The sequence below is a fragment of the Arthrobacter alkaliphilus genome (assembly GCF_021483235.1).
GTDB lineage: Bacteria > Actinomycetota > Actinomycetes > Actinomycetales > Micrococcaceae > Arthrobacter > Arthrobacter alkaliphilus.
In genome coordinates this window covers 1-57,671 of sequence record NZ_JAKEEC010000004.1, presented here as the reverse complement: position 1 = coordinate 57,671, position 57,671 = coordinate 1, and the positions used below count along the sequence as shown (strand labels likewise).

Annotated in this window: 47 protein-coding genes and 1 pseudogene (1 of these 48 running past the window's edge); 15 read left to right on the top strand and 33 right to left on the bottom strand. The window is 65.4% G+C overall.

The features are described 5' to 3' along the window. Positions 1–791: the 5' portion of an FAD-dependent oxidoreductase gene (locus L0B83_RS04690; protein ID WP_234757260.1), read on the bottom strand. Its footprint begins 643 nt before the window's first position; the window shows 791 of its 1,434 coding nt (coding positions 1–791); its start codon is at positions 789–791; its stop codon lies beyond the left edge, outside the window. A gap of 184 nt (positions 792–975) precedes the next feature. Here L0B83_RS04690 and rarD point away from each other — a divergent pair, with 184 nt between their 5' ends. After that, on the top strand, positions 976–1,974 hold the full coding sequence (rarD, locus tag L0B83_RS04685) for an EamA family transporter RarD (protein WP_372461147.1): 999 nt from the start codon (positions 976–978) through the stop codon (positions 1,972–1,974). A gap of 162 nt (positions 1,975–2,136) precedes the next feature. Here rarD and gabT read toward each other — a convergent pair whose 3' ends face one another. Continuing rightward, positions 2,137–3,492, bottom strand: coding sequence for a 4-aminobutyrate--2-oxoglutarate transaminase (gabT, locus tag L0B83_RS04680; protein WP_234757259.1), 1,356 nt, complete (start codon positions 3,490–3,492; stop codon positions 2,137–2,139). A 44-nt stretch (positions 3,493–3,536) separates the two neighbouring features. After that, complete coding sequence (locus L0B83_RS04675; RefSeq protein WP_234757258.1) at positions 3,537–4,967, bottom strand: gamma-aminobutyraldehyde dehydrogenase; 1,431 nt, start codon at positions 4,965–4,967, stop codon at positions 3,537–3,539. 143 nt (positions 4,968–5,110) lie between these two features. Here L0B83_RS04675 and L0B83_RS04670 point away from each other — a divergent pair, with 143 nt between their 5' ends. The 3 genes from L0B83_RS04670 (at position 5,111) to L0B83_RS04660 (ending at position 8,565) form a co-directional block, all read left to right on the top strand. Continuing rightward, positions 5,111–6,553, top strand: a complete 1,443-nt coding sequence (locus L0B83_RS04670; RefSeq protein WP_234757257.1) for a PucR family transcriptional regulator — start codon at positions 5,111–5,113, stop codon at positions 6,551–6,553. A 69-nt stretch (positions 6,554–6,622) separates the two neighbouring features. Further along, on the top strand, positions 6,623–7,888 hold the full coding sequence (locus tag L0B83_RS04665) for an MFS transporter (RefSeq protein ID WP_372461146.1): 1,266 nt from the start codon (positions 6,623–6,625) through the stop codon (positions 7,886–7,888). Continuing rightward, complete coding sequence (locus tag L0B83_RS04660) at positions 7,885–8,565, top strand: FadR/GntR family transcriptional regulator (protein WP_234757256.1); 681 nt, start codon at positions 7,885–7,887, stop codon at positions 8,563–8,565. The genes L0B83_RS04665 and L0B83_RS04660 overlap by 4 nt, the downstream gene beginning before the upstream one ends. Before the next feature lie 152 nt (positions 8,566–8,717). Here L0B83_RS04660 and L0B83_RS04655 read toward each other — a convergent pair whose 3' ends face one another. The 12 genes from L0B83_RS04655 to L0B83_RS04600 form a co-directional block, all read right to left on the bottom strand. After that, on the bottom strand, positions 8,718–10,097 hold the full coding sequence (locus L0B83_RS04655; protein ID WP_234757255.1) for an MBL fold metallo-hydrolase: 1,380 nt from the start codon (positions 10,095–10,097) through the stop codon (positions 8,718–8,720). Between the two features lie 95 nt (positions 10,098–10,192). Next, positions 10,193–11,659 carry an FAD-dependent oxidoreductase gene (locus L0B83_RS04650; protein WP_234757254.1) on the bottom strand — a complete coding sequence of 489 codons (1,467 nt, stop codon included), beginning with the start codon at positions 11,657–11,659 and terminating at the stop codon, positions 10,193–10,195. A 31-nt stretch (positions 11,660–11,690) separates the two neighbouring features. Further along, a complete protein-coding gene (gene cobA, locus L0B83_RS04645) occupies positions 11,691–12,947 on the bottom strand; it encodes a uroporphyrinogen-III C-methyltransferase (RefSeq protein WP_234757253.1) in 1,257 nt (418 codons plus the stop codon). 85 nt (positions 12,948–13,032) lie between these two features. After that, positions 13,033–14,067 carry an LLM class flavin-dependent oxidoreductase gene (locus tag L0B83_RS04640; RefSeq protein WP_234757252.1) on the bottom strand — a complete coding sequence of 345 codons (1,035 nt, stop codon included), beginning with the start codon at positions 14,065–14,067 and terminating at the stop codon, positions 13,033–13,035. Positions 14,068–14,102: 35 nt separating this feature from the next. Beyond that, positions 14,103–15,053, bottom strand: coding sequence for an ABC transporter permease (locus L0B83_RS04635; RefSeq protein WP_234757251.1), 951 nt, complete (start codon positions 15,051–15,053; stop codon positions 14,103–14,105). Continuing rightward, positions 15,043–15,780 carry an ABC transporter ATP-binding protein gene (locus L0B83_RS04630; protein WP_234757250.1) on the bottom strand — a complete coding sequence of 246 codons (738 nt, stop codon included), beginning with the start codon at positions 15,778–15,780 and terminating at the stop codon, positions 15,043–15,045. The genes L0B83_RS04635 and L0B83_RS04630 overlap by 11 nt, the downstream gene beginning before the upstream one ends. A gap of 42 nt (positions 15,781–15,822) precedes the next feature. Further along, positions 15,823–16,992, bottom strand: coding sequence for an ABC transporter substrate-binding protein (locus L0B83_RS04625; protein ID WP_234757249.1), 1,170 nt, complete (start codon positions 16,990–16,992; stop codon positions 15,823–15,825). 279 nt (positions 16,993–17,271) lie between these two features. Continuing rightward, positions 17,272–18,699 carry a sulfate adenylyltransferase subunit 1 gene (locus L0B83_RS04620; protein ID WP_234757248.1) on the bottom strand — a complete coding sequence of 476 codons (1,428 nt, stop codon included), beginning with the start codon at positions 18,697–18,699 and terminating at the stop codon, positions 17,272–17,274. Continuing rightward, the gene (gene cysD / locus L0B83_RS04615) at positions 18,699–19,685 is read right to left on the bottom strand and encodes a sulfate adenylyltransferase subunit CysD (RefSeq protein WP_234757247.1); all 987 of its coding nucleotides are present in this window, start codon (positions 19,683–19,685) and stop codon (positions 18,699–18,701) included. The genes L0B83_RS04620 and cysD overlap by 1 nt, the downstream gene beginning before the upstream one ends. Further along, positions 19,682–20,401, bottom strand: a complete 720-nt coding sequence (locus L0B83_RS04610) for a phosphoadenylyl-sulfate reductase (RefSeq protein ID WP_234757246.1) — start codon at positions 20,399–20,401, stop codon at positions 19,682–19,684. The genes cysD and L0B83_RS04610 overlap by 4 nt, the downstream gene beginning before the upstream one ends. Next, positions 20,398–22,143 carry a nitrite/sulfite reductase gene (locus L0B83_RS04605; RefSeq protein ID WP_234757245.1) on the bottom strand — a complete coding sequence of 582 codons (1,746 nt, stop codon included), beginning with the start codon at positions 22,141–22,143 and terminating at the stop codon, positions 20,398–20,400. Before L0B83_RS04605 ends, L0B83_RS04610 begins: the two co-directional genes overlap by 4 nt. Positions 22,144–22,276: 133 nt before the next feature. Then, entirely contained in the window at positions 22,277–22,975 is a 699-nt protein-coding gene (locus L0B83_RS04600) for a sirohydrochlorin chelatase (RefSeq protein ID WP_234757244.1), read from the bottom strand. Between the two features lie 51 nt (positions 22,976–23,026). Here L0B83_RS04600 and L0B83_RS04595 point away from each other — a divergent pair, with 51 nt between their 5' ends. Then, a complete protein-coding gene (locus tag L0B83_RS04595) occupies positions 23,027–23,710 on the top strand; it encodes a trimeric intracellular cation channel family protein (RefSeq protein ID WP_234757243.1) in 684 nt (227 codons plus the stop codon). 13 nt (positions 23,711–23,723) lie between these two features. Then, positions 23,724–24,146: a hypothetical protein gene (locus L0B83_RS04590; RefSeq protein ID WP_234757242.1), complete on the top strand. Its 423-nt coding sequence runs from the start codon at positions 23,724–23,726 to the stop codon at positions 24,144–24,146. A 125-nt stretch (positions 24,147–24,271) separates the two neighbouring features. Here L0B83_RS04590 and L0B83_RS04585 read toward each other — a convergent pair whose 3' ends face one another. From L0B83_RS04585 to L0B83_RS04570, 4 genes are all read right to left on the bottom strand, one after another. Further along, positions 24,272–25,090 carry an endonuclease domain-containing protein gene (locus L0B83_RS04585; protein ID WP_234757241.1) on the bottom strand — a complete coding sequence of 273 codons (819 nt, stop codon included), beginning with the start codon at positions 25,088–25,090 and terminating at the stop codon, positions 24,272–24,274. 424 nt (positions 25,091–25,514) lie between these two features. Continuing rightward, complete coding sequence (locus tag L0B83_RS04580; protein WP_234757240.1) at positions 25,515–26,618, bottom strand: polyprenyl synthetase family protein; 1,104 nt, start codon at positions 26,616–26,618, stop codon at positions 25,515–25,517. Positions 26,619–26,627: 9 nt separating this feature from the next. Continuing rightward, complete coding sequence (locus tag L0B83_RS04575; protein ID WP_234757239.1) at positions 26,628–27,971, bottom strand: geranylgeranyl reductase family protein; 1,344 nt, start codon at positions 27,969–27,971, stop codon at positions 26,628–26,630. 61 nt (positions 27,972–28,032) lie between these two features. Then, on the bottom strand, positions 28,033–28,809 hold the full coding sequence (locus L0B83_RS04570) for a demethylmenaquinone methyltransferase (protein ID WP_234757238.1): 777 nt from the start codon (positions 28,807–28,809) through the stop codon (positions 28,033–28,035). 127 nt (positions 28,810–28,936) lie between these two features. Between L0B83_RS04570 and L0B83_RS04565 the strand changes: the two genes are divergently transcribed. The 5 genes and pseudogenes from L0B83_RS04565 to L0B83_RS04545 all read left to right on the top strand — a co-directional run bounded on the left by L0B83_RS04565 (position 28,937) and on the right by L0B83_RS04545 (position 33,570). Beyond that, the gene (locus tag L0B83_RS04565) at positions 28,937–30,277 is read left to right on the top strand and encodes an isochorismate synthase (RefSeq protein ID WP_234757237.1); all 1,341 of its coding nucleotides are present in this window, start codon (positions 28,937–28,939) and stop codon (positions 30,275–30,277) included. 203 nt (positions 30,278–30,480) lie between these two features. Further along, on the top strand, positions 30,481–31,287 hold the full coding sequence (locus L0B83_RS04560) for an ABC transporter substrate-binding protein (protein WP_234757236.1): 807 nt from the start codon (positions 30,481–30,483) through the stop codon (positions 31,285–31,287). 89 nt (positions 31,288–31,376) lie between these two features. Then, positions 31,377–32,168, top strand: a complete 792-nt coding sequence (locus tag L0B83_RS04555) for an amino acid ABC transporter permease (RefSeq protein ID WP_234757235.1) — start codon at positions 31,377–31,379, stop codon at positions 32,166–32,168. An 8-nt stretch (positions 32,169–32,176) separates the two neighbouring features. After that, a pseudogene (locus tag L0B83_RS04550) lies at positions 32,177–32,978 on the top strand (amino acid ABC transporter ATP-binding protein). Positions 32,979–33,216: 238 nt separating this feature from the next. Further along, positions 33,217–33,570, top strand: a complete 354-nt coding sequence (locus L0B83_RS04545; protein WP_234757234.1) for a beta/gamma crystallin domain-containing protein — start codon at positions 33,217–33,219, stop codon at positions 33,568–33,570. Positions 33,571–33,649: 79 nt separating this feature from the next. Here L0B83_RS04545 and menD read toward each other — a convergent pair whose 3' ends face one another. Beyond that, the gene (gene menD, locus L0B83_RS04540) at positions 33,650–35,359 is read right to left on the bottom strand and encodes a 2-succinyl-5-enolpyruvyl-6-hydroxy-3-cyclohexene-1-carboxylic-acid synthase (protein WP_234757233.1); all 1,710 of its coding nucleotides are present in this window, start codon (positions 35,357–35,359) and stop codon (positions 33,650–33,652) included. A 12-nt stretch (positions 35,360–35,371) separates the two neighbouring features. Further along, positions 35,372–36,367 (bottom strand): o-succinylbenzoate synthase, encoded by a 996-nt coding sequence (locus tag L0B83_RS04535; RefSeq protein WP_234757232.1) that lies wholly within the window; start codon positions 36,365–36,367, stop codon positions 35,372–35,374. Between the two features lie 485 nt (positions 36,368–36,852). On the opposite strand from L0B83_RS04535, the gene L0B83_RS04530 reads away from it, so the two are divergent. Beyond that, positions 36,853–37,911: a LacI family DNA-binding transcriptional regulator gene (locus L0B83_RS04530; protein WP_234757231.1), complete on the top strand. Its 1,059-nt coding sequence runs from the start codon at positions 36,853–36,855 to the stop codon at positions 37,909–37,911. 39 nt (positions 37,912–37,950) lie between these two features. On the opposite strand, the gene L0B83_RS04525 is transcribed toward L0B83_RS04530, so the two are convergent. The 4 genes from L0B83_RS04525 to L0B83_RS04510 form a co-directional block, all read right to left on the bottom strand. Next, positions 37,951–39,390: a glycoside hydrolase family 32 protein gene (locus L0B83_RS04525; protein WP_234757230.1), complete on the bottom strand. Its 1,440-nt coding sequence runs from the start codon at positions 39,388–39,390 to the stop codon at positions 37,951–37,953. 26 nt (positions 39,391–39,416) lie between these two features. Further along, positions 39,417–40,220, bottom strand: a complete 804-nt coding sequence (locus tag L0B83_RS04520; protein WP_234757387.1) for a carbohydrate ABC transporter permease — start codon at positions 40,218–40,220, stop codon at positions 39,417–39,419. 92 nt (positions 40,221–40,312) lie between these two features. After that, on the bottom strand, positions 40,313–41,278 hold the full coding sequence (locus L0B83_RS04515) for a carbohydrate ABC transporter permease (RefSeq protein WP_234757229.1): 966 nt from the start codon (positions 41,276–41,278) through the stop codon (positions 40,313–40,315). Beyond that, on the bottom strand, positions 41,275–42,693 hold the full coding sequence (locus L0B83_RS04510; protein ID WP_234757228.1) for an ABC transporter substrate-binding protein: 1,419 nt from the start codon (positions 42,691–42,693) through the stop codon (positions 41,275–41,277). Before L0B83_RS04510 ends, L0B83_RS04515 begins: the two co-directional genes overlap by 4 nt. A 1,435-nt stretch (positions 42,694–44,128) precedes the next feature. Between L0B83_RS04510 and L0B83_RS04505 the strand changes: the two genes are divergently transcribed. From L0B83_RS04505 to L0B83_RS04495, 3 genes are read left to right on the top strand one after another with little or no spacing between them, the layout of a single operon-like run. Further along, the gene (locus L0B83_RS04505) at positions 44,129–46,300 is read left to right on the top strand and encodes an amylo-alpha-1,6-glucosidase (protein WP_234757227.1); all 2,172 of its coding nucleotides are present in this window, start codon (positions 44,129–44,131) and stop codon (positions 46,298–46,300) included. Then, positions 46,301–47,323: a glycosyltransferase gene (locus L0B83_RS04500; RefSeq protein ID WP_234757226.1), complete on the top strand. Its 1,023-nt coding sequence runs from the start codon at positions 46,301–46,303 to the stop codon at positions 47,321–47,323. It begins immediately after the preceding gene. A 32-nt stretch (positions 47,324–47,355) separates the two neighbouring features. Beyond that, the gene (locus tag L0B83_RS04495; protein WP_234757225.1) at positions 47,356–48,270 is read left to right on the top strand and encodes a phosphatase PAP2 family protein; all 915 of its coding nucleotides are present in this window, start codon (positions 47,356–47,358) and stop codon (positions 48,268–48,270) included. A gap of 14 nt (positions 48,271–48,284) precedes the next feature. On the opposite strand, the gene L0B83_RS04490 is transcribed toward L0B83_RS04495, so the two are convergent. The 8 genes from L0B83_RS04490 to L0B83_RS04455 all read right to left on the bottom strand — a co-directional run bounded on the left by L0B83_RS04490 (position 48,285) and on the right by L0B83_RS04455 (position 57,475). Continuing rightward, positions 48,285–49,574: an acyltransferase family protein gene (locus L0B83_RS04490; protein WP_234757224.1), complete on the bottom strand. Its 1,290-nt coding sequence runs from the start codon at positions 49,572–49,574 to the stop codon at positions 48,285–48,287. An 86-nt stretch (positions 49,575–49,660) separates the two neighbouring features. Further along, positions 49,661–50,881: an MFS transporter gene (locus L0B83_RS04485; RefSeq protein ID WP_234757223.1), complete on the bottom strand. Its 1,221-nt coding sequence runs from the start codon at positions 50,879–50,881 to the stop codon at positions 49,661–49,663. A gap of 108 nt (positions 50,882–50,989) precedes the next feature. Then, positions 50,990–51,943 carry a hypothetical protein gene (locus tag L0B83_RS04480; protein WP_234757222.1) on the bottom strand — a complete coding sequence of 318 codons (954 nt, stop codon included), beginning with the start codon at positions 51,941–51,943 and terminating at the stop codon, positions 50,990–50,992. A gap of 155 nt (positions 51,944–52,098) precedes the next feature. After that, positions 52,099–52,986, bottom strand: a complete 888-nt coding sequence (locus L0B83_RS04475; protein ID WP_234757221.1) for a glycoside hydrolase family 25 domain-containing protein — start codon at positions 52,984–52,986, stop codon at positions 52,099–52,101. 228 nt (positions 52,987–53,214) lie between these two features. Continuing rightward, on the bottom strand, positions 53,215–54,519 hold the full coding sequence (locus tag L0B83_RS04470) for a MinD/ParA family ATP-binding protein (protein ID WP_234757220.1): 1,305 nt from the start codon (positions 54,517–54,519) through the stop codon (positions 53,215–53,217). Positions 54,520–54,834: 315 nt separating this feature from the next. Then, positions 54,835–55,251: an arsenate reductase ArsC gene (locus L0B83_RS04465; RefSeq protein WP_234757219.1), complete on the bottom strand. Its 417-nt coding sequence runs from the start codon at positions 55,249–55,251 to the stop codon at positions 54,835–54,837. Beyond that, complete coding sequence (locus L0B83_RS04460; RefSeq protein WP_308193952.1) at positions 55,248–55,973, bottom strand: aquaporin; 726 nt, start codon at positions 55,971–55,973, stop codon at positions 55,248–55,250. The genes L0B83_RS04465 and L0B83_RS04460 overlap by 4 nt, the downstream gene beginning before the upstream one ends. A 2-nt stretch (positions 55,974–55,975) precedes the next feature. Then, positions 55,976–57,475: an SDR family oxidoreductase gene (locus tag L0B83_RS04455; protein WP_234757218.1), complete on the bottom strand. Its 1,500-nt coding sequence runs from the start codon at positions 57,473–57,475 to the stop codon at positions 55,976–55,978. Positions 57,476–57,671: the final 196 nt, after the last annotated feature.

Here is a 57,671-nt window from a genome sequence, read left to right as displayed (position 1 = left end):
TTGGTCAGTGTGTTGACCATGGTCTTGATCTGGTTGTTGCTGCGGATCGCCTCGTCGGAGGCTTCGTCGAACTCGAAGTCTTCCGGGTACAGCACAATGTCCACGTCGTTGGAGTGGGAGAGCTCGCGCAGTTCGAGCGGAGTGAACTTGATCTGGGCGGGTCCGCGGCGGCCGAAGACGTGCACATCCGTCACCGGCGAGGCCTTGAGGCCCTTGTAGACGTTGTCCGGGATCTCGGTGACCAGGAGGTCATCGGCGTGCTTGGAGAGCATGCGCGCCACATCCAGCGCAACGTTGCCGTTGCCGATGACCGCCACTTCCTTGGCATCCAGCGGCCATTCGCGGGGCACGTCGGGGTGGCCGTCGTACCAGGAGACGAAGTCGGCGCCGCCGAAGGAGCCTTCCAGTTCGATTCCCGGGATGTTCAGGTCCGCGTCCTTGACGGCCCCTGTGGAGAAGATCACCGCGTCGTAGAAGGAGCGGAAGTCGTGCAGGGTAAGGTCGCGGCCGTAGGTCACGTTGCCGAGGAAGCGGATGTCGCCGCGGTCCAGGACCTTGTGCAGGGCGTTGACGATGCCCTTGATGCGGGGGTGGTCCGGGGCCACGCCATAGCGGATCAGGCCATACGGCGCAGGGTATGCCTCGAAAAGGTCGATGCTGACCTCGACGTCGCCGTCCTTGACCTCGTTCGATTTGGTCAGGATATCCGCGGCGTAGACGCCGGCCGGTCCTGCGCCGACAATAGCGACGCGCAACGGACGTTTTGAGGTGGTTTCGGCCGAGTTGGACACCGTGAACCCTTCTGAGACGGGAATCCGCCCGCGTGGTGGGGCGCGCAGTTTCCCATTCTAGTTCTCACTGGTGGCCCGAGCGTCAGTGCGTGGCGGGAGGTGACACGACGGGCGAGGAATCTCACAATGGCTTTCCGGCCGTCCGGTCAGGAATACCCTCGCGATATGTGATGTTCTTGACTTTGTGTCTACGCCCGAGCAAACCGCGCCTGCCCCGTCCGCCACCACCGTTTCAGCTACAGCATCCGCAGCAGCCAAGGCCAAGAAGGAGACGACGGCGGGCGTCGTGTTCGGTATCGGGGCCTACGGCCTGTGGGGGCTGCTTCCGCTCTACTTCCTGGTGCTGCAACCCGCCGGAGCGGTGGAAATCGTTGCGAACCGGGTGGTGTGGTCGCTCATTTTCTGCGCCCTGCTCATCACCGTCACCCGGACCTGGCGCCTCCTTGGCAACGCCTTCCGGGACCGGACGGTCCTTGGCCCGCTCGCCATAGCTGCCGGCCTGATCGCCGTCAACTGGCTGACCTACACTTTCGGGGTTACCACTGGTCATGCGGTCGAAGCCTCGCTGGGCTACTTCATCAATCCGCTCGTATCGGTGCTCCTTGGTGTGTTCGTCCTGAAGGAAAGGCTCCGCCCGCTCCAGTGGGCCGCCGTCGGGATCGGCTTCATCGCCGTCGGGGTCCTGACGGTCTCCTACGGCAAGCTGCCGTGGATCGCCCTGGTCCTGGCATTCAGCTTTGGACTCTACGGTTTCGTGAAGAAGCGCGTAGGGCCGAAGGTTACCGCCATCACGAGCCTCACGGTCGAGACCGTGGTCCTGGCCCCGATTGCCGGCGCCACGATGATCTTCCTCGGCCTCACGGGAGGCGCAACTTTGGCCAGCGACGGCCCGGGCCATTTCTGGCTGCTGGCGGCTTCGGGCATCATCACGGCCGTGCCGCTCCTGTTCTTCGGTGCCTCCGCGCGCCGACTGCCCATGACCACCATTGGCCTGCTGCAATACTTCGCGCCGGTCCTCCAGTTCATCGTGGCCCTGGCCGTCTTCCACGAAGCCATGACGCCGGACCGCTGGGTAGGCTTCGGCATCGTGTGGCTGGCCCTGGTGCTCCTGACCCTCGACATGCTGCGCACGGCCCGCAAGAACGCCCTCATGAAGAAGCGGGCGCAGCTCAACCCGGCCTAGGAGCCCCTGCACTACGGAGCATGCCCCTCCGTACCCATCACGACCGAACATGTCCACTGGTACCCACCGGACATGCCCCCCGTTAAACGCCAAGGATGGACATAGTCACACTATGTCCATCCTTTGCGCGCAGAGGGGGGCATGTCCCCCCGGGGAGTGGGGCTACGCGTTGGCCTTGATGGCCGCTGCCAGGACCTCGAGTCCGTCGAGGAGCAGTTCGTCGCTGATCACAAGCGGGGGCAGGAGGCGGATCACGTTGCCGTAGGTACCGCAGGTCAGGATGATGACGCCTTCCTGGAGGCACGCGGCGGCAACAGCCTTGGTAAGTTCCGGGTTCGGTTCCTTGGAGCCGGCCTGGACCAGTTCGATCGCCAGCATTGCGCCACGGCCGCGGACGTCGCCGATGACAGCGGTTTCCGAAGCGAGCTCGCGCAAGCGGCCGAGGGCAACTTCCTCGATGCGGCGGGCGCGGGCGTTGAGGTCCTGCTGCTCCATGGTGTCGATGGCAGCGAGAGCGGCAGCACAAGCAACCGGGTTGCCGCCGTAGGTGCCGCCGAGGCCGCCCGGGTGGACGGCGTCGAGCAGGTCTGCGCGGCCGGTGATGGCGGACAGCGGAAGGCCGCCGGCGATGCCCTTGGCCATGGTGATGATGTCCGGGACAACGCCTTCGTGGTTGACCGCGAACCATTCACCGGTGCGGCAGAAACCGGACTGGACCTCGTCCGCGATGAAGACGATGCCCTTTTCCTTGGCCCAGGCGGACAGTGCCGGCAAGAAGCCTTCGGCCGGGACAATGAACCCGCCTTCGCCCTGGATCGGTTCGATGATGATCGCAGCAACCTGGTCGCCGCCGATCTGCTTCTCGATCATGGTGATGGCACGCTTCGCAGCCTCGGCCCCCGTGATTTCCGGGTTTTCCTCGCGGAACGGGTAGCTCATGGGCATGCGGTAGACCTCGGGCGCGAACGGGCCGAAGTTGGTCTTGTAGGGCATGGCCTTGGCAGTCAGTGCCATGGTCAGGTTGGTGCGGCCGTGGTAGGCGTGGTCGAAAGCGACGACGGCGTCACGTCCGGTGGCCAGGCGCGCCACCTTAATGGCGTTCTCGACTGCTTCGGCACCGGAGTTGAAGAGGACGGTGCGCTTCTCGTGGTCGCCCGGGGTGAGGCGGTTCAGCTGCTCGGCGACGGCGACGTAACCCTCGTACGGGGTGACCATGAAGCAGGTGTGGGTGAAGTGGGCCGCGGCGTCCTGGACGGCGGCGACGACGGCGGGATCGGACGCGCCGACGCTCGTCACCGCAATGCCCGAGCCGAGGTCGATGAAGGAGTTGCCGTCCACGTCGCGGATGATGCCGCCGTCGGCGTCCTCAACGTAGACGGGAACGCCCGAGGCGACGCCGGCGGCGACGACGGCGGCCCGGCGCTCGTTCAGGGCCTGGGACTTCGGGCCGGGGAAAGCGCCATTGATGCTGCGCTTCTGCTCCAGCCGGTAGGAGGTTTCGTGTGCTGTTGCGGTCATGGTGTTTCTTTCTTGTGCTGTGGAGGGGAAGTACTGGGGGCGCGTTAGGCGTCCAGAGCGCTCATCACGTGCTTGATGCGGGTGTAGTCCTCGACGCCGTACATGGACAGGTCCTTGCCGTAGCCGGACTGCTTGAAGCCGCCGTGCGGCATCTCGGCAGTCAACAGGATGTGGGTGTTGATCCAGACCGCGCCGAAGTCCAGGTCGCGGCTCATCCGCATGGCGGTGCCGTGGTCCGTGGTCCAGACGCTGGAGGCCAGGGCGTATTCGACGTCGTTGGCCAGCTCGAGAGCTTCGGCCTCGGTGGTGAACTTCTGGACGGTGATGACGGGACCGAAGGTTTCCTTCTGCACGACGTCGTCAGTCTGCTTGGCGCCGGTGATGATGGTGGGCTCGAAGAAGAAACCCTTGTCACCTGCGCGGTGGCCGCCGGTTTCGATCTTGCAGTTGGCCGGCAGGTGTTCCACCACCGAGTTCACGGCGTTGAAGTGGTTCACGTTGTTGAGCGGGCCGAAGTAGTTTTCCTCGTCGTTCTGCGAACCGGTGTGCAGCGTCTTGGTGTGCTCCACCAAGGCGGCAACCATGTCGTCGTGGATGGAATCCTCGATTAGCACCCGGGTGATGGCGGTGCAGTCCTGGCCGGCGTTGAAGAATGCGAATTCGGCGATGGCCGCGGCGCTCTTCTTGATGTCGGCGTCCTTGAAGACGATGGCCGGGGCCTTGCCGCCGAGTTCCAGGTGGGCACGCTTGAGTCCCTTGGCTGCTCCGGACGCCACGGCGATGCCGGCGCGCACGGAACCCGTGATGGAAACCAGGCCCGGGACCTTGTGGTCCACCATCATGGAGCCGGTGGCCGCGTTGCCGAGGACGACGTTGAGGACACCGGCCGGGAGGATCTGCCCCGCGAGCCGTGCGAGCACGAGCGTGGATTCCGGAGTGGTGTCCGAAGGCTTGAGGACAACGGTGTTGCCTGCGGCGAGGGCGGGGCCGATCTTCCAGATGGCCATGAGGAACGGGTAGTTCCACGGCGCAACCTGGGCCACGACGCCGATCGGCTCGCGGCGGACGTACGAAGTGTGGCCCTCGAAGTACTCGCCCGCGGACTTGCCTTCCATGATGCGGGCGGCACCGGCGAAGAAGCGGAGCTGGTCCGCGCCGGCCGCGATTTCCTCGGAGGCGATGAGCGCGCGCACCTGGCCCGTGTTGCGGTGCTGTGCCTCGACGAGTTCGTCGCTGTTGGCTTCGATGGCATCGGCGAGCTTGAGCAGCATGAGCTGGCGCTGGCCGGGCGTGACATGCTTCCAGGTGGTGAAGGCTTCCTTGGCCGCGTTCATGGCGGCATCGACGTCGGCCGCGGTAGAGATGGGCGCATGGGCGACAACCTCCCCATTGGTGGGGTTGACGACGTCGAGCAGTTCGGTGCCTGCCGGCGTGATGAACTCGCCGTTAATGAAGTTCTGCAAGGTTTGGACCACGGTGTACAACCTCTTTCGGTGTCTAGGCTTGGTTGCAGCTGCTCCGAGCCTATGCCAGCACCACCCGGCGCGGAATAGTCAGGTGCACACCCGCGGCACCACGCCTTAGTGCGAATGACCAGTGCGGGGATATCCTTTCTGGCATGGCAATGTCACTCGCCGCACTGGTCGCGGTCCCCGCCCTGCGCCTCCGGAAAGCCGGCCTCGCGGAAACCACCTGGCACGACGACATCCGCTGGGTTGCCGTCACCGAGCAAGAGGATCCCCAACGCTTCCTCAACGGCGGCGAATTGATCCTGACCACCGGGCTCAGGCTCAACGGCGCCGCTGAACAGCGCCGCTTCGTGCGCCAGGTCCAGCGCGCGGGGGCGGTCGGCATAGGCTTCGGCACCGGGCTCACCCACGAAGTAGTGCCCCCGGCCCTCGTCGCCGAAGCAAACCGCTGGGGCCTGCCCCTCGTGGAAGTCCCCTACGAGACGCCTTTCATCGCCATCGGCAAACTCGTAGCCGACTCGCAGTCCGCCGACCACTATTCCAAGCTGGAGCGCCTCATCGCGGGCCACCAGATCCTCGCCCGGGCCCTGCTGACCGGCGGCGGGCTCGGCGAATTGCTCAAGCAGCTGGGCAGCATGCTGCGGTCCGACATCGCCCTGACCCAGTTCAGCGCCCAGCTCTACAACAGCGTTCCCGGCAGCCCTTCGCCGACCGCCGATGATTGGGCGTCCTTTCCCATCCCGACAGGCCGCCGCGACGCCTGCACCCTCTGGATCAAGCAGCCCTTCGGCGACACCGGGATCGTCGGCTATGCCCAGAACCTGATCAGCGTGGAACTCAACAACATGGTCAAGCAGCGCCAGAGCCAACGCGCCTTGGCGGGCCAAGTGCTGGACGACGTCATCCACGGCACCCTGGACACCGTGGAGGGCGCCCGCCGCCTGGCCGGCGTCGGAATCAACAGCACCCGCAAGAACGTGGTGCTGCTGGTGGTCTCCGCGGCCCACCACAAACAGCTCAGCAGCACATCGCTTCCGCAGTCGCTCGAGGGCGGGGTGACCGCCGTCGTCGGGAAGGATCTGGTGACGGTAGTGCCCGACGACGGCAGTTCCGCGAGCGCGCTCGCCAAGGACCTCAGTGATCACCTTTTGGAAGCGGGAATCCACGCGGTGATCGGGATCGGCGGCGCCTACACCAAGCCGAACGGCGTGCGCTGGAGCTACTTCGAAGCGCGCGACGCCGTGGCGCACGGCCTGCCGGTCAACGAACCTGAGCGACTCAGCCTGACCTCGCTGTTACTCGCGAGCGAGGACGTCCCCTTGGCCGACATGGCCAGCGAGGCGCTCACTCCCCTGCGCAAGTTCGACGCCGAACATGGCTCGGAGCTCGTTTCGACCTTGGAAAGCTACCTCAGCCACAACGGCTCCGTAGCAGCGGTCGCAGAAGCCCTGACCCTGCACCGCAATACGGTGCGCTACCGCTTGGCACAAATAACAGACCTCACCGGCTACGACCCGGCCCAGACGCCGGACCGGGTGCAGCTGTGGCTTGCCCTTGCGGTGCAACGGCTGGGCGCCCGCAACCCGCGCTAGGCGTTCCGACCGGGAGATTTCCACCACAAAATTCCTCGCGCCAAACATCAAACGTCTAACCTTTAACTCATGGCCTCGACTCTCCCGACTCCCCGCGCAACAGAAGAAACCACTGAGCCCGCCAGCGACGTCATGGGGGCGCCGAAATCCCGGGTAGTCGCCGTCGTCGGGATCGTGGCCGTCATCCTGATCGGCCTGAACCTGCGCGCCGGCATCACCAGCGCGGCGGCGTTGTTCCACGATTTGCAGGCATCCCTCGGATACGGGCCCCTTGTCGCGTCGATTCTTCCGTCCATCCCCTTGCTGTGCTTCGCCGTCGCAGGATTGGGGACCTCGTGGCTGTCTCGGCGGATCGGCGTCGAGAAGTCGATCGCCGTGGCGCTGGCCATGCTGGCTGCCGGGCTGTTGGTCCGCAGCGTTCCCGCCACCGGCGCCCTCCTCGCCGGAACGGTGCTGGCGATGTCCGGCTTGGCGGTGTGCAACGTAGCCATGCCGTCGTACATCCGCGAGCACTATGCAAGCAAGACGTCCATGATGACAGGCCTCTACACCTTCACAATGTCCGGCGGTGCCACCTTCGCTGCGGCCGTCAGCGTTCCCTTGGCCCAGCAACTCGGTTCGCCGTCGATGGGCCTGGCCGCGTGGGGGCTCCTGGGCGTCGCCGCGCTTCTCGGCTTCCTCCCGGTGGTCCTCCACACACACCGCACTTCGCGCAAGGCCAACGAGGAGCACGTTTCCATGTGGCCGCTCCTGCGAACCCGGCTGGGATTCCTCATCACCTCCGTCTTCACGTTGCAGGGCCTTCTGGCGTATGCCGTGATGAGTTGGTTTGCCTACATCCTGACCACCCAAGGTCTCAGCGCCTCCGAGAGCGGCCTCCAGTTCGGCCTCATGCAGCTGGTTTCGGTGGCTGCCGGCATGATCCTCCTGGCGATCGGCTCGCGCCCCGGCATGATGCGGCCTGCCCTGTACCTGGGGAGCGGGACCACCCTCTTGGCAATCCCCGCAATGTTGTTGCTCCCGACGTCGTTCGCGTCGATTCCCGCCGTCATGTTCGGCTTCGGATTGGGCATCTTCCCCTTGGTTCTGGTGATCATCAGCCGAAGCGGGCGTACGACGGCGGAGACCACCGCAATGTCCACCGTCGCCCAGTCCGTGGGGTACTTGATCGCGGCTCTTGGGCCGTTCGGCATGGGCCTGCTCCACAGTGCCACCGGTACTTGGACCCTCCCCCTGTTACTCCTCGCCGCAGCGGCCCTGACCCTCATGGTGACCTGCCACCAGCTCACCAGCAAACGGACCGCGATCAAGGCCGGACCGAGGCCCGTGGCATGAGCCTGACACCTTCGCACCGGCCTGCTTTGGCCGAGGAAGTCACCAAACAACTGCGCGGAATGATCCAGACAGGAGAGTGGCCCCTGCAAGAGAAGATCCCTGCCGAGCCGGAACTCATGGCCTCGCTCAGAGTCTCGCGCGGGACGCTCCGCGAAGCCATCAAAGCCTTGGCGCACGGCGGCATGTTGGAGGTCCGCCGCGGTGACGGGACCTATGTCCGGGCCACCAGCGAGATCTCCGGCGCAGCCCAACGGATCTATAAGGAACACACGCAGGAACACATAGTCGAGGTGCGGATGGGGCTCGACACCCAAGCCGCCCGACTGGCCACGAAGCATGCCACGGCCGAAGACATCGCCGCCATGCGGGCCCTTCTCCAGCTGCGCCACGAAGCGTGGCTTGCGGCTGACTACCCCGCCTGGGCGCGCGCCGACTGGGATTTCCACGAACGGGTGGCCTTGGCTTCGGGCAACCCGTTGCTCCACCAGTTGTATGTGTCCTTCGGCGGCGTCTTCCACGACGATCTCCTGCGCCAACAACGCAAGTCCGGCTTCAACGGTATCCCGCCCGAAGGCCACGACGAGCTCGCCAACGCCATCGAGGCACGCGACGAGGCGGCCGCCGTCGCGAGCGTGTACCGCAACCTGGACTTCGCAGCGGAATGGCTCAACAGCTGACCCCCGGTCACCTATAACCGCCTCCTCACCGACGCCCGGTCAGATGACGTGACCCGGCGTCGGGAAAAACCCAACCAAAGGTGACCGAGCGTCGGGAAAAACCCAACCAAAGGTGACCGGGGGTCCGGGGGCAAGGCGGGGCGGCTGCCGGGTTACTCGGCGGTCGAGCGCGTCAGCTCGACGCCGGCGTCCGCTGCCTCGCGGAAGGGCGCATCGATGAGCACCACGTCGCGGGCTGCACGATGAAGCAGGCTTGCGGCGACGCTGGCCCTGTAGCCGGAGGTGCAGTGGACCCAAATCCTCGAATTCGGCAAATCGTCCATCCGGAGCAAAAGCTCATGCAGCGGAACATTCACCGCCCCGGACACGTGGGACGCGGCAAATTCTTCGGTTCGGCGCACGTCCAGCACTGTTTCGCCTGGACCCCGCTCCCGCATGAGCCCCGCCCAGTCGGTGATCGGATACTGCACCAAAGGCGTGCCCCGCGCCAGGGTTCCGGGATCCTCGCCGACGGCGGCATCCGGAGAGTCGATTCCGATCCTCGACAGATCACGGATCGCCTTCTCCACCTCATCCAAGGGACCCACTAAAGTCAGCGGCTGGTTCCACGGCAGGACCCAGCCCAAATAGCTCGTGAAGCTGGAGCCGCTGCCGTACTCGAAGCCCACGCTGCCCAGCAGATGGTTGGCGGCAAACGCCACCCGCTGGCGGAGGTCCACCACCCATTCCCCGGCGTCGAGCCTTCGCTTGAGCTCGGCCGGGTCCACGTTGGCAGGAACCTCGAGCCTCGCCGGCCCTGGTCCTGCCGAATTGAGCGGGCTCATGTGCGCGTAGTACGTCGGGTAGGCCGAGATATTCGCCAAGAGGTGCCGGACGAAATGGTCCTCGTCCGGATCCGTGAGCGCATGGTTGCTCGCGGCCTGCTCACCGATGGTCGAGATGGAAATCCTGCTGGCGGGGCCGATGGAACAGAAGGAGCCGAAGCCGTGGGTTGGATACAGGACTGCGTCCGGCGCGGCCTCCGCCACCAGCCGCCGCACCGCGGCGTACTGCTCGCGTGCCAGGCCTTCGGTTTCGTCGGGACCAAGCAAGTCGGTCCGGCCGACCGATCCATAGAGCAGGCTGCCGCCCGAGAACACCGCCTGCCGAATGCCGGCGTCGGGATCGTCGTCGTTGACGAGGTACGACAGGTGGGTGTGGGTGTGGCCGGGTGTGGCCAGCGCCTTGACCGATAGCCTGCCGACCGTGAACGTTGTTCCGTCCGTGACCGGCTCGCGCTCGAACGCCACGTCGTCGTCGGCGTTCACGAAGTACACGGCGCCGTGGTCCCTGGCCAGCAAGAGCCCGCCCGTGACGTAGTCGTTGTGGATGTGGGTTTCGGCGACGTGCGTGATGGACACGCCCGCAGCACGTGCGGCGGCCTCAACCCGGTCCGTGTCGCGCTGGGGATCTATCACGAACCCGGCCGAACCGTCATGCACGAGGTAGCTGCGGTCACCCAGCGGGGTGGTTTCGATAACCACAACGTCCATGACGCGAGTCTAATCCCAAACGCGGGGTCACTTACGGCCCATTCCGATGCTTCGGATGGGCCGTAAGTGACCCCGCGTTGCTAAGTTGCAGAGTCCTAGACTTGGGCGGCGACTCCGTCGCGGGAAATGTCCACCATGTCCTCGCGCGGCACCACCTTGATGCGTTCGCGCTGGACCTCGACGCCGTGCGAGGTGCCGGCCTCGGACGCGGCGGCGCCCAGGGCGAGCTCGTGGGCGTCCAGCGCCAGCCAGCCTTCCCAGCTGGTGAACTTCACGCCGCGGGCGTCCAGGAGTTCGACGACGGCGTCGGGCTCGGGAACGGACGCGAACGGCAGGTTTTCGCGGTCCTCCAGGAGGTACGTCACCGTCTCGAGCGCGTCACCCTTGGTGTGGCCGATGAGCCCGATCGGTCCTCGCTTGATCCAACCCGTCGCGTAGAGGCCGGGGACGTGCTCGCCCGAAGCGTCCAGGACCCGGCCGCCGTCGTTCGCGATGACGCCCTTCTTGTGGTCGAACTCGACGTCCGGCAGGGCCGAACCGAAGTAGCCGATGGCGCGGTACACGGCCTGGACCGGGTAATCGATGAACTCACCGGTCCCGCGGGCGTTTCCGGTGCCGTCCAGCTCCGTGCGCTCGAACTTGATGCCCGCAACCTTGCCGGGAGTCTCCGCGGAATCCACGATTTCCACGGGGCTGTGCAGGAAGTGCAGGTGCAGGCGGCGGGAGGCCTTGAGCTCGGAGAGATCCTCCGGCTGCTCGGCGATCCAGTTGGTGAGCGTGCCCACCATGGTCTTGGTCTGGTTGTTCGTCTGGATCTGGCGGTCCGACTCTTCGTCGAACTCGAAGTCCTCCGCGTAGAGGATGATGTCCACGTCCTTGGAGTGCGAGAGTTCGCGGAGCTCCAGCGGGGTGAACTTAACTTGGGCCGGACCGCGGCGGCCGAAGACGTGGACGTCCGTGACCGGGGAAGCCTTGAGGCCGGCGTAGACGTTGTCCGGAATTTCGGTGACCAGGAGGTCGTCCGCGTGCTTGGACAGGACACGGGCCACGTCCAAGGCCACGTTGCCGTTGCCGAGCACTGCCACGGAGGTGGCTTCAAGCGGCCATTCGCGGGGCACGTCGGGGTGGCCGTCGTACCAGGAGACAAAGTCGGCGCCGCCGAAGGAGCCCTCAAGCTCGATGCCCGGGATGTTCAGGTCCGCGTCCTTGATGGCACCGGTGGCGAAGATGACGGCGTCGTAGTGGGTGCGCAGGTCCTCGATGGACAGATCCGTGCCATAGTCGACATTGCCGAAGAAGCGGATGTCGCCGCGGTCCAGGACCTTGTGCAGGGCGTTGACGATGCCCTTGATGCGGGGGTGGTCGGGAGCAACGCCGTAGCGGATCAGGCCGTAGGGGGCCGGGTAGCGGTCGAAGAGGTCGATACTGACAGTCAGTTCGCCGCTCTTGACGGCCTCGCTCTTGGTCAGGATGTCCGCGGCGTAGACGCCGGCCGGGCCGGACCCGACGACGACGACGCGCAGCGGGCGCTCGACAGATCCTACGGTGGTGCTAGATGACACGGCTGTGTTCCTTTTCAGTGTGCTTCTGGGGCTACGGGGCAGTGACGCGGGGCTTATTCGGGGTCAGGGTGCTGTAATCAGCGGTCTTGAAATGTTCGGGGGCAAACGGGCTGACACGCACCACATCGCCAATCACAATCACTGCGGGATTTGCGACGCCGGTGGCCTCGGCTTGCTCGGCAATGGTCGCCAAGGTGCCGATCGTGACGCGCTGTTCGGGCATGTAGCCGTTCTCTACGATACCGACCGGCGTGTCCAAGGGCATTCCGGAGTCTGCGAGCGCGGTTGCCGATTCGCGGAGTTTGGCAACGCCCATGAGCAGGATCACGGTGTGGTCGGGCCGGGCAGGGACTTCGGACAGTTCCTCGTGGCCGGTGACCACGCTGAAGCCCTTCGCAAGTCCGCGGTGCGTCACAGGAATGCCTGCCGCCGCCGGCACCGAAATCGCCGAGGTCACACCGGGAACCACTTCAACCTCGACGCCGTTCTGCCGGCAGAATTCGGCTTCCTCGCCGCCGCGGCCCAGGACGTAGGGGTCGCCGCCTTTGAGCCGCACCACACGGTGGCCGGCCAAGGCTTCGTCCACGAGGATCCGGTTGATCTCGACTTGCGGCACCGGGTGGTGACCGGGGGTCTTCCCGACCTCGATGACGCGGACATCCGGAGCAAGTTCATGCAGCAGCTCCCGCGGACCGAGGCGGTCGGCGACGACGACGTCGGCCTGGCCCAGGAGGCGGCGCCCGCGGACCGTGATGAGCCCGGAATCGCCAGGCCCCCCGCCCACGAGTGCGACACTTCCGGCGGAGGCGCGACGACGGCGGAGCGGCAGGTCTCCAGTCTCAAGTGCCGTGGCGACGGCGTCGCGCAAGGCCATGGCCCGGCGCGGATCTCCCCCGGCATTGATGGCGATCTTCACGTCGTCAACGACCGCGACGGCCGGGGTCCACGCCGCGGACGATTCGTGGTCCGAAGCGTTGACGCACCAGATACTCTGCGCCTCGGCATCGGCGGCCACTTGGGCGTCCACATCGGCAACGCCGGTGGCCGTCTGGACGAACCAGACGCCGTCGACGTCGGTGGAAACGTAGGTGCGCGGCTCCCACGTGAGGAGGCCGGAATCAGCGAGTTCGCGAAGCGCGTCAGACGCAACAGGAGCAACCACCGTCACCCGGGCGCCGGCGTCGAGCAGTCCCTTGGCGCGTCGCGCAGCCACGGGTCCGCCGCCCACCACCAGCACCGGGCGGCCGAGCAGCCGCAGGGCTGTGGGGTAGATGTCCTGAATTGCCATGAAAAAACTGTAGGGCCGGGCCGTAACATGCTTCAAAGGTCCGGAAACACCAGTTCACGCTAGGTAACCCGGCGTCACATTGCGCTCACGCCGAGGGTGCCTCCCAGCCGATTGCCGGAGCCACGTGTCTGGCGATGTTGCCCAGGAGCTTGATGTTGAAGTCCACGCCGAGTTGGTTGGGGACGGTAACGAGCACCGTGTCCGCGGCCTGGACCGCGGCGTCCTGCGCGAGTTCCTCCGCCAAAGCATCGGGCGCACCGACGTAGCTCTTGCCGAACCGCGACAGGGCACCGTCGAGCATGCCCACTTGGTCCCGGTTCTCCACCTGGGCGCGAAGCCCGAAATAGTGTTCGTCCTCGGCGTCGACCACGGGAATGATGCTGCGGCTGACCGAAACGCGCGGCTCAAACCCGTGTCCGGCGGCTGCCCAGGCTTCCCGGAACATGCTGATCTGTTCGGCCTGGAGCTGGTCGAAGGGAACCCCGGTGTCCTCGGTGAGGAGGGTGGAACTCATGAGGTTCATGCCCTGTTCCGCGGCCCACACGGCAGTCTTGCGGGTGCCTGCTCCCCACCAGATGCGCCGCGGCAGCCCGGGCGACGTCGGCTGGATCGGCAGCAGCCCGCGGCCGCCTCCCATGAAGGAAGGGTCCGCCTCCGCCACTCCATGGCCCGCGATGGCGTGGCGGAATACGGCGGTGTGGCGGCGTGCCATCGCTGCGTCGTCCTCACCCTCGGCAGGTGCATAGCCAAAATACCGGGAGCCGTGCAGGGCAGGCTCGGGTGAACCACGGCTGACACCCAACTGAAGCCTGCCCCCGCTGATGAGGTCTGTGGCCGCGGCTTCCTCCGCCATGTACAAAGGGTTTTCGTAGCGCATGTCGATAACGCCGGTACCCATCTCGATCCGGCTGGTCCGGGCCGCGATGGCCGCCAGCAACGGGAACGGAGAGGCTTGCTGGCGCGCGAAGTGGTGCACTCGGAAGAAGGCCCCGTTGATGCCTATTTCCTCCGCCGCCACGGCCAAGTCGATCCCCTGGAGCAGGGCCTCCCCTGCCGAGGGAGTCCGCGAGCCTTGGACGGGTCCCCAGTGGCCGAAGGAAAGAAAACCGATTCGTTTCATGCCCCCGTCAACCACGGGGTGGCGCGAGGAATTCCTTAGCGCGTGCTCCCCGCGAGCAGGCCACGACGCAGCAGGAGGCGGCGCTCAATCGGAGCGAACACCACGAGTTCGATCAGGATGCCCACAAACAGGATCGCCAGGATGGCGGACATGACGGTGGCCATGTCGGACAAGGTGCGGCCCTGGTCCAGGAGCGAACCGAGGCCGAACCCAATGGTGCCGCCCACCGCGATGATCTCTGCGGCCATGAGCGAACGCCAGGAGAAAGCCCACCCCTGCTTGAGCCCACCGAGGTAACCGGGCAGGGCAGCCGGGAGGACGATCTGCAACGCCATCTGCAGCCGCGAGGCACCGAGGACCTTGCCGACGCTCCGGTATTGCGGCGGGATCTGGTCGACGCCGGAAATCAGACCGTTAATGATGGACGGGATGGCACCCATCAGGACAACGAAGTACACCGTGCCGTCGGAGAGCCCGAACCAGATGATTGCTGCCGGAACCCAGGCCACGGACGGCAGCACCTGCAGGCCCGAGATGAGGGGTCCGAAGGCCCGGCGCAGCGGCTGCACCTGGGCAAGGAGCAGCCCAACCGGGGTTGCCACGAACACGCTGATGAGGAAGCCGATCACGCCGCGCTGAAGCGAGGTCCAGATGGCTTCCTGGGCTTTGCCTTCGGCCCAGAGGGAACCGAACTGGCTCAGGACGTCGAGCGGCCCGGGAACCTGGTCGACGCGCTTGAACCCGAGGGAAACATAGAGTTGCCAGGCCAGGATGAGGACAAGGAGCGCCGCGACCGGGAGGATGATCCGGGTCCAGTCGATGCGCGCCTTGCGGTGGGCATCCGACTGCAGCTTGTCCAGGCCTGCCTCGAGGTCACGGAGCTCGTCCGGGTTTCCCTTCAGGGCCGGCGAGGTGATGTAGCGGGACTCTGAGGTTTGCTCCACTGCGTGCTCCCCTGCAGGCAGGGTTTCTTGTTCAATTGGCATGGCGGCGGATCTCCTCGCGCAGGCGGCGGGTAATGGTTCCGGTCAGTTCCCCGGCCCGGCCGGCGTCGGTCCGGTGTTCCTCCGTGACGTTCCATTCAGCGACGACGCGTCCGGGACGTGAGGACAGCAGCAGGACGCGCTGGCCCAAGCGCACTGCTTCGCGCACGTTGTGGGTCACGAACACGATGGTGCGGCCCGTCTCCTTCCAGATCCGCTCGAGTTCGTCATGGAGGAGGTCACGCGTGATCGCGTCGAGGGCTGCGAACGGCTCGTCCATCAGCAGCACCTGCCGGTCCTGGGCCAGGGCGCGCGCCAGCGCGATACGCTGCCGCATTCCGCCCGAGAGTTCATGGGGGCGCTTGTCCCCCGCGCCGCCCAAATGTACGAGGTCCAGCAGTTCACCGGCCCGGGCGGCACGCGAGGCTTTGGTGGTCCTGCCGGACTTGTCCGCGAGCTTCAACGCGAGCTCGATGTTTCCGCGGGCGGTGAGCCACGGGAACAACGCAGAATCCTGGAACATGAAGGCGGCGCCGTCGCTGGGCACCTCCAGGGCGCCCGACGTCGGGTGGTCGAGTCCCGCGATGATGTTCAGCAGGGTGGATTTGCCGCAGCCGGAGGCACCCAGCAGGGCAACGAACTCGCCCTGCTGGATGGTGGCGTTGACGTCGTCCAGCACCGGGGCGCCGTCGCCGAAGCGTTTACCCAGGTGTTCCAGTACGACTGGCATGGTCCCGTCCTCCGTTTGTTGCTCGATTGTTGAATGCGTGGTTCAGTCTTGGCCGAGGCCGGCGGCGGAGACCTTCTGGCCGGCCACGCTGTTGAGGGCGCGCAGGTCGAAGATTCCGTTGATGTCGGCTTGCTTTGTAATTCCCGCGTCCACGCCATCCTGCAGGAGCTTCTTGTAGGTTCCGGCCAGCGGGTCAACGGTGAAAGTGATGTTCTTCAAGGACCGGTCAATGACGTCGGCCGGAAGGGTGCTGCCGGCGGTTGCCTTCAGCGCGTCGTTGATGGTGCTGGCCTTGTCGGCGGCCGATGCGCTGTTGAGCCAGTCAACGGAAGCCTTGTTGCCTTTGAGCAACGCAGTCACAGTCTCGGGGTGCTCGGCGGCGAACTTCTTGCTCACGATCAGGATGGTGGTCGGGAACTGCCCCTTCTCCCAGAGATCCTTTTCGTCCACGAGCACCTTGGCTCCGGCCTGGAGCACCAGGCGCGACGCCCACGGCTCAGGCAACCACGCGCCGTCGAGCTTGCCATCCTGGAAAAGCTTGAGGGTCTGGGCGTTCTCGGTCGGGTTGATGGCGACGTCTCCCCCACCATTCGCGTTGGTCTTCAGGCCCTGTTTGCCCAGCCAGGCCCGCAAAGCCACGTCCTGCGTGCCGCCGAGCTGCGGCGAAGCGAGAGTCTTTCCCTTGAGGTCCGCGGCTGAATTGATGCCGGGCTTGACCACGAGCTGGGCACCGCCGGACGCTGCACCGGCGATGATGTTGATGGAGGCGCCCTTGCTCTGAACGAAGGAGTTGATCGCCGGATTCGGGCCGAGGTACGCGGCGTCGATCGCGCCGGCGTTCAGTGCCTCGACCGCTGCCGGCCCGGCGTTGAAGATCTGCGTGGTCAGCTTGGTGGTGCCCAGTTCCTTGGCGAGGAGGCCTTTGCTGACTCCGACGAGGGCCGGGGCGTGGGTGACGTTGCCGAAGTAGCCGAGCTTGAGCTCCGCGGCAGGCGTGGTCGCGGGCGTTGCCGCTGCGGCGGCAGCCTGGGTTTCGTTGTTCTTGCCCACCACCGACGCGACGGCGGCGCCGACGGCGATCAGGAGGACGAGTCCGACGGCGATGCCGATCTCGAGCGTGCGGCGGCGCTTGGGTTTGTTGTTTCCGCCGGCGACGATCCTGGTGGTTCCCGGCGTCGAGCCGGGCTGGGTGGGTTCTGGGGTCTTGGTCATTGGGAGATCCTTATGATGCGGTACGGGGGGCTTGGCGGGTTCTCAGGCCCCGCGACATCGCCCCTGGCGGGCAGGCAAGGACCAATCCGAAACGGTCATGGATTCACCATAGGGACTGCCATATTTGCCGTTCAATGACCCGGAAACCCGGGGTCACGCAGGTTCATGCGGCGTCACAATCGCGGCGCTCCGGCACGCAAAAACCGCAGCTTGTTTCCCATCCCGCGCCGTGAAGGCGGGGTTTGGGAAACAAACTGCGGTTCGAGTCCGTAAAGAACGTCAGATGACGTAACGTTCGTCTTCATGGTCGCCCGGGTGGTCCTTGACCAAGCCTGCGGCCAGGGTGTTGCCGTCCACGGGGTCGATCACCAGGAAGGCACCCGTGCGGCGGTGGTGCAGGTAGTTCTCCAAGGGCAGCGGCGCAGCCAGTCGAAGCTGGGCGTTGCCGATGTCGTTCAACTCAAGGCTGGAGGCCGCCTCCACGTTGAAGGTGGCGAGGTCCAGCTTGCCCGTCACATTGCGCACCAGCGCCTGGACAGTGCGGGTCCCGTGCTTCACGAGTACCTTGGCGCCCTCGCGCAACGGTTTCGGCGAAAGCCAGCACAGCGCCGCGTACAGGTCGGCCGAGCTCTCCCGCACCGTCCCGGCCGCGGCAATGGTGTCGCCGCGGGCGATGTCGATTTCATCTGCCAAGCGGATCGCTACCGACTGGGGAGCCGTAGCTTCAGCCAACTCGCTGCCGGCGAAGTCGATCCCGGTCACTGTGGTGATCCGGGGCTCGTGACCCGGGCTCAGGACCGTGACTTTGTCGCCAAGTGTCACGGTTCCTTCCGTGATCTGGCCGGCGTAGGCGCGGTAGTCGCGGTACGCCTCGACGTCGAGCCCTGCGGCAACGGCGTCGGGAGCCAGCGCACCCTGCGGCCGGATGACCAGCTGGACCGGGAAACGGAAACTCTCCAGGTGGCTTTCGAGCTCGTCGGCGGCTGGAAGGGTCTCAAGGACTTCGAGCAAGGCAGGACCGCCGTACCAGGGGGTGCGGTCCGAGCGGTCCACGACGTTGTCGCCGTCGAGCGCCGATACCGGGATGACGAAAAGATCGGTGATGCCGCCTGTGTTTGAATCTTCACGGCCCAAACCAAGTTCGCGGGCAACCTTCTGCACGTCCGCCTCAATCTCGCGGAAGACCGACTCGCTGAAGTCCACGAGGTCGATCTTGTTCACTGCGACGATCACGTGCGCCACACGGAGCAACTGCAGCACCGAAAGGTGGCGGCGGGTCTGCTCCAGGACTCCCTTGCGGGCGTCGATGAGTACGACGACGGCATCCGCAGTGGACGCGCCCGTCACCGTGTTCTTGGTGTACTGAACGTGGCCGGGGCAGTCCGCGAGGATGAAGCTGCGGCGATCGGTGGCGAAGTAGCGATAGGCGACATCGATGGTGATGCCCTGCTCGCGCTCGGCGCGGAGGCCGTCGGTCAGGAGGGCAAGGTCGATCGCCTGGCTGCCGGTGGCGCCTGCCCCGCCGAAGCCACGGTCAGCCGAGGTGCGGGCCACGGCGTCGAGCTGGTCTGCAAGGATCGCCTTGGAGTCGTGCAGCAGGCGGCCCACCAGGGTGGACTTGCCGTCGTCGACGGATCCAGCGGTGGCGAAGCGGAACAAGGTGGATTCGCGCAGGCCGGTCTCCAGCAGTGCGGTTTCGGTGCTCATTAGAAGTACCCGTCCTTCTTGCGGTCTTCCATGGCTGCCTCGGAGATGCGGTCATCCGCACGGGTGGCGCCACGTTCGGTGAGGGTCGATGCGGCCACTTCGACAACCACATCGGCAACAGTGCGGGCTTCGGAAACAACCGCACCGGTGCAGGACATGTCGCCCACAGTGCGGTAGCGCACGAGTTTCGTCACGACTTCCTCGTGCGGAAGCGGCATGGAAACCTCGCCCACCGCGCGCCACATGCCGTCACGCTCGAACACCTCGCGCTCGTGGGCGTAGTACAGCCCGGGAAGCTCGATGCCTTCGCGTTCGATGTAGCGCCACACGTCCAGCTCGGTCCAGTTGCTGATGGGGAACGCGCGGACGTGCTGGCCCACGGTGTGGCGGCCGTTGTACAGGTTCCACAATTCGGGGCGCTGGTTACGGGGATCCCACTGGCCGAACTCGTCCCGCAGGCTCAGGATGCGCTCCTTGGCACGGGCCTTGTCCTCGTCGCGCCGGCCGCCGCCGAAAACGGCGTCGAACTTATTGCGCTGGATCGCGTCAAGCAGCGGCACGGTCTGCAGCGGGTTGCGGGTACCGTCGGCACGCTCGGCAAGTTCGCCGCGGTCGATGAACTCCTGCACGGAACCCACCACGAGCTTCAAGCCCAGGCGCTCCACAGTGCGGTCGCGGAAGTCGATGACCTCGGGGAAGTTGTGGCCGGTGTCCACGTGCAGCACCGGAAACGGAACCTTGCCCGGCCAGAAAGCCTTGGTGGCCAGGTGCAGCATGACCACGGAGTCCTTGCCCCCGGAGAACAGCAGCGCAGGGCGCTCGAACTCGGCGACGACCTCACGAATGATGTGGATAGCCTCGGACTCGAGGGTGTCGAGTGACGAGAGGCGATCCGACCGCGGGGCCTGGGCGGCATCCGGCGTCTCAGTTGCTTGGCTCTCCAGCACGGCCAACTCCAAGTCCTCGTTGGTTGTGTAGGTGCTCATACGTGTAGTCCGCATTCTGTCTTGTCGGTCCCTGCCCAGCGGCCGGAGCGGGGGTCCGCTCCCGGGGCCACTTTGCGGGTGCAGGGCTGGCATCCGATGGACGGGTAGCCCTGGCTCAGGAGGGGGTTGACGGGAAGGATGTTGTCTTCGGAGTACTGGACCAGCTGGTCAAAGCTCCAGTCGGCCATCGGGTTGACCTTGACCAGCCCGTTGGCCTCGTCCCACGTGATCAGCGGGGTGTTGGTCCGGGTGGGGGCTTCGTCGCGGCGCACACCGGTGAACCAGACTTCGTAGCCGGCGAGGGTCCTACGCAGCGGCGCGACCTTGCGAAGCGCGCAGCATTGGGCGGCGTCGCGGGCAAACAGGTCCTTGCCGAGAAGGCGGTCCTGCTGCTCTACCGTGTTTTCCGGGAGCACGTCCACGACGTTGACCCGCAGGTTCGCGGCAACCTCGTTCCGCGTGGCGTGGGTTTCCGGGAAGTGGTAGCCGGTCTCGAGGAAGAGGACGTCGACGCCGGGAAGCTGGTCCGCCACGAGTGCCGGCAGCACTGCGTCGGCCATCGAGCAGGCCACGGCAACTGCGGGCAGTTCGAAGTTGCGGGCAACCCACGCGATGACATCGCGGGCAGGCGCGTTCCAGCCAAGCTCGGCGGCACCGGCCTCGGCGAGCGCCTTGAGTTCGTCGCGGGACCGGAGCTCTGTGGCTGACGTGGTCATTGCAGATCTCCTTCATCTGCCGAATGTGCCCATTCGGCAAAAGTCTGGCCTTCAGAACGCTCGGCCACGAACTTCCGGACTACCCGCTCGACGTAGTCGGGCAGGTCCTCGACGTATACCTTGAGGCCGCGCACGGTCCGTCCAAGGCCTGCTTCTTCGCGGTCGGACGAAGCCAGCCCGCCGCCCAAGTGAACCTGGAAGCCCGGGGTCGGGTCGCCGTCGGGCGTTGGCAGCATCATGCCCTTGAGTCCGATGTCCGCGGTCTGGATGCGGGCGCAGGAGTTGGGGCAGCCGTTGATGTGGAGGGACAGTGCCTGCGGCAACTGGCCGCTGTCCGCGAGGTCGGCCAGGCGGCGTTCCAGTTCGGCGACGGCGGTGGCTGCCGTGACCTTGGTTTCCACGATGGCCAGCTTGCAGAACTCGATGCCGGTGCAGGCAATGGTGCCGCGGCGGAACACTGACGGACGGGCGGAGAGGCCCAGGGTATCCAGCTCTGCCACGAGCGGCTCCACGTGCTCCTTGGCAACGTCCAGCACTACAACCTTCTGGTGCGGCGTGGTGCGCAGCCGGAAGGAGCCGCGGGCTTCAAGGGTATCGGCGAGCTTCACCAGCTGGCTGCCGGAGAGGCGTCCGGCCGTCGGGGTGGCACCGATGAAGAACTTGCCGTCCTTCTGCTCATGGACTCCGACGTGGTCGCCCGGCGTCGCAGGCTTGGGGGCCGCGGGGCCGTCAGCCAGCTTGTAGCCGAGGTACTCGTCCTCAAGGATCTGGCGGAACTTCTCAGGACCCCAGTCGGCCAGGAGGAACTTCAAGCGGGCCTTGGTGCGCATGCGCCGGTAACCGTAATCGCGGAAGATGCTGGTGACACCGAGCCACACTTCAGCGCCCTGCTCCGGGGTCACGAAGGCGCCGAGGCGCTTGCCCAGCATGGGGTTGGTGGACAACGCGCCACCAACCCAGAGATCGTAACCGGCACCCAGCTCGGGATGGACCACGCCCACAAAGGCGCAGTCGTTGATCTCGTGGACCACGTCCTGCGAGGGGTGGCCGGTGATGGCCGTCTTGTACTTGCGCGGCAGGTTGGCGAGCTCGGCGTCGCCGATGAAACGCTCAGCGATTTCATTGATCAACGGCGTGGGATCGATGATCTCGTCCTTGGCGATGCCGGCAACCGGGGAACCCAGGATCACGCGGGGGACGTCGCCGCAAGCCTCGGTGGTGGACAGGCCGACGGCTTCGAGGCGGCGCCAGATTTCCGGTACGTCCTCCACCTGGATCCAGTGCAGCTGGATGTTCTGGCGGTCGGTCAGGTCGGCACTGCCGCGGGCGAAGTCCACGGAGATCTGGCCGATCACGCGCAGCTGCTCTGTGGTGAGCGCCCCGCCGTCGATCCTCACGCGGAGCATGAAGTACTTGTCCTCGAGCTCGTGCGGCTCGAGCGTGGCGGTCTTGCCGCCGTCGATCCCCGGCTTGCGCTGGGTGTAGAGGCCCCACCAGCGGAAACGGCCGTGCAGGTCGGTGCCGTCGATCGAGTCGAAGCCGTGCTTGGAGTAGACAGACTCGATACGCTCACGGACGTTCAGCCCGTTGTCTTCCTGCTTCCAGGTCTCGTTGGCGTTGAGCGGCGTGGTGCCGTCGACTTTCCACTGGCCGTGGGGCTTCGCGGCAGGACGGGCGGTGCGGGCCGGGCGCTTGGGTGCAGCCTCGTCCGTAGACGCTCCGGCTAGAGCTGTATCAGTCATACGTCGACTGTAGGGGTGGCCAGATTTCTCCAACAAAGGGTCGGGAAACGAAGAGTCACCTAGGGAAACAATTCGTCACGAACAGGCCTCGGGCCTTGTTCACCCGGCCGGGCTGTGCATTCGAAATTGCCGCTCAGGGCCGGCCCGCAACCACTGCGTCGTAGCGTTCCAAGGCGATTTCCGCGAGCACCGGAGAGGGCAGCAGCGGTGCCGTGACGGCGTCGGCACCGGCCTTGGACAGCTGGTCGTGGAAGTAGCCCGTGGCGAGCAGATACGAGGACACCACCACCCGGCCCGCTGCTTCCGCGAGTTCCGTGCGCAAGGCCGCGACGCCGTCGGGCACGTTCGGTTCCGCACTGGCGCCATAGGCGACGCGCACCTTGTTCGGCAGCAGTTCGGCGAGTTGGCGCGCCTGTTCTTCCGAGTCGACCGAACCGTCCGGCAGGGATGAGCCGGCAGCGGCGAGCAGGACGCCGTCGTCGTCGCCCAAGCCTGCATCCCGGAGACGCGCGGCGAGCAGCTCCGCGAGCCGCGGGTCCGGGCCCAGCGGAGGCGCCGCCGATACCTCCGGGCGGGACTTGATCGCCCGGGGGATGTCCACCTTGACGTGGTAACCCGTGCTGAGCAGCAAGGGAACGACGACGGCGGGCGTGCCTTCCGGGAGGCCGGCCACCACGCCGCCCAACTCGGGCTCCTGGACGTCCACGTAGGCTTCGACGACCGTCAGTCCCGGCCGCAAGGCCTCGATCTCGGCCATGACCTGGCGGATAGCGGCCTGCCCTTCGACGTTACGGGTTCCGTGGGCGCACGCGATCAAGACGGGGCTGTTCATGCGTGCAAGCGTAACGTTGGGCGAGCATGATCGCCCGTCTGTGAACGGAGAATGGAGCTGCAGTTGTTCACTTTTGACCTTGCGCTGGTATGGCTGGATCTGGCCGGCGTCTTCTTTTTCGCCGTGTCCGGATCCTTGCTCGCGGCCAAGAAGCAGTTCGACATCATCGGCTCGCTCCTCTTGGCTTCGCTCGTGGGGCTGGGCGGCGGGGTGATCCGCGACATCGTCATCAACGCCGGTCCTCCTGCGGCCTTCATCAGTCCGGTCTATCTGCTGCCGCCTTTGTTGGCCGCGATCCTGGTGTACTTCCTGTTTTCGAGCATCCAGCGCTTCACCTCCCTGTTGACCCTGTTCGACGCCGGCGGGCTGGCCTTGTTCTGCATCACCGGGACACTCAAGGCATTGGCTGCGGGCATGAATCCGGTGGCTGCGATCTTGCTGGGAGTCACCACGGCGGTGGGCGGTGGTTTGCTCCGAGACATCACGGCCAACGAAATTCCCACGCTCTTCAATGCCCGTGATCTCTATGCCCTTCCTGCCTTCACCGGAGCCGCTTTGACCGCGCTGCTCTGGAACACCGGAGCCTTCAACGGACTGACGGCGGCCCTCGTTGCCGGCTGGGTTTTCGCCTTCCGGGTGGTGGCTTGGCGGCGCGGTTGGCGGGTGCCTCTGGCGGTCCGGGGATGGCACCGCGCCGGGGTGTCTTCGGGCGCCGAATCACGGGTCCGCGATTAGCTAGGATGGGAGCATGACTGACATGTTCCTCGAGAAGTTCCGCGCGCTTGTACCGAAGTATCTCGAGGACGAATGGCAGGAGGAAGACGGGCTGTCCGCTGATGAGCTGGATGAAGCCCTGTCCGCCCACTCGTTCACCATCCCGATGGTGCTGCGCGAGTTCTACCTCGCGATTGGTGGTTGCGAGGACCTCATGGAGGCCTACCACTACTTCTGGGACCCCGAGGAACTCGAAGTGGACGACGAAGGATTCCTCATGTTCCTCGAGGATGAGGAAGAGCAGTTCACGTGGGGCTTCCGCGTAGGCGACCTCGGCATTCCCGATCCCATTGTGTGGCGCCGGAACAATGCCCGCGGCCAGTGGAAATCCGAAGAAGGCACCTTCTCCGAATTCGTGTTCGACATGTTCGACTGGGCTTTCAGCGACGAAGACTAGGTTTCTATGGGGGGCTTTGGTGGGGGCCGTGCGGAGGTTTCTCCCCACCTTTGGGCCGAAGTTGGCTCGACTCTCCCTAGATTCCGGGGCTGCCCATGTGCTGCCGAAGCCAAAACCGGGGAGTTTCAGCGGCCTCGGCGACGGAGAACCTGGAGAACCTCGGCAAGCACGGCTTCCCGCTGATAGACAATCTGCGAATAGTCGTATCTCAGGACCAGAAAGCCCTTCACGGTTCCCGCGTTATTCCGTCGCCTGTCCTTCTTGACCTGCCGCGGCTGTAAGTGGCTCTCCCCGTCCACCTCCACAATCAGCCTTCCCTCCAGCAGGAAGTCCACAATGCCGATTCCGGGCAATTCGACCTGCGTCTCTGTACGGATTCCTGCCTGCCGGAAAAGTATTCGTGCCACAACCTCGATCGGAGAATCCGCCGAACCGTCCACCAGGGTGAGCACTTTTCGGGCCGCCCCGTTCCGATTACCCGGCAACCTCTCACGGAGGTAATCAAGGTTCGTCCGGCCTTGGAGGAGTGCACTTTCCACCATGATGGCCGACTCGATTTCAGGCAGGCACCGAAGGGAATGCAGCAGCGTGTCCGTCAGGCTGGCCACCGGACTGATGTGCCGGGACTCCACGAGTGACTCACGGTGGACCACAAAATCCTTGGCGTTGCCGTGCTTGCAGAGCAAATGGAGAGTCCGCGGTTCATGCAGTACCCAAATGCCGTGATGCCGGGCCCCCGATACGCACGTGAGCAGCCCGTTAGCACTGAGCGCCGCGACGATGTCCTCGTGGGCGACGGGCAAGGCCAGCACACCCCAGCGGCGCCGCACGATCTTGCCACCAGCAAGGGCTGTTCGGATGGCACGGTCGGAGAAGCCGGCCTGCTTCACGGTGGAAGTTCTCGCAGCCGAGCCCGCGTATTTCAGGAAGACAACGAGGTCCATGAGGCTAGTCCAACAGCAGGGCGTTGGCGCTGAAAGGCAGAGTTTGCGCTATGTGGACAACTGCCCGGTGCTCAAACTCCCCGGTTTTGAGCGAGGTCCGCTGATTCCGACCCCGAAAATCCAGGGCCTCCGGTCCAGGTATCCATCAAAGGTGGGGAATTTACGACGCCGAGGTCCCCGTAAAACCCTTTTACGGCGAAAGTTGCGGTCGTGACAAAGTTGTCATACGCTGTAACCGGATTCACTAAATGCCTCCGGTGAGTCTGATGCGAACGGAGATTATGGTCCCGGTTCGTTGCACCGCGTGACTCGTAGCGTTGCAAGGAACCGGGGCCATTGCGTTTAAGCGGACACCGCGGGCGAACCCAACTGCCAAAAACCCGCCCTAGCGGTCAGTCAGTTGGGCAGCCCCGGCCTCAAGAAACTAGCTCGAGCGGTCCACCACGGCGTGGGCAAAGTTCGTCAGCGATTCCTTGACCACGCCTTCGGGCAACGGCTTCAGGGCTTCGATGGCCTCAGCGGACCACTGGCGCGCAATCACCCAGGACTCGGCGGTGACCGGATGCTCGCGCAACCCGGCGACGGCTTGGGCCAGCGCCTCGTCGGAGGACAGGTCGCCGTCAACCAGCTTCAAGAGTTCGACGGCGGAATGGTCACCGTTCTCGGCGGCCTTGCGGAGCAGCAGGACCGGCAGCGTGGGAACACCTTCGCGGAGGTCCGTACCCGGGGACTTGCCGGACTTGACCTTGACCCCGGTAACGTCGATGACGTCGTCGGCCAGTTGGAACGCCACGCCGACCTTCTCTCCGTACTCCACGAGCACGTCCTCGAAGGATTCGTCGGCGCCTGCGAAGATGGCGCCGAGCTGGCCCGAGGCCGCCACGAGGGAGCCGGTCTTGTCGGCAATGACGGAGAGGTAGTGCTCCACGGGGTCCTCACCCTCACGTGGGCCCACGGTTTCGTGCAGCTGGCCAAGGCACAAGCGTTCGAAGGTGCGGGCCTGGATTCCCAAGGCACGCGAACCGAGCTCGGACACCAGGATCGAGGCGCGGGCGAAGATCAGGTCGCCGGTGAGGATGGCCACCGAGTTGCCCCAGACCTCGTGCGCGGTGGGGGCGCCGCGGCGGAAGGGCGCGGAGTCCATCACGTCGTCGTGATACAGGGTTGCGAGGTGGGTCAGTTCAACCACGACGGCGGCCTGGACCACTTCCGGACGGGATGCGTCACCGAGGTGGGCACACAGGAGGGTCAACAGCGGACGGATGCGCTTGCCGCCGGCTTCCACCAAGTGACGCGACGTTGCGTCAGCCAGGGGGTCCGAGTTGGCAATTGCTTCGCGGAGCTTCTTTTCCACGCGGGCAAGGTTGGTGGTGATGGCAGGACCAAGCTCCACGTCCTTGGCGATAGCGGCAAAACCGGCAGGAAGCTGCAGGCCGGTGGCGATCGCTGTGGTGGTGGGGGCGGGTTCGGCAGCTTCCGGCAGGCCGTGCCCGGCGTGCGTCCAGCTGTGTTCGGCAGAGTGAGTCACGGGTTAACCCTAACTTTTCACGGAGGAAAGCGTTGATTCGGTGCCGGCGCGGGTGGAAGCGGCGCTCGATGTGACGTTGGACGTTGCCGGGACCAGCATCTCGAGGACGCGGATCACACGGTCCTCGAAACCCTTCGCGGACGGATCGGTGAGGTTGGCGAGCATCCGAACCACAAAGCGCATGAGCACAGGGATGGGCATGCCGGTTCGCAGCGCGAGCTTCATGACGGCGGGCTTGCCGATGAGGGCTGCGAACATGCGCCCCAGGGTGAAGTGCGAACCCCACTGGTCCCGCACGTAGTCCGCGTACCGCGACAGGTGCGCGTCACCGTCGTGCACTGTCCACCCCGCCGAACGCGCGCGGACAGACGCATCAACGAGGAACTCGGCCGCAAACCGGGCGGACTCCATCGCATAGGAAATGCCCTCGCCGTTGAACGGTGAAACCATGCCGCCGGCGTCGCCCAGGAGCATGAGCCCCGGCGAGTAGTGCGGGGTCCGGTTGAAGCCCATGGGCAGCGCGGCGCCACGGATCTCCCCCACCTGGTTTTCCGGCGTGAACCCCCATTCGGAAGGCATTCCCGCGGTCCATTCGCGCAGGATCTGCTTGTAGTCGAGCTTGCCGAATTCCTTGGAGGAGTTCAGGATGCCCAGGCCCACGTTGGACGTGCCGTCGCCGACGCCGAACACCCAGCCGTAGCCGGGCAGCGGCTTTCCGGACTTGCCGGGCAGCTCGAGCCAGCCTTCCATCCAGTCGTCGTCGTGCCGGGGCGACGTGAAGTAGGTGCGAACAGCCACGCCGAGCGGGCGGTCGTCGCGCTTGTGGATGCCGAGCGAAACGGCAGTCCGTGTGGAGTTGCCGTCTGCGGCGAGCACGACGTCGGCATGGAAGTCGCGCGTTTCGCCCGTCTTGCGTCCTGACTCGTCGAGCAGCGCGGCGCGCGCGCCGATCACCCGCCCGGCGTCGTCCCGCAGGGCTTCGGTGACACTGTGGCGTTCAAGCACGACGGCGCCTGCCGCCTGGGCGTGCCGGGCCAGTTCCTCGTCGAATCCGAGCCGCGTACGGATGAGTCCGTAGGTGGGAAGGTCGGCGACGTCGGGCCACGGCAATTCAATGGTGCGGCCACCGGCGATGAGCCGGAGCCCCTTGTTGCGGCGCCAGCCCTCCTCCTCGGCGTGCGGGAGGCCGAGCTTCTGGATTTCGCGGACCGCGCGTGGTGTCAGGCCGTCGCCGCAGACTTTTTCCCGCGGGAAGCTGGTCTTCTCCAGGACTGTCACGGAAATGCCCGCCCGGGCAAGGTAATACGCAGCGGTGGACCCGGCTGGCCCTGCGCCGACTATCAGTACGTTCACAGCGTCCTTGTTTAATAGGCCGGTCTGCGTTTAATAGGCCGGTCAGCGGTTAATGGGCCGGTCAGCGGGACTGATCGCCGGCTTGGCGGCGCGGTTTGATCTGGCGGCGAAGCTTGGCGACGGGAACGCTTTCCCGGCGTTCGGCACCGGGCTTCTGGGCGCGGTGCACGGCCACGATGCCGCCGCTCAGGTTGCGGTAGTTGACGTCCGTCCAACCGGCTTCCTGCAGCCACGCGGCGAGGTGGTCCTGGTCCGGCCAAGCGCGGATGGACTCGGCGAGGTACACGTAGGCGTCCGGGTTTGACGAGACCTTGGTGGCGATGGCGGGCAATGCGCGCATCAGGTATTCGGTGTACATGGTCCGCCAGAGGGGCACCACGGGGGCCGAGAATTCGGCGATAACCAGGCGTCCGCCGGGCTTGGTGACGCGGAACATCTCTTCGAGGGCCTTGTGCGGTTCGTTGACGTTGCGCAGGCCGAAGGAAATGGTGCACGCGTCGAAGGAGTTGTCCGCGAACGGCAGCTTGGTGGCGTCCCCGGCAACGAAGTTGATGTCCGGGCGGCGGCGCTTGCCCACCTTCAGCATCCCGAGCGAGAAATCGCAGGCCACCACGTCCACTCCGGCGTCGGCGTACGGTTCGCTGGAGGTGCCCGTGCCGGCAGCCAGATCCAGGACTTTCTGGCCTGCCCGAACATCCATCGCATCCACGACCACGCGGCGCCAACGCCGGGTCTGACCCATCGACAGGACATCGTTCACGACGTCGTATTTAGGGGCGACATCGTCAAACATCGTCGCAACTTCGTCCGGACGCTTTTCCAAGGATGCTCGGTTCACCCTGCAATTGTCTCAGACAAAAGCGGGAAGGCTTTTCGGGGCGCTCCGGTCCAGGCCGGGTTCCCGCTCCGAGTCCCGTTCCCGCCAGCACGGTTACCGTTGCCCACGGGAGTAATGTTGTTGCATCATGACCAGTTCGCTCCGCACTTTAACAGTCCCCCTCGATGTTGATTCATCCTCCGGGGGGCTGCCGTCGTTTCTGGTCCGGGACGACGTCCTGTGCTGGTCACGCCGAGAGAACGGACTGGTGGGCTTCGGCGAACTCGCGCGCTTCACTGCTTCCGGGCCGGAGCGCTTCCTCGAGGCCGATATCTGGTGGCGCCACCTCGTCCTTGAGGCCGACGTTACCGATCCCCTCGAGATTCCTGGCACCGGCCCCGTGGCATTTGGCTCCTTTGCCTTCTCCAAGACGTCCGACTTTGAATCCCGCCTGATCCTTCCGGAGATCGTGGTCGGGATACGCGACGGGCAGTCTTGGCTCACCCAGTTGACGCTCGACGACGTCGAACTCACCGAGGCGGGCGCCCTCGCCGCCCTGGCGGGCTGGCTCAGCCCAACGGACGGTGCGGGTCCCGCGCCAGGCGGCTCCGGCGTCGGGCGCTCTTCCTTTGTCGGCAATGGGAAGGTCACGCTCGAAAGCGGCTCACTGAGCGAAGCCGCGTGGAAACAGGCCGTGGCCGACGGCGTCGCGGAAATCCGGACCGGAAAGCTCGAGAAGCTGGTCCTCGCGCGGGACGTGGTGGCCACCCTGCCCGACGGCGTCAACGCCGCCGAGGTGCTGCGGCAGCTGGCCAGCCGTTACCGCGAATGCTGGACCTACGGCGTCGACGGTTTGGTCGGGGCGACGCCGGAGATGCTCATCCAGGTGGAGGGCCGCACGGCGCAGGCACGGGTTCTGGCCGGGACGCTGGACCGTCGTGATGCCGAGGGCATGGACGGCTCGCCCATGGACTACGCCGAGCGGGTGCTGGCCGGTTCCGAGAAGCAACGGCATGAGCACGAGATCGCGATCCAGTCGTTGACCACGCAGCTTGCGCCCTTCTCCGAGGCAATGAACGCCCACAGCGAACCCTTTATCTTGGAACTGCCCAATGTTTGGCACTTGGCCTCGGACGTGAAGGCCGAACTTGCCGACATTGAGGGACATGTCCCTACGTGCCTGGCTTTGATCAACGCCCTCCACCCCACGGCCGCCGTGTGCGGGACGCCTACGTTGATTGCCGGCGAACTGATCCGGGAGCTTGAGCGAATGGACCGGGGTCCGTACGCCGGGCCGGTGGGGTGGCTCGACGCCGCGGGCAATGGCGAATGGGGAATCGCGCTGCGAGGTGCGGTCATCGAGGGCCCCACTTCCGTGCGCCTGTATGCGGGCTGCGGAATCGTCGAGGGCTCGGTTCCAGAGGCCGAATTGGCTGAGACCTGGGCCAAGTTCCGGCCGATGCTCGAGTCTCTGGGGATCAGCAACTAGGCCTCCAAGCCCAAGGATTCCACTCGAAACCTGCCCGTTTGGATGTCTGGGGTTCGAGACATTAGACACATTGGGGGGCTTGATTTTTTGCCAAGTAGGTTATCCAATAGGAAAACTTAGTTTCCTGTGACGCACATCTCATGTTGAGCGTTACACTATGAACCGATTAGTTTCGCATCCACTGCAACAAAAGGTAAGAAAATATGCAGATCTCCCGTTCGTTCCTTGTCGGCACCAAGGCTGCCGCGATTCTAGCGGCCGGCGCCCTGGCATTGACTGCCTGCGGATCCTCCGGTGGCAGTGCCCCCGCCGCGTCCTCCTCCGGCCTGAAGCTGATCGACTCGGGCAAGCTGACTGTTTGCTCCGACATCCCGTACGAGCCGTTCGAATTTGTCAAGGACGGAAAGAATGTCGGCTTCGACATGGATCTCGCATCCGAGATTGCCAAAGACCTCAAAGTCGAACCTAATGTGCTGACCGTTCCGTTCGAGGGGATCCAGTCCGGCCAGGCCCTGAACACCGCGCAATGCGACGTCGCAATTTCGGGCATCTCCATCACGGACGCCCGAAAGACCGTTATGGATTTCTCCACGCCTTACCTTGATGACGACCTTTCGCTGCTGGCGACCAAGGCCTCCGGCCTCAAGAAGTTGGCTGACCTGAAGGGCAAGAAGGTAGGTGTCCAACAGGGCACCACAGGCGAGGACTACGCCAAGAAGAATGGCTTGGACACGATCCAGTACGAAAACACCGGGCTTCTGATCCAGGCAATCAAGACGGGTGGCGTTGACGCAGCCATCAACAATCAATCCGTGCTCGGCTTCGCGGCCAAAGGCGACGACTCCCTGGTATTCGCCGAGACATACAAGACGGGCGAACAGTTGGGAATCGCCGTGAAGAAGGACAACAAGGCTGTCCTCGATGCGGTTAACGGCACCCTCAAGCGGATCACCGACGATGGAACCATGACGAAGCTGAAGACCACCTGGTTCGGCGCAGCCGTCAAGTAAACAACCGCAAAGCCGGGTGGTGCAGGCGCCGGAACATCGTCAAAAGCATTCCGGCCCCACCACCCGTCTTCATGTCAAAGGCAAAATAAATGGCAATGACTGTTCGTCAACGGGCGCGGACCAGCCGGTCCGTGCAGTACGGCATCCTGGTGCTCGCCGTCGCCCTCTTCATCGTATTCGCCGACTGGAAGGCTTTGAGCAGCGCCTTCTTCAACTGGGACTCTGCGGCCAAACAGTTCCCGAACATCATCACCCTCGCCCTGAAAAACACCCTCATTTACACCGTTCTGAGCTTCCTCGTGGGCATCAGCGGCGGCCTGGTATTGGCGCTCATGAAGATGTCGTCCGTGGGCGTGTGGCGCTGGATCGCCACTCTCTATATCGAGTTCTTCCGCGGCGTGCCGGCACTGCTGGTCTTCATCGCATTCGGCTTCGGCATCCCAACGGCCTTTGGTATCCGGTTCGACATCTACGTGACTGTGATGCTCGCCCTCGGGATGGTCGCGGCGGCTTATATCGCGGAAACCCTGCGGGCCGGCCTTCAAGCAGTGCCAAGAGGCCAGCTTGAGGCAGCCCGTTCGTTGGGCATGCCACACTGGCGCGCAATGGTCTCCATCGTCATTCCGCAGGCTTTCAAGATCGTCCTGCCGCCTTTGACCAACGAAGTCATCCTTCTCACGAAGGACTCATCGCTTGTGTACCTTCTTGGCCTTGCTGCCTCCCAGTATGAACTGACGAAGTTCGGCCGCGATGGCATCACCCAGCCCAATGCAGGACTCACCCCGTTGGTCATCGCGGGTGCCTGCTACCTGATCATCACAGTCCCGTTGGGAATTCTGGCCCGTCGCTTCGAATCCCGTACCGCAAAGACGAGGCGCTAGGAACCCCCATGAGCGATACATACAATTCCGCCGTAGACTCCCAACAAGTCCGCGCAGCGGGCGTGTCCATCAAGGACCTGCGCAAGTCGTACGGTACCAATGAAGTTCTCAAGGGCATCAGCCTCGAGGTCCAGCCGGGGCAGGTGGTCTGCCTGATTGGCCCGTCCGGGTCCGGAAAGTCCACGCTGCTCCGCTGCGTGAACCTGCTGGAGCAACCGAACTCGGGCACAATCAACGTGGGCAAATTCGAGGCCACAGATCCGGACGTAGACCTCGATCGCATGCGCCAAAACGTTGGAATGGTGTTCCAGCACTTCAATCTTTTCCCGCATTTGACGGTTCTTGACAACTGCACGATCTCACAGATCAAGGTACTAAAGCGCAGCAAGCAGGAAGCCGGCAACGTGGCCCGCCGCAATCTGGAGCGTGGGTCTGGGCCATCTCGCAGAACGATTCCCTGACCAACTGTCAGGTGGCCAACAGCAGCGTGTAGCGATCGCCCGTTCGTTGAGCATGGACCCGGAACTGATGCTGTTCGACGAGCCCACTTCAGCGCTCGACCCCGAAACCGTGGGCGACGTCCTCGCCGTCATGCGCAAGCTTGCCCAAGAAGGCATGACCATGCTCGTAGTCACGCACGAGATGGGCTTCGCCCGAGAAGTGGCCGACCGCGTAGTCTTCATGGACGGCGGCGTTGTTGTGGAGGAGGGTCCGGCCGAACATGTCATTAGCGCTCCGACCCAGCCGCGCACCAAAGAGTTCCTCCGCCGGGTGCTCGATCCCACTCATATCGAGGTAGCAGAAGACTGACGGCTTGGACCGCGGCCGGCCCCCGGTGAGTTTAGCGGCCGCGGTCCAATCCACAGTTGATATTCGGAAGCCAGGCGAAAGCCGGAAGGCGCGACATCTTCGCAACCTGCCGAAAACATAATCAGATCCTGTTTTTCGATTTGCCCTTATTTTCGTTGACACCACGCATCGCTTGCTGGAACAATTCCGATACGCGCAGAGAAAAACCTCAAGCGCCTTCGTTTAATTGGGGTCAACGATGAAAATTAGAAGGACGGTTTCTGGAATAACCATTGCAGGCACGCTCGCCATAGGAAGCGTTATCGGCCTGGCTACGCCCGCAGACGCCGCCAGCCTAGTAACCTGTGGGACACGAACGGACTTCGTGAAGCTTATCTCCTACCGGGAGGCCTGCTTCGCCAACGCCGGGTTGGTCTTCGTGCCGATTAATGAGCGGCCTATGGTGAGTCGGATTTACAGCGGAAATAACGTTGTCGACGTGACCTACCACAATTCATGGTCAGGAAATCAAGTATTCCGCCTCCAGAGATGGCAATATATTGACACCGCGCCCAACGGCATGGAAATGATTATTGCATTCAATATTCTCTAAAGGCATTTGCACTATCAAGATCAAGAATGGCTGCAAGTACCATCACAGCCGTGCGTGATTTCTCTTTGTAAGTTCGAAGCTACGCCCCCACGAGCACCTGCGACACCGCCGACGCCACTGCCGCCTTGATGCGCGTGTGCAGCGGTCGCAATCCGGCCCGGCCCGTGCGCACTTCCACAATGCTGCGCCCCTTCAACGGTGCGGCAAGCGCCGTGGCAAGCTCCGCCGTCGTACGCACCAAAGTGTGCCCGACGCCGTATGCCGCGGCCAGCGCTGACACGTCCACACTGTGCGGGGTACCGAAGAGGCGTTCGACTGCGGTTCCGTAGCCACCGTCGTCCTCCACCTTGCCGTGCTCGAGGAGGCCGAAGATGCCGCCACCCGAATCGTTGAGGACCACGATGCGCAGGTCCGGTCCTGGTTCGCCGGCTCCGAGGAGGAGGCCGCCGGCGTCGTGCAGGAAGGTGACATCGCCTACGAGGAGCGTCGTTTCGCGGCCTGCGCCGAGGGCGATTCCCGTGGCCGTGGAGATTGTGCCGTCAATGCCGGCGAGGCCGCGGTTCGCGAATACCGAGGCGATCGGCTCGGGGCCGGGCTGCCCGGCGAGGTCGACGTCGCGGATGCCGTTGGACGAGCCGAGCACCAGCTGGCCGCGGGCGTGCTTCCAGACGGCGGCTCCCACGGCGGGGCCGTTGGCTTCGGACTCCGCCTCGAGGACGCCGTCGAGTGCGTGCTGGGCGGCGGAGCCGGCGAGGAGCCAGGCGTCGAGCCACTCGGCCGAGCCCCGCCCGGCAAAACCGGCCAATCCAGCGAGCGAATCGAAGCGTTCCTCGCGCCGCCGGCCATGCTCATACCAAGCCACCGGAACGGGCTCATATATTGCGGCGGGAAGGTCGTTCCGGGCCAACAGGGAGGCGACGGGCCGTGAAAGAGTCGGGCGCCCGAAGACCACTACCCGCTCGATCGGCAGCGCTGATCCGGGCCCGAAGTGTTCCAGCATCAGCCGGTACGGGCCCACCGCGTTCGGTCCGAAACGTGCGTTGGACGACGGTTCGGCGAGCAAGGGGAGGCCGTGGGCGCGGGCGAACGCCTCGGCGACCGGACCGGCGTCGTGCCCTGCCAGGACCACCGTCCACCGTTCGGGCAACTCGTCGGCCGCAGGGGACATGCTCAGTGGTTGCGGTCCGGAATCATAGTGGAAAATCCCGTGGCTTTGCGCGGCTGGCAGCGCCTCGCCGTGTTCGGGCACCAGCGGCTCGCGGAAGGCCAGGTTGAGCTGGACCGGACCAGGCGGCGTGTCCTCGAGCGCGCCGGTGGCTGCGTAAATCGCGGTCTCGACGGCGCGCTGCGGGTCGTTGCCCGCGGGGACGTCGACGGCGAACCGCACGTGCTCGCCGAAGAGGTCCAATTGGATGGTGGTCTGGTTAGCCCCGGTTCCGAGGAGTTCCGCCGGCCGATCGGCAGAAAGGACCACGAGGGGTACGGCGGCGTGGTTCGCTTCCATGACTGCGGGCAGGAGATTCCCGACGGCGGTCCCCGAGGTGGTGAGGACGGCCGCGGGTGCGCCGGTGGAGAGGGCGAGGCCCAGGGCGGTGAACCCGGCCGAGCGTTCGTCGATCCGGACGAGCAGGCGGACGTTCTCGGCCGCTTCCGCCTCGGCAAGCGCGTACGCCATGGGTGCCGACCGCGATCCGGGAGACACCACCACGTGCCGCACACCGCCGTCGAGCAGCGCCTTGACGGCGATCCGGGCAGCGGCGAGGGAACTCAGGGAGCCTTGCGAAGTCACCGCTCTAGTCTATTAGCGGCGCCCATCCAAGACGGTGTGCACGCGACGGAGCCGGTCCAGCCACCAGTCGCGACGTTCAGCAGGAGCCGCATATTGCTCCAGCAGCCCCTCGTCGGCGACGGCCTCCCGGAGGCGGATGGCGCCGTCGTCGGGCACTAACGGATCATTCGTGATGTCCGAGGCGAACAACCGCACGGTCCCCAGCCCGCACGCGAACGGCAGCTCCGGCAGCGCGGCCGCGAGCGCGAGACCCGCGCGGATCCCCACCGAAGTGTCGAGCGCCGAGCTCACGACGGCGGGAAGCCCGGCTTGCGCCACGATGTCCAGCGCGCGCCGCACTCCCCCAAGCGGCGCCACCTTCACCACGATCAGGTCCGCCGCGTCCGCCCGGGCCACCTTGAGGGGGTCGTCTTCCTTGCGCACGGATTCGTCGGCGGCGATGAGCACGGGCGTGCCCTGCTGCGCGAGCCGCAGGCGGACCTCAGCGAGGCCCTCGATCTGCGGCACGGGCTGCTCGGCGTATTCAAGCCCGACGGCGGAAAGTCGCCCGAGTGCCTCGACCGCCTGCGGCACATCCCAGCCCGCGTTCGCGTCAACGCGGATCGAGGCTTCCGGCAGCGCGTCCCTGACGGCGGTGACGCGGGCGACGTCGTCGGCCAGCTCCTGCCCGCGCTCGGCGACCTTGACCTTGACGGCGTCCACACGGCCGAAGCGTTCGAGGACCTCGGGCACCCGGGCCGCTGGAACCGCGGGCACCGTCGCGTTGACTGGGATGGCGTCCCTTAGCGGCGCCGGAAAACCGTGCCAGGCGGCTTCGACGGCGGCGGCGAGCCAGCGGGAAGCCTCAGCGTCGCCGTACTCGGGGAACGGACAAAACTCGCCCCATCCGGCAGGTCCGCGGAATACGAGGGTCTCGCGCTCGGTGATGCCCCGGAACTTGACCCGCATCGGCAGGCTGACCACCCTTGCGGTGGCAAGGAGCTCGTCGAGGGTGGGGTACGGAGGCATGGGTTCACTGTAGCGCGGGGCCGGTTCTCCGCCGACGCCCGGCCACCTTTCGGGTGTTTTCCACCGACGCTCGTCCACCTTTGGGGCGCGTCCTGCGGACGCTCGGTCACCTTTCGGGTGTTTCCTGCGAACGCTCACTCACCTTTCGGGGTGTTTCCTGCGGACGCTCGGTCACCTGATGTGATCGGGCGTCCCCGTTGGGACCGCCGGAAGTGACCGAGCGTCCGGGCGGCGGGGACCTCCCAGACGCCAGCTCGCCTTTGGGGCGTTTTCTGCGGACGCTCGGTCACCTGAGGTGACCGAGCGTCCCAGGTGAGGCCGCCGGAAGTGACCGAGCGTCCCCGTTGGGACCGCAGGAGGTGACCGGGCGTCACCGTTGGGACCGCCGGAAGTGACCGGGCGTCCGGGCGGGGGCGGCCGGAATGAGTCCTCACACGCGTTAGGTAGAATGCACCAAGAAACCGAACCATAGCCGGAGGAGCCACATGCAGCGCAAGGCCACAGCACTCGACGTCGCCAAAAGGGCGGGCGTCTCGCGGAGTGCGGTGTCGCTGGTGCTCAACGGCCGGGGCGACGGCAACGTGGCGAAGGAAAGCCAGGACCGCATACGGCAGGCCGCCTCGGACCTGAACTACTCCCCCAATCCCATCGCGCTGAGCCTGCGGAACCAACGGACGCGCGTGATCGGCATCGTGTCGGACGAGGTGGTGGTGAGCCCGTTCGACGGCAACATCATCGGTGGCGCCGACGACGTCGCCCGCGCCCACGGCTTTGTCACTGTGGTGATGGACACCGAGCGCGACGCCTCCCGTGACGAGAGCGCCGTCGAAACCCTCTTGGACCGGCAGGTGGACGGACTGATGTATGTCACGGTCGGTTTGAAGCCGCTCGACGTGCCCCACGGCATGCTGCGGGTCCCCTCCGTCCTGGCCAACTGCTACGACAGCAGCCCGGCCCAGCGCCTGCACCACGTGATCCCGGACGAAGTTACCGGCGGTCGGGAAGCCACCGGGCACCTTTTGCAATTGGGCCATCGCGATATTGCCTTCCTCGCCGGCGCGGCCACCTCCCCGGCTGTGCCCCTGCGCATCGTGGGGCATCGTGAGGCAATGGCCAAGGCAGCCATCCCGGTCCGCGATGACCGCGTGTTCATGGCCGGTTGGGACATCAACGACGGCTTCCACGGCGCCATGAGACTCCTCGACGGAGTCGCCGCCACCGAGCGGCCGACGGCGATTGTCTGCGCCAACGATCGACTCGCCATCGGCGTCGCCCTGGCTGCGGCGCGGCTGGGCCTGGCCGTGCCGCGGGACCTCTCCATCATGGGTTACGACGACGAGTCCCGCATCGCATCCACCATGGTCCCGGCGCTCACCACCATGGCGCTTCCGCTGCGGGAAATCGGTGCGGCCGCGATGGGCATGTTGCTGGGAGCGATCGAGGACCCGCAATCCGGCCCCGCGGGCGGCACAGCCGGACTGGAAACCATGGTTCCCTGCCGATTAGTGGTCCGCGAGTCCACCGGGCCTGTGCCCGCCCTCTAGATCCTTCAACGTGGAGGGATTACGACGGCGGCCTGCCGCCTAAGCGGGCAGCTCCAGTTCCCAGACGTCTGCCGACGCGCCTTCGGGAAGCTCAAGGCTCCAGTCCTCACCCGGGATGGGGTAGGCACGGAGGGTCGTAGCCACGGAGCCGGTCCGGTATACCTCCACCAAGGAAGCATCCACGAAAATCCGCAGCCCTTCGCCCTCGGACAACGGCCCGGCAAACACAACTTGCCGCTCCTCGTCCGAGGCCAGGACCAGCCGGACCTCACCCTGGCATCCAGTCCCGGCAGTCACGACGGCCTCGGCAAACGGCGGCATGCCGACCACCCCGGAAGCCCCGGCCACAGCCAAGGAACCCCGGTAGGCATCCACCTCGGGTGCCGGCGCAACCACCAAAGCACCGTCCTCGACCGAGAGGAAGCGCGGGTGGGTTAATACGCCCGCCCAGCCTGCGGCGTCGACCTCGTCTTGCGAACGGCCGCGCCGGCCATCGCGGCCGGGGCCTTCATTGGCCCATCCCCAGAGCAGCGCACGCGGCTCCGGCCCCGCCTCGGACAACGATCCCGACCCCGCCTCGGGCAACGATCCGGACGACGACGCGGAATCCAGCTGAACGATCTGCGGGGCATAGAAATCCCGGCCAAGATCGGACTTGCCGCCCGAGCGCGGGTGGAACACCGGCAGCCCGGTAGATGGGTCCGCTTCCAAGGAGCCGATCAGATGGCCGACGCCGTTGGCGTGCTCGTGGTGGTCACTGGAGAGCCACAGGGAGAACATCATGACCCAGGTGTCAGCCCCGTCCGAAGGCACACGCACCAACTGCGGGCACTCCCAGATTTCGGCCGGAGCATGCGTGGCTGCCACGGGGTTTTCGGTGGTCAGCCAAATGCCTTGGTACTTCCATTCGGACATGTCCTCCACTGTGTAAAGCAGCAAAGCAGCATGTCCATTGGCCAGCCCGGCGCCCTGCATGGCGTAGCGCTTGCCGTTGAAGCGGAAAAGGAAGGGATCGCGGACGGCAGTAACCAACGGATCGGCAGGCATGGACGCTGCCACATGCCCGTCCTGTTCCCACGTCACCAGGTCCGCGGAGCCCCGGGAAAGCACCACTTGCGAGTGGCCGCCATCGCCCCGCACGCCCGAGTACGCAGCGGTGGGGACACCGCCGTCGTCGGTCACCACGCCGGTCCAGCAGCCGAACTCATCCGGGCCGCCGTCCTGGGGGCGCAGCGCCACGGGGTGTTCGTCCCAATGGACCAGGTCCGGGGAGCTCACGTGGCCCCATTGGATCCGATGGTGACGTGCCGATTCCGGGTTGTACTGGAAGAACACGTGGTAACGGCCGTTGATGTAGCTGACGCCGTTGGGGTCGTTGATCCAGCCTTGTGCCGGCCGGGGGTGGAAACGCGGGAAAGCAGGGTCCGGGTGGGTGGCCGCCGCGACCAATGCAGGGGCGGAGGATATGACGTCCGTCATCGAGTTCCTTTCAGGGGAAGTAGGGCTTATTTGCCGGTACCGGCGGTGAGTCCGTCACGCAAGGCGCGCTGGCCGAACATGAACACCACCAGGGCAGGAATCATGGAGAGGATCACGCCTGCCAGCACCACGGAGATGCTGCCCGTGCCGAGGTTGCCTTGCAGCGACACCAGGCCGAGCGGGAGCGTGAAGTTCTGCTCGGAGATGGTCAGGATGAGCGGGCGGAAGAACTCGTTCCAGTGGTAGTTGAAGGCCAGGATGCCGACGATGGCCATGCCCGGCATCGCCAGCGGCGCATACACGGAACGGAACGTGCGCCACGGCGAGGCGCCGTCGATCGCGGCAGCCTCCGCCAGATCCGCCGGCAGGCCCAGAAAGTACTGGCGCATCAGGAAGGTGCCGAACGCCGTCGGGATCGCCGGGAGGATCAGTGCGAGGAGCGTGTCGGACAAGCCAATGCCGCGGATCAGCATGAAGACCGGCACGATCGTCACCTGCGCCGGCACCATCATGGTGGCCAGCACGACCGAGAACAGGGCGCCGCGGCCCCGGAACTTGAGGTTAGCGAACGCGTACCCGGCGAGCGCCGCCGTGATCATCTGCCCGACGGCGATCAGTCCGGTCACGAGGGCGCTGTTCAGGACCAACAGCATGATGTTCAGTTGCTTGAACACCTGGTCGTAGGAGGAGAAATCGGGGTGGAGCGGAAGGAACGACGGCGGCAGCTGGAACGATTCCGCCGGCGGCCGCAGCGAGGTGGAGAGGGTCCACAGCACCGGACCGAGGATGAAGACAGACGCGATCAGGAGCAGCACGATTCGTCCCGCCATGCTCCAGTTCCGCTTCTTGCGGGGCGTGGGCCGCTGGGGAGCCAAGCGGTCGACGGCGGCGCGCTGGGTTGAGGTTGTAGTCATGGCGGGCCTTACTGGTAGAAGACGAATCGTTTGCTGAGCCGGAACTGGGCCGCGGTGATGGCCATGATGATCAGCGTGAGGATGACGCCGATCGCCGAGGCCTGGCCGAACTCGAGGCGCTGGAACGCGGACTCGAAGATCACCATCACCGCGGTTCGCGTGGCGTCGCCCGGGCCGCCGCGGGTCAGGACGTAGGGCTGGTCGAACACCTGCAGGGCGTTGATGATCGCCATCACCGAGGCCACCAAGGTGGTGGGGCTCAGGAGCGGCAGCGTTACGTGGACGTGTTTACGCCAGCCGGTGGCGCCATCGATGGAGGCCGCCTCATACGTTTCGGTGGGGATCGACGCTAGGCCGCCGATGAACAGCAGGAACGAGAACCCGAAGTTCTGCCACACATACACGAGGATCACGACGGCGGCGGAACCGGCCGGCGTCGTCAGCCACGGTACGGCGGGGATGCCCACGAGGGACAAGAGCCAGTTGACCACGCCGAATTGTTCGTTGAACAAGTACCGCATGAAGATGGACACCGACGCCGCCGAAAGGATCAGCGGAAAGAAGAAGGCGCTGCGGAAGAAGACCCGGAGCCAGGCCGGGAGTTTCTCCTGCACCATGATCGCCAACCCGAGTGCGAGGCCGAGCTGCAACGCCACGGCGACCACCACGAACATGATGGTGTTCACGAACGAGACCCTCACCGTGGGGTCCTGGACCACTTCGGCGAAGTTGTCGAACCCGACGAAACTCGGCGCCGAAATGATGTCCCAGCGGAAGAACGCGAGGAGCACCGACGCAACGATCGGCAGGAGCGTGAACAGCCCCATTCCCAGGATGGTGGGAGCCAGGAACGCCCAGGGCAGCCAGCGCTGGCGCTGCTTTCCTTTTTCGCTCCCCGTTGCGCCGCCGTTCCGGCGTTTGGAGCCGGTTTTGTTCCGGCGCGCGGTGGACATGCCCGTTGTTGCCGTGCTCATGCCTGCCTCCTCAAGGCGATCTCAAGGTCGCGCTGCATGGAGGCGAGGGCCTGCTTGAGCTGGTTCTCATCACCGCTGACGGCCAGGGATACGTTTTTCATCAGGGCGGTCTCGACGGCGGCCTGCTGGGGCGGTGCCGGAATGGGACCTGTGGTGGGGAATTTGTCGAGGGTGTCGTAGAAGACTTTCCAGTGTTTCGGCCCGCGGCCGGCGTACAACTGCTCGTTCACCATGGAACGGCGCGCGGGGGTGGTGTTCGGCGTCGGGAAGACCAACCGCATGGCCTCCAGGCTCGAGGCGAACTTGAGCCACTCCCAAGCGGCGTCCTTGTCCTTGGCGGTCTTCATGATCGCGTATCCGGCGGTGCCGAATTGGTGCCGTTGGGTGCGCCAGCGCGGGAAGAACTGGACGTCGAAGCCGTCTTCCTTCATTCCGGCGGTGTGGAGGCCTTCCACCCAATAGCCGCCGGCGGGGGTCATGCCGATCCTGTTGGAGGCGAACAGCCCGACGAGTGAATTTCCGCCGCCTTCTTCGGGACGGACGCCGAGGCCATCCTTGACGAGGCCGCGGAGGTAGTCGAAGGACTCGTACACCAGCGGGTCGTCGGCATTGGATTCGAGCCATTGGTAGCCGCCTGAGCGCAGTCCGCGTGAGGGATCCTGCCCGTAGAAGGTGTCCCAGAGCCATTCGCCTCCGGTGGACTTGGATTCCTTGAGGAAGCTGGTGCCGTTGGCGTAGAGCCAGGGCACGACGCCGCCGAAGAGCCTGTTGGTCCAGTAGTACGGGGTGAAGTCCTGCGGGCGTGCTTTCCGCATGGCCGCCAAGGTGTTACGGAAATCGACCTGGGTCCAGTTATCCGCGGGACGTTCGAGTCCGGCTTGCTGCAGGGCCGAGGTGTTGTAGTAAATGTTCGCGGCGTTCCAGTCGATGGGAAGCTGGAACAGGCTTCCCTTGTACATGAACGCCTCAACCAGGCTCGGGTGGACGTCCGCGAAATACTCCTTCATGTCCGCTGCGTCGCGGCGAAGGTAGTCGTCCAAGGGGTGCGCCAGTTTTTCAGCGAAGAGCTGGGCACCTTCGGTGGCCACGTAGACCACATCCGGTGGCGTTCCTGCTGCCACCATGGTGAGGATCTTGGTGAAGAAGTCCTTCCAGTCCGCGGCTTGGATGGCCTGGACCTTCACCTTGATTTCGGGGTGTACCTTCGTGAACGCATCGATGACCCGCTGGCGGGCGGCTGCGTCCGCTGCTGTTCCCAAGATGGCGATGCTAAGGCTGTTGTCCCCGCGGCCCGGGATGTCGATGCCGGACAACCGCGGCCACGACGCCACCGTTGCTCCGACAATTCCCGCACCCAGGGCACCAAGGGCTGTCCTGCGTGAGATTTCACGCAGCGTCCCATTGCTTCCTGCCATGTCCAATTCCTTCCTAACACGTGTTAGGTAGCGTAAATCCATCACCTAACACGTGTCAAGCGTCACATTCGTGTTACGGCCCCCTCACCCCTCCCCGACGCCCGGCCACTTACAACACCCAAACCCCAAACCCTCGGTCACCTACCGCACCCAAACCCCAAACCCCCGGCCACCTACAACACCCAAAACCCAAACCCCCGGCCACCTATGTGATCGGGCGTCCACCCACAACCCGCAGGATCACCGGGCCTCCACCCACAACCCGCCAGACGTGACCGGGCACCCACCCACAACCCGCAGGATGTGACCGGGCGTCCACCCACAACCCGCCAGACGTGACCGGGCACCCACCCACAACCCGCCAGACGTGACCGGGCATCCACCCACAACCCGCCAGACGTGACCGGGCGTCCACCCACAACCCGCCAGACGTGACCGGGCACCCACCCACAACCCGCCAGACGTGACCGGGCGTCCACCCACAACCCGCCAGACGTGACCGGGCGTCCACCCACAACCCGCCAGACGTGACCGGGCACCCACCCACAACCCGCCAGACGTGACCGGGCATCCACCCACAACCCGCCAGACGTGACCGGGCGTCCACCCACAACCCGCCAGACGTGACCGGGCACCCACCCACAACCCGCCAGACGTGACCGGGCGTCCACCCACAACCCGCCAGACGTGACCGGGCGTCCACCCACAACCCGCCAGACGTGACCGGGCACCCACCCACAACCCGCCAGACGTGACCGGGCATCCACCCACAACCCGCCAGACGTGACCGGGCGTCCACCCACAACCCGCCAGACGTGACCGGGCACCCACCCACAACCCGCCAGACGTGACCGGGCGTCCACCCACAACCCGCCAGACGTGACCGGGCGTCCACCCACAACCCGCCAGACGTGACCGGGCACCCACCCACAACCCGCCAGACGTGACCGGGCGTCCACCCACAACCCGCCAGACGTGACCGGGCGTCCACCCACAACCCGCCAGACGTGACCGGGCACCCACCCACAACCCGCCAGACGTGACCGGGCGTCCACCCACAACCCGCCAGACGTGACCGGGCGTCCGCCCAAAACCTGCCAGACGTGCACCCACAACCCGCACGATGTGACCGGGCATCCACCCACAACCCGCCACATGTGACCGGGCGTCCCCCGAAAAGCCGCAGGATGTGACCGGGCATCCACCTCAAAACCCGCCACACCCGACCGGGCATCCACCCACAACCCGCCACACCCGACCGGGCGTCCGCCCACAACCCGCAGGACGTGACCGGGCATCCACCCACAACCCGCAGGACGTGACCGGGCGTCCACGCAAAACCCGCCATATCCGAGCGAGTATTCACTTCCGAAGATGCGGCGAATACGCTGAAACAAGCTGCCCATTCCCCCGCGCCTAGCTTTGGAGTCGATGAATGACAGGTTGGAATGCCGAAAACCTCGCAGGTTCGGCCGGCGCAGGCGCCGTAACGTTGTTGGCAGGAACATCGTTTTGCGTCTCTGCGGCCAACGGCGACATGGACCAACTACGCCCGCACGGGATGTTCTTCCGTGACACACGGTTCGTTTCCAACTGGGTCTTGGAGGTGAACGGCCACGCGATCGAGGCCTTGGGTTCTCCTGTCCCGGAGCCTTATCGCGCCGATTTCGTCGGCCGGGCCGCACGCACCGATGGCCTCGCAGACAGCCACCTGCTGATTGAACGCCGTCGGAGCCTGTTCGGCGGCGTGCACGAAGAGATTACGATCAGGAACTTTTCCAGCCTGCCCACCCGCACCACGGTCTCACTCAAAATCAACGCGGACTTTGCCGACATTTTCGAAGTGAAGGAAGGCCGGGCACGCCACGAGAGTGTGCATTTGGCGCGGGGTAGCGACGGTTCGTTGGTCCTCGAGTCCCATCGGCAGGGCCGGCACGTCCTTGTCACCATTGACGCGCCCAATGCTGTTGTTGACGGAGATGTCCTCAGCTATGACGTCAGCCTTGAACCCCAAGGCCATTGGTCCACGGGCGTGACGGCCACGCCGCGCATTGACGGAGTCGGGCCCGAGGCGGACGCCGAAGTGTGGGGCAACCAGCGCGCCTACGATCTTCCTGAAGAAAGGCTCCAGGAGTGGCACGGCAAAGTTCCCATCACGGAACTCACCAACAAGGCCTTCGAGAAAGCAGTGGCCCAGAGCAGGGAGGACCTCGGATCGCTCAGGATCTTCGACCCCGAGCATCCCGGACGGACAGTGGTTGCGGCGGGATCTCCCTGGTTCATGGCTCTCTTCGGCCGCGACTCGCTCCTGACATCGTTCATGACCCTTCCCTTGGATCCGTCCCTCGCCCTCGGCACGCTGAAGACCTTGGCTGACCACCAAGGCCGCACCGTCAATCCGCTCAGCGAAGAAGAGCCGGGCCGGATCCTGCACGAGGTGCGTCTCGGTGCCACCACGGGCCTTGCGCTTGGCGGCGGCAGTGCGTATTACGGGTCGGTGGACGCCACCCCCTTGTTCGTCACACTCGCCGGGGAGCTCACCCGTTGGGGCTTCCATTCCGAGGTCTCGCAGTCCCTTCTTCCCGCGGTGGACCGGGCCCTGGACTGGATCCGCGACTACGGAGACAGCGACGGCGACGGCTTCGTCGAGTACGAACGGGCCACGGACCATGGGCTCCTCAATCAAGGCTGGAAGGACTCCGGGGACGGCATCAACTTCGCCGACGGCACCTTGGCAGAGGCGCCGATCGCATTGTGCGAAGTCCAAGGCTACGTCTACACCGCCTATCTCAGCCGGGCTTTGATGGCCCAGGAAGACGGTGACCTGAAACTGGCCGCGGTGTGGGGCGCGCGGGCGGCCGAACTCAAGCGAAAATTCAACGAGCAATTCTGGCTGCCTGAACGCGGCTATTTCGCCATCGCCCTCGATCGGGACAAGCAGCCGGTGGACGCCTGCGCATCAAACATGGGCCATTGCCTGTGGAGCGGAATCGTCGACGACGACAAGGCTCCCTTGGTCGCGGAGCGGCTCATGTCGGACACCATGTTCACTGGCTGGGGCGTCCGGACGCTGGCCTCGGACATGGCGGCATACAATCCCGCGAGCTACCACAACGGCTCGGTGTGGCCGCATGACAATGCCCTCATTGCCGCCGGATTGATGCGCTACGGCTTCGTCGAGGAGGCCCAGCGCCTCGTCGTGGGCCTCCTCGACGCGGCTGAGGCATTCGGCGGACGGCTCCCGGAGTTGTTCTGCGGCCTGGACAGAAAAACGTACGCGACGCCGGTCCCGTACCCTTCGTCCTGTTCGCCGCAAGCGTGGGCCGCTGCCACACCGGTTCACTTGCTGCGGGTGTTGCTCCGTTTCGATCCCTGCCTGACCCACGGCGGCCTCTGGCTGGCACCGGTGATTCCCGAAGGTTTCGGCGACATTATGATGCGGAACATCCCGCTCACCGGCGCCCGGATCTCCGTGGAAGTGGTCAACGGGAAAACACGGGTCAGGGACCTACCGGAGAACGTCGCGCTGCACAGCGAAGCCCGCAAGCCGTTGGCCGATCTTTTGGATGTCCACCACGTCACCTCGGGATCGCAGCGGGGGTATTAGATGCGCATCGGCTTGGTTGCCCCGCCATGGATTCCGGTGCCGCCGCCTGCATACGGGGGCACGGAGTCGATCATCGATATCCTCGCCCGCGGCCTGGTTGCCGAGGGACACGATGTGCTCCTCGCGGCGGCATCCGGAAGCACATGTCCAGTGGACAAGGTCCCCGGAACGCCGCTCGCCGACGGCTCGCGGATAGGCAACGGGACGGACGAACTCCGCCACAGCGTGTACGCCTTCGCGGCCATGGAGGGCGTCGACCTCATCCACGACAACACTTTGGCCGGCCCGCTGTATCGGCATCGGCCAAAGGGAACGCCCATCGTGGCAACGGCCCACCTCCCCTTCTCGGCTGAGAACCATGACATCTATCAAGCCATGGCCACGGATACTGCGATCATTGCCATCTCGCGCCATCAGGCGGACACCGCGCCCGAAATCAAGATACGGAAGGTCATCCACCACGGGATTGACACCCAGTCAGTCCCGGTCGGAGCCGGCGACGGCGGCTACGCCAGCTTCCTCGGCCGGATGCATCCAGGCAAGGGCTTGCCGGAGGCCATAGAGGCCGCCCGCCTGGCCGGGATACCCCTGCGAATCGCGGCGAAGATGTACAGCGCGGAAGAACATGAGTACTACGCCGAGGTCATCGCACCCCTTCTAGGGCCCGACGTCGAATACCTCGGCGAGCTGAACGCCGCGGACAAGTTCGTCCTCCTGGGCGGGTCCGTGGCCCTGCTGAATCCGATTCAGTGGGATGAACCCTTCGGAATGGCGATGATCGAGTCCCTCGCCGCCGGGACCCCGGTGGTGGCAACGTTACGGGGATCCGCACCGGAGATCGTTTCCGAGGGCGTCACCGGCTACCTTCGGTCCAGTCCCACAGAGTTGGCCGACGCCGTCGTCGCCGCCGCCGCACTGGATCGCGCAGAGTGCCGCCGCGCAGCAGAGAACTACTTCAGCGCCGAGCGGATGGTCGGCGAACACTTGGCCCTGTACAGGGAGCTCCTCGCCGAGCAAAGGTGATCCTCCCAGCCAAATATGACAACCTGAAAGCAATGAGTTTTCCTAAGACGAGCCGGCTGGCCACACGTGGACCCGCCACCTTGCGCTGGGACGGCGCCGGGACGGGCTTTCTTTTTGTGCTCGCAACCTTGGCATGCATGGTCTCACTCGTTGCCACCTACTATTTTTTCGTGCGCACCACAACGGGACAGTACATCGACGAATCGGCCTTGGTGGAAGCCGCAACCATCAACGGTCCCGCCGAGCGGGCGAGCACCAAGTTCCTCGATTGGCTGCCCGTCATCTCGCTGGCGATCGCCGCCGTCGTCGTTGTTTTCGTCACCGTCATGCGTCGTCGCTGGAAGTCTGCCGGGATCGCCGTGGCGGCATGTGTCGCGGCGAACCTGGCCACCCAGGTCCTCAAGGACTGGTTCCCGAACAGGCCGTTCCGCGGCGTCCAGACCATCGACCTGAACTCGCTGCCCTCGGGTCATACCACGCTCGCGGCGTCGGCGGCTGCGGCGGTGTTCCTGGTGGTCTCGCCGCGCTGGCGGCCCTTGGCGGGATTCCTCGGCGGGACTTTCGCGGTGGCGGCCGGGGTTTCGACGCTGATCAACCAGTGGCACCGGCCTGCCGACGTCGTCGCCGCGTTCCTCGTGGTGGGTGCGGTCATGCTGCCGGCCGGTTGGTTGGTGCTGCGCACCGGGAAGCGCTGGAATGTTCCGGACGGCCGCGGCGACCACTGGGCGTCGTCGCGTTTGTGGCTTTCCCTGTCCACCCTGGCGGGCGTTGCTGCGGCGGCCGTTGCGGTGTACTCGTTGACGGGAATCGCGACCGGCTTGGGCAAGGAAAGCACCACCAACTACTTCTGGGCCGGGGTCTCCCTGATTGTCATCACGGGTTATCTGACAACCGTCGCGGCCACGTGGCTTTTCGGCCTGAGTGCCCGACGGCGCCAGTCACCTTAGCGGCGCCAGTCACCTTACGTGCCGCCCGGGCCTGCCACTCTCGCCGCACCCGCCTTCGGCACCAGTGCGCGCAGCCGGAGCCGGGCAGGTTCCTCGACATATTTGAACAGCACGTGAGTGGCCATGGCCATCGCGAGCAGGCACGCGGCGGCGAGCACGTTCTCCGCTACGGGTCCGGCGCCGTTCGGCCAATCCCTGATGACCCAGTAGAAGAGGTAGATGAAGAACATGTGGACCAGGTACAGGCTGTAGGAACTGTGCCCACCGTACTGCAGCCAGCGGGCGGACAACGCCGAGCGGAGCCGGCCGCGGGTCAGTGCTAGCAGGGCAATAAGGAGCGGGAAGGCAAGCACTGCCAGCCGTCCGGGACCGGGTTTTCCTGCCGTGGCCAGGAAGACGACGACGGCGGTCGCGGTCAGCAGGGCGCCGGGACCGGCCAGGGCGGGATTGAACTTCACCCGGTCTGCGTTCCGTGCCGCGATGCAAGCGAAAGCGCCGGCGATGAAGCAACACACGATCCGCAACAGCCATTCGTAGGGCTGATGGTCATCGGCGGCGATTGGCAGGTCCGGACCCCAGATTGCTGCCGGCAGGAGAACGAGCACGGAGGCGGCCAGCGCCAAGGCCGGATGCAGGCGGCGTAGCCGGTACAGGACCAATGCCACCAGCGGAAATGCCAGGTAGGCGAGCCACTCGGCACTGACCGTCCATCCGGGGCCGAACCAGCTGGCGCCGTCGGTACCGGCTTGGAACCAGAGATGCATCATCAGCAACTGTTTGGCGAGACCCCACGGCGACAGGTCCGGAGCCTGGGTCTGCAGGGACCATTCCCGTACGGATTCCTGCGCGCTCCCGTACACCAGCCAGAGGCCCAACACACCCACCACCAGCGCGAACGCGGGCCACATCCGGGCGAACCGGGCCCAGACAAACTCCCCGGCAGCTCGCCAGCGGAACCGTGGGCCCAGCCGGTCCAGGTACGTGTAGGTGATGATGAAGCCGCTGAGCACAAAGAACACGTCCACGCCCAGGTCGCCGTTGGCCACGACGGGTCGGAACAGCTCGTAGACGGGAGACAGGAAGGTGTTCTGCATGGCTTGAAGGTGGAAGAGAACCACCCAAAGCGCGGCAACAAAACGCAGTGCGGTCAGCGTCGCGAGGTCAGGCCGGGACTGCCTTGCTTCGCTCTTCGGCAGGTGATTTTCCGCTTTGGAACCAAGCGACCGGGCGCCGTCTGTGGCGGGATTGCCGGGGACCGGATTCGCAGTGGGGGCACGATGCGGAGGCGCGATGACGGAGATCATCCGATTCACCATACCGGAGCCGTCTGACCGGAGTCTGGGAACCGCCTACCCGGCCACCGTCGCCTCGTAAGGCCCCCGGCCTGTCCCTAGTAGTTCCTGCGGTGCTTGAGTTTCGGGAGCGCGACGGCGAACACCGCCGCCGCGGCCACGCCCAGGAACCCGGTGGCCCAGACGCCCGCCGCGAGGGATATGGCAGCAGTAAGGGCCGAGAGGAGCACTGGCCCGCCCGTGGCGCCGGCGTCGGAGATGAACCTCCACAGGCCCAGGAATTGCCCGCGGCCCTTCTCCGGGGAAAAGTCGGCGCCGAGCGTCATGATGAGTCCTGAGCCGATGCCGTTGCCGAAGCCGACCAGGAGCGAGGCAAGCAGCAAGCCTACAAACTCGACGGACGACGGCATCAGGAACAACGCCGCACCCATGATGAGGGTGGACGGCACCGCGACCCACATGCGCCCTTTGCGGTCCATGAGCTTGCCGGCCGGGTAGAACACCAGCATGTCGATCGCGCCGGACAAGCCGTAGATCAGTGAGGCATGTGTTGCGTCCAGGCCCAGGTGGTCCGCCCACAACGGGATGACCACTTGGCGTGAGGCCCGCACCGCGCTGAGCAGGAGTATCCCGGTCCCCATCGTCAGGAACACGCCGGCGTGGGAAACCGCGACGCCGCGGAGGGTGGGCTCGGGACCTTTGGGGCCGCCGTCGACGTCGTCCGGCAACACCAGGTCCGGGATGGTGAGGGAGAGCACCGCGGAGGCCGCCATGCTCACCACGCCAACCCAATACGCCCCGCTGATCCCGGCGAACTGCATCACGGCCGCCCCGACGAACGGGCCGATGAACAAGCCGATCCGGTTGACCCCGCCCAGCGTCGAGAGGGCGCGCGCCCGGTAGATGACCGGAACGGCTTCCGTGAGGTACTTCTGGCGTGCGAGGTTGAAGACGCTCGTGGACATCCCGACCACGGTCATCGCCACAGCGAGCAACCAGATGCCGTCCTGCGCCAGGAGGGGCGCGAACCCAGCGGCCAACAAGGCCAACGCCCCGGCGGAACCGGCGGTAACGATGGCCCACCGTTCGCCGAACTTGATGGTAATGAGCGAAGCGGGCAGGTTGAAGAGCCAAGATCCCAGCCCGATCAGGGTGACCACCAACGCGGAAACAGCCACGGAAGCGCCCAGGTTGCGCGCGGACAGTGCCACCACGGGAAGCACTGCGCCTTCGCCGACACAGAACAGCAAAGCAGGCCCAAACGCGGGCAGGGCAATGCTGCGGAGATTGAAAGGCTGAACGGTGCTGGTGACGGTCATCCCCTTCATCCTAGGCCGCCCCCGTTTTGCGACGCGCCAATTACCTGTCGCGCACGGAATTCCGGGGGCGACAGGAATTAAGCGCAGCGCCAGGAATTTTGCGCCCCGTCAGGAAGCTCCCCGCGGACGACGCCGGGGCACGCCTGCCGCTGCCAGCTTCCGTTCCAACCCGCCCGGCGCCATTAGTTCGGCCCACACCCAACGGACAACGCCGCACCCCGTGGCACGTATCCGGTCCTCACGCAGCTTTTCATCGACGACGGCTTGGGCGGCGGTCCGGCCCTTGAGGAATTCCGACTTGAGGTACTTATCGATGCCGTCGAACTCTCCGGCCACGCGGACACCTTTCCAGTAGAAGTCCGAATAGCCCACCAGGCCTGCTTGGTCGCGGAATTCGCGTTGCAGAACCGGGGCCTCGAATCCGGCGGCGTGCATCAAGGCCCGGCTGTACGACTCCCCCGCGGATCCGGACAGGGGATCTGCGAAATCTACCGCCGCCTGGATTCGCTTGATGGCCGCCGCCGTGTAGATTCCGTCCGCCTCTGCAAGGAGTGCCTCCTTGGTAATCGCCGGCAATCCCCGTTTCCGATCGGCTTTGAGCACGTGATCCAAGGGAGCAATCGCTTCGACGAACGGGGTGAATGCGGCCAGATCCAAGACGGTGCGAACCCTGCCCGTCACCAGGACTCCCTCCCACCGATATATCTTGAGGCTGGCCGGGTCCGCGTAGTGGCGGGTTATCCCGGCCCGGGAGCGGCCGCCGTCGTTCTCCAAGGTGACTGCCTGCACTGGGTGGTGCAGGCCGATGGTGGGGATCCCCCACACTGATGCCGCCGAGTGTCTGGCAAAGATGGTCCGCGCATGGGAAGTTTCGGCCGCGGCGCTGACCCGGACGCGGTATTGTTCCCACGGTTTTAGCGCGGCCCACGCGGCGCCGTCGACGTACACGCCTTGGCGGACGCGATACAAGCCGCCTGCCTTGGCGCGCCGGGCGAGTTCCTTGAGGGCGATTCCGTGCACAAGGTGGTCTCGGCTGAGGAGCAAGCGCGGCAACTGGGTCATGCCTAAGAACCTGCCACGGGGATTGCGGCACACGACAGCACCGAACCACTCCATGTGGACAACTCCCGCATCCTCCGACGCGGAATTTTCCTGTCGCGCCTGGAATTCCGGCAGCGCCAGGAATTTTGCGCAGCGTCAGGAACTAAGCGCAGCGCCTACTTCAGGAAGCTGGCGTTGAACGAGTTCAGGTCGACGTTGATGCCGTTCAGGGTGTGCTCGAACTTCTGCTGGATCCCCACGCGCATGGTGCCGGCGGTGTTCCAGCCGCCGTACGGCACGGGCGTTGGGGCCAGGTAGTCCGCCGTCCAGGTGGCGTAGTTGAGGTTGCTCGTGTCCGTGTCCCAGAGGGGCACATCCGCGAAAGCCGTGCTGTTGCCCATCAGCCCCGGCCACATGCCGCTGCCGCTATAGATCACCGGCCGAACGCCCAGGCTCCGCACTCCATCCACCATGGCCCGCGTTACCAACGATCCACCGGGTTCGATGTCCAGGGCGAAGAACTGCAATTGGGACATGTACGGGCCGGCCGCTTTGATCCCGTTCTCCCAGCACGACGCGTCACGGGTGTAGACCGCGATCTTGAGCCCGGCGTCGAGCGCCATCTTCAATTGGGCTTGGGTCCGCTGCCACGGAGTGCATGTACCCCAAACGGTCGAGTGCATGACGTACAAACGGAAGCCCTCGGCGTAGGCCTGGCGGAACCAGTTGGGGTCGGTGATGGCCGCCGTGGTATCGAGCACCTTGACGGAGCCACCCTGAGCGTCTTGCAGCACGGGGGCGGGCTGCGGGGCGGGTACGACGACGGCGGGCGCGGGTTCGGCGGCAGGTTGCGGAGCGGCTGTGGGTGCTGGAGTCGGGGTGGCGGGCGGTGCCGGATCGGGCGTCGCGACCGGGGCCACCTCAGCGGCGGGCGTCTCGTCAGCGATGGGTGCGGCACCGGCGTCGGGCGCTGTGTCGGCAGAGGGCCGGGGCCCCGTGGCACCTGTCACCGCGACGAGGAGAAGCAGGGCGGCGAACATCAAGGCGAGTTTTTTGGGAAACAAGAGAGGCTCCTGGGTGCTGGCCGCGGAGTCAGAAACGGGCGCAGCAAAGTGTCATGACGGCACGGAATTGGGCGCACCATGCCCGGGCCCAGTTCCCGGTCACGGCGAGGACGCCCTCGCAAAAACGACGACGTCCAAGTGCAACTCTAGGGAAATCCCGCCGCGAGCGACAATTTGCAATCCACCCGGCAGTCACGCTACGCAACACCTGGCCCGCAAAAGGAAGCGCTACACGTACCCGTCCACGATCGCGGCCGCGATCTCCTTGTACGCACGGCGCGTGTCCGGGCGCAGGGCGTCAAGCGTGACCAGGTCGCCGTCGGCCACTCCCCTGTCGTGCGGCACCGCAATGAGCTGGCGGCAGATCCCGGCGAGGTGTTCCTCGATGGCGTTCTTGTCCACGCGGGACGACACCTCGTCCTTGTCCGTGATGACCACGATCGCATTGCGGGCCAGATCCTCGTAGCCGTGGCTCGCAAGCCACTGAAGGGTGCTCCGGGCACGCTTGGCCCCGCTCACCGCATAGCCGGCGGCAATGATGAGGTTGTCGGCCGATGAAAGAATGCCGCTCATCGCGTTATGCGTCACGCCGGTGCCGCAATCGGTCAGCGCAATGGAGTAGTAGCCCGAGATCAGCTGGCGGATCCGCAGGTATTCCTCGGCGGTCAGTGAGTCCGAGACTTCCGGGTCCTGTTCACCGGCGATCAGGTGCAGCCGGCCGGCGTGGTGCATGTACCGGGCCAGGGCGGTGAGGGAATCGACGTTGTCGACGTTCTTGAGCAGGTCCGTGATGGTGCGCGGAGTGGCTTTTTGGTAGATGCCTTCTCCCAGCGCGCGCTCCACGAGGTCGCCGGAATCGGGGTTGGCATCGATCGCGCAGGGCGGGTCGCCGCGGTATTCCGCCAAGGTGAGGCCCACGCCGACCGTTGTGGAGGTCTTGCCGATTCCACCTTTGAGGCTCAGGACGGCGGTGTTGTAGCTGCCTTGGAGCTGCCGCGAAATGCGACGCGCCAGCTCGTCCTCTTCGCGCTGCTTGGCGCTGGGTCCGAGGTTCCAGGCGCCGCCGGTCAGCTTGTAGAGCATTCCGCGGAAGCCGCCGATGGGACGCGGCTTCTGTTCCTTCACGAAGGAACCCGGTGAGGTGATGAAGTCGGAGACCGGAGCGTTGGCCGCGGCGGCACGTGCGGCCCGTGCGGATTCCGGGGAAACAGTGCCCGACGCCGGGGCTGCCGCGGCCGGGATCTCGCGGCCCGGTTCCTCACGGTTCGGTTCCTCGCGGCTCGCGTCGCCGGTGGCCGGGGAGTTTGTTGTTCCTGCAGAAGCGTCGGCGGCGGCTGCAGCCTCGGCCCAGGACTTGCTTTGGAGTGGGGCAGGGGTGGATGTGGGCGTGTCGGAATTGTTCGGCGTGATGATCGGCATGGTTCCTGTCCAGGCGTCACCCTCTTCGCGGCGCCGATCGCGGCGTCGACGAAGTTCGGGCTGCCCTCCGTTAGATGCAGCGGCGGTGTCTTCGTTGTCCACAGAATCCGGCATTGTCTTGTCCCCTAAGACTCGCAGCGTTGTGCGCCGCGGCTCTCGTTTGATTGCTTCAACCCAGCAATTCTAGGTGCCGTGGAGGTTAAACCTGACATATGGGTCATGCCGGGCAGTTTGGTCGGCGGTTTTGGGCCCGTGTTCAGGCCCCCGTTCGGGCCTCAAAGGGCGGCGGCGGATTCTGCTGGATCATTCGGAATCGACCGCGGTGGATACCCCGGAAATACGCGGATCTGTCTCCGGTACCTCGGCGATGATCCAGCAGAATGTGTCGATGCAGACAACGAACCGCTTCGGAAGGGGTCCAGCGAGAGACTATGCCGGGCTCAGGGACTCGATCAGGGTCTCGACGCGGGATTTGATCTCGTCGCGGATGGGACGCACGGCTTCGATCCCCTGGCCGGCCGGGTCTTCAAGGACCCAATCCTCGTAGCGCTTGCCCGGGAAGTACGGGCATTCGTCGCCGCAGCCCATGGTGATGACGACGTCGGATTCCTTGACTGCCTCGGTGGTGAGGATCTTGGGGATCTCGGCGGACATGTCGATGCCGAGTTCGGCCATGGCTTCGACGGCGGCAGGGTTGACTTTGTCTGCGGGCTGCGACCCCGCGGAACGGACCTCGATCCGGCCCTCACCCAGGGTGGTGAGGAAGGCAGCTGCCATCTGGGAACGGCCGGCGTTATGCACGCAGACGAAGAGAACGGAGGGTTTCTTGACGGTTTCAGTGCTCATGGGAGGACCTTTCGAACGGACGCGGAAGCCGGCGCGGGAGCCGGCAAGGACGGGGGCACTGCGGGAACGGGTGGGTACAGGACGCGGATCAGGAAGAGCCCGACGGCGCCGCCCAACAACTGCGCGAGGACGAACCCCGGGGCGGAGGCCGGTGCGATCCCGGCAAAGGTATCGGTGATGGTGCGGGCCACGGTCACCGCGGGGTTCGCGAAGCTCGTGGAGCTGGTGAACCAGTAGGCGGCGGTGATGTACCCGCCGACGGCGAACGCCACGCGCTCGGACCTGCCGGAGCGGATGGTGCCGAAGATGACCAGGAGCAGCCCGATGGTGGCGACGACTTCGCCAAGCCACAACCCTCCCCCGGCGCGTTGATGCGTGGAGAGTGTCACGGCGTCCAGGCCGAACATGATGTTGGCGAGCACGGTCCCGGCCATGCCTCCGACAAACTGTGCGCCGATCAGTGCCAGGGCTGTGGGCGTATCCAGGATCCCCAAGGCGCGCTCCACCAACGTGACCAAAGGGTTGAAAGATGCCGAGACCGGCTGCAGTGCGAGGATCAACGCCACGAGCGCCGCGCCCGTGGCGACGCTGTTCTGCAGGAGCTGCAGCCCGACGTCGTTCGGGGACAGTCGCGAGGCCATGACGCCGGACCCCACCACGGCCATGACCAAGAATGCGGTTCCCACGAACTCCGCCATGGCCCGCCGCGCGAGAACGCTCACGATCAAGGCTGCCTCCGGGCCGGATCGTCCTCCGCCATCGACGCCGCCGCGGCGGTAATGCGGTTGGCCATTCCCTTGAAGATGACGCCGTGGAAGGGAAGCACCGCCAGCCAATACAACCGTCCGCTCAGGCCTTTGGGAAAGAAGATTGCCCTTTGCCGGTAAAGAGCCCCGCCTTCGGCATCTTCGGCGCGCATCTCCAGCCAGGCGCGTCCGGGGACCTTCATTTCGGCGCGGAGGCGCAGCAGGGAGCCGCGGTCGATCTGCTCCACCCGCCAGAAGTCCAGCGCGTCCCCCGTGTTCAGGCGGGTGGGATTGACCCGGCCGCGGCGGAGCCCGACTCCTCCGGCGAGCTTGTCCATCCAGCCGCGCACGGACCAGGCGAGGGGGAACGAGTACCAGCCGTTGTCGCCGCCGATGCCTTCGATGACTTGCCACAATTGTTGCCGGGTGGCTGTGGTGAGTTGCTGCTGGTTGTCCTGGTACACCAAGTGGCCGGCCCATTGCGGGTCGCTGGGAAGCGGATCACTCGGAGCACCGCGAACGGAAGCGTTCTGCCAGCTTGTCTCCACTTCGCCGGCGGCCTCCCGCGCCAATGCGAGGCGAAGCGATTCCCGGTATCCGAGCGGCCCGGCTTCGGGAGGGTCGATGTATTGGTCGATGTCCCGTTCCGTGACCACGCAGTTCTGCTGCAGGGACCCGATCAGCGGCACGGCCAAGGACCGGGGTATGGGAGTGACGAGGTTGACCCACTGGGATGCCAGCCATGGAGTGAGGACGGGCAGCGCAACCACGGGACGACGCGGCAGGCCTGCTTCCGCGGCGTAGCCGTTCATCATTTCGTCGTAGCGGAGGACATCCGGGCCGCCCAGGTCGAAGGCGCGGTTGAGCGAAGCGGGCAGTCCGGCCGCTGCAACCAAGTAATACAGCACGTCGCGGATCGCTATCGGCTGGACCTTGTTCCGCACCCAGCGCGGAGCCACCATGAGCGGGAGCACCTCGGTCAGTTGCCGGATCATTTCGAAGGACGCCGAACCGGAGCCGATCACGACGCCGGCCTGAAGCACTATCGCAGGCACCTTCGGTTCCGCTAGGAAGATGTCGCCCACTTCCTTGCGGGATCTCAGGTGCCGGCTGAGTTCAGTGCCTTTCGGGTGCAGTCCGCCAAGGTAGATGATCCGTCCAGCGCCGGCATCGGCCGCCGCACGCGCTACGTTGCCGGCGCAGAGCTTTTCGGTCTCCTCAAAAGACCGGCGGCCCGAATGGCCCATCGAGTGCACTAGGTAGTAAATGACGTCCGCGCCGGCAAACGCCTGCCGCAGGGAGTCGACATCCTCGAGGTCGCCGATCATCACGTCCACGCGGTCCGCCCAAGGGACGTCGCTGAGCTTGTTCGTGTGGCGTACCAGGACACGGACGCCGTAGCCGGCGTCGAGCAAGCGTGGAACGAGCCGTCCCCCGATGTAGCCGGTGGATCCCAATACCACTGCCAGTGGATTCATTGCACCCTCTCCGAATGACCTTGCGGAGCCGGATCACCGACGCCCAATGCCAGCCTAGCCCTACACCGATCGGGCAGCGCGAACTGGCAGCAGATGCCCTATTCGCTGATTTCGGCGGGCATCTGCTGCCAGTTCGCTGTGGGATTTGACGTGGAAAGCCCTCCGCCGTCGGTGCATGGGGGGCTCGACGGCGGAG

Excerpts from the sequence above, each read along its gene's own strand:
- L0B83_RS04470 (WP_234757220.1), bottom strand. The coding sequence starts at position 54,519 with ATGCCGGATTCTGTGGACAACGAAGACACCGCCGCTGCATCTAACGGA.
- L0B83_RS04620 (WP_234757248.1), bottom strand. The coding sequence starts at position 18,699 with ATGAGCACCGAAACCGCACTGCTGGAGACCGGCCTGCGCGAATCCACC.
- L0B83_RS04530 (WP_234757231.1), top strand. The coding sequence starts at position 36,853 with ATGCAGCGCAAGGCCACAGCACTCGACGTCGCCAAAAGGGCGGGCGTC.
- L0B83_RS04525 (WP_234757230.1), bottom strand. The coding sequence starts at position 39,390 with ATGACGGACGTCATATCCTCCGCCCCTGCATTGGTCGCGGCGGCCACC.
- L0B83_RS04510 (WP_234757228.1), bottom strand. The coding sequence starts at position 42,693 with ATGGCAGGAAGCAATGGGACGCTGCGTGAAATCTCACGCAGGACAGCC.
- cysD (WP_234757247.1), bottom strand. The coding sequence starts at position 19,685 with ATGAGCACCTACACAACCAACGAGGACTTGGAGTTGGCCGTGCTGGAG.
- L0B83_RS04560 (WP_234757236.1), top strand. The coding sequence starts at position 30,481 with ATGCAGATCTCCCGTTCGTTCCTTGTCGGCACCAAGGCTGCCGCGATT.
- gabT (WP_234757259.1), bottom strand. The coding sequence starts at position 3,492 with ATGACCGCAACAGCACACGAAACCTCCTACCGGCTGGAGCAGAAGCGC.
- L0B83_RS04655 (WP_234757255.1), bottom strand. The coding sequence starts at position 10,097 with ATGGACGTTGTGGTTATCGAAACCACCCCGCTGGGTGACCGCAGCTAC.
- L0B83_RS04555 (WP_234757235.1), top strand. The coding sequence starts at position 31,377 with ATGGCAATGACTGTTCGTCAACGGGCGCGGACCAGCCGGTCCGTGCAG.
- L0B83_RS04565 (WP_234757237.1), top strand. The coding sequence starts at position 28,937 with ATGACCAGTTCGCTCCGCACTTTAACAGTCCCCCTCGATGTTGATTCA.
- L0B83_RS04625 (WP_234757249.1), bottom strand. The coding sequence starts at position 16,992 with ATGACCAAGACCCCAGAACCCACCCAGCCCGGCTCGACGCCGGGAACC.
- L0B83_RS04585 (WP_234757241.1), bottom strand. The coding sequence starts at position 25,090 with ATGGACCTCGTTGTCTTCCTGAAATACGCGGGCTCGGCTGCGAGAACT.
- L0B83_RS04640 (WP_234757252.1), bottom strand. The coding sequence starts at position 14,067 with ATGAAACGAATCGGTTTTCTTTCCTTCGGCCACTGGGGACCCGTCCAA.
- L0B83_RS04535 (WP_234757232.1), bottom strand. The coding sequence starts at position 36,367 with ATGCCTCCGTACCCCACCCTCGACGAGCTCCTTGCCACCGCAAGGGTG.
- L0B83_RS04660 (WP_234757256.1), top strand. The coding sequence starts at position 7,885 with ATGAGCCTGACACCTTCGCACCGGCCTGCTTTGGCCGAGGAAGTCACC.
- L0B83_RS04605 (WP_234757245.1), bottom strand. The coding sequence starts at position 22,143 with ATGACTGATACAGCTCTAGCCGGAGCGTCTACGGACGAGGCTGCACCC.
- L0B83_RS04630 (WP_234757250.1), bottom strand. The coding sequence starts at position 15,780 with ATGCCAGTCGTACTGGAACACCTGGGTAAACGCTTCGGCGACGGCGCC.
- L0B83_RS04635 (WP_234757251.1), bottom strand. The coding sequence starts at position 15,053 with ATGCCAATTGAACAAGAAACCCTGCCTGCAGGGGAGCACGCAGTGGAG.
- L0B83_RS04515 (WP_234757229.1), bottom strand. The coding sequence starts at position 41,278 with ATGAGCACGGCAACAACGGGCATGTCCACCGCGCGCCGGAACAAAACC.
- L0B83_RS04595 (WP_234757243.1), top strand. The coding sequence starts at position 23,027 with ATGGAGCTGCAGTTGTTCACTTTTGACCTTGCGCTGGTATGGCTGGAT.
- L0B83_RS04490 (WP_234757224.1), bottom strand. The coding sequence starts at position 49,574 with ATGATCTCCGTCATCGCGCCTCCGCATCGTGCCCCCACTGCGAATCCG.
- L0B83_RS04495 (WP_234757225.1), top strand. The coding sequence starts at position 47,356 with ATGAGTTTTCCTAAGACGAGCCGGCTGGCCACACGTGGACCCGCCACC.
- L0B83_RS04670 (WP_234757257.1), top strand. The coding sequence starts at position 5,111 with ATGGCAATGTCACTCGCCGCACTGGTCGCGGTCCCCGCCCTGCGCCTC.
- L0B83_RS04455 (WP_234757218.1), bottom strand. The coding sequence starts at position 57,475 with ATGAATCCACTGGCAGTGGTATTGGGATCCACCGGCTACATCGGGGGA.
- cobA (WP_234757253.1), bottom strand. The coding sequence starts at position 12,947 with ATGGCAATTCAGGACATCTACCCCACAGCCCTGCGGCTGCTCGGCCGC.
- L0B83_RS04665 (WP_372461146.1), top strand. The coding sequence starts at position 6,623 with ATGGCCTCGACTCTCCCGACTCCCCGCGCAACAGAAGAAACCACTGAG.
- L0B83_RS04465 (WP_234757219.1), bottom strand. The coding sequence starts at position 55,251 with ATGAGCACTGAAACCGTCAAGAAACCCTCCGTTCTCTTCGTCTGCGTG.
- L0B83_RS04500 (WP_234757226.1), top strand. The coding sequence starts at position 46,301 with ATGCGCATCGGCTTGGTTGCCCCGCCATGGATTCCGGTGCCGCCGCCT.
- L0B83_RS04485 (WP_234757223.1), bottom strand. The coding sequence starts at position 50,881 with ATGACCGTCACCAGCACCGTTCAGCCTTTCAATCTCCGCAGCATTGCC.
- L0B83_RS04480 (WP_234757222.1), bottom strand. The coding sequence starts at position 51,943 with ATGACCCAGTTGCCGCGCTTGCTCCTCAGCCGAGACCACCTTGTGCAC.
- L0B83_RS04600 (WP_234757244.1), bottom strand. The coding sequence starts at position 22,975 with ATGAACAGCCCCGTCTTGATCGCGTGCGCCCACGGAACCCGTAACGTC.
- L0B83_RS04610 (WP_234757246.1), bottom strand. The coding sequence starts at position 20,401 with ATGACCACGTCAGCCACAGAGCTCCGGTCCCGCGACGAACTCAAGGCG.
- L0B83_RS04590 (WP_234757242.1), top strand. The coding sequence starts at position 23,724 with ATGACTGACATGTTCCTCGAGAAGTTCCGCGCGCTTGTACCGAAGTAT.
- L0B83_RS04520 (WP_234757387.1), bottom strand. The coding sequence starts at position 40,220 with ATGGCGGGACGAATCGTGCTGCTCCTGATCGCGTCTGTCTTCATCCTC.
- L0B83_RS04545 (WP_234757234.1), top strand. The coding sequence starts at position 33,217 with ATGAAAATTAGAAGGACGGTTTCTGGAATAACCATTGCAGGCACGCTC.
- L0B83_RS04505 (WP_234757227.1), top strand. The coding sequence starts at position 44,129 with ATGACAGGTTGGAATGCCGAAAACCTCGCAGGTTCGGCCGGCGCAGGC.